The sequence below is a fragment of the Microcoleus sp. CZ3-B2 genome (assembly GCF_036705055.1).
Lineage (GTDB): Bacteria > Cyanobacteriota > Cyanobacteriia > Cyanobacteriales > Microcoleaceae > Microcoleus.
In genome coordinates, this window is the sequence record NZ_JAUBTN010000029.1 from 1 (window position 1) to 57671 (window position 57671).

Sequence of the window (57671 nt, forward strand, 5' to 3'; positions counted from 1 at the left end):
GTAGTCAGTAGTCAGTAGTCAGTAGTCAGTAGTCAGTAGTCAGTAGTCAGTAGTCAGTAGTCAGTAGTCAGTAGTCATACCAAATCTTAGTGACGCACTCCCTTTATGATGCGGTAGGGTGCGTCGCTACCGCATCGTTGCAAATAGCCAGAATTTTCGATGGCGACGCACCCTACTTTTACTCTTCCTCTGTGCTCTCTGCGCCCTCTGCGGTTCAAAAAAAAGAGATATCAGGTACAGAAACGCGATTTCTGGATATTTTTACGCAACGCCGAGTAAAGTTTTGTAACAAGTTTCGTGAAAATGCGTAAAAATTCCGCGCCAAGCCTGATATATAAATGCTGATTCATAGTACGGCGATCGCCCTAACTTTATGCCAGTTGGGGCGATCGCTTTTTTTACTAAGGATCGAAAACTTAACAACTTAAACACCTCCGACAGTCCTCTCTCCCGTAAGTTGCCAGATAAAAGGAGGCTCTTCCTCGCCCCAGAAGCATTACCAGGCAGAGCGAAAGTAACGAGCAATAACTGCTGACTGCTGACTAATGACTCATGACTACTGACTACTGACTAATGACTAATGACTAATGACTACTGACTACTGACAACCGTCAACTGTCAACTAGCTACTCGATCGCGCCCGCCCGACTTAGCCCGATAAAGCGCCTTATCAGCAGTTTCAATCAGCATCTTCGGCGAATTTTGATTTTCAGAAATCGTCGCCACCCCCATGCTGAGAGTCACGCAATCGGTGACAACAGACTTGGCGTGGGGAATTGCTAAAGCCTTGACGCGCTGGCGGATTCCCTCAGCAACAGCCTGTGCGGTCGCGATGTCGGTATTTGGCAAAATCACCCCAAATTCCTCGCCACCGTACCTAGCAGCTAAATAAAGGCGTTCTGCGGGTGCGTTCGTGCAACTATCCCCGATCGCGCGCGCGACTTGCTGCAAACAAGCATCCCCAGCCTGGTGGCCGTAGTTGTCGTTGTAAAGTTTAAAACAGTCAATGTCGCACATAATCAAAGATAGCGGTTCCGAACTGCTCGATAGTTCCCATTCGCGGTTAATCACCTCGTCAAACCGGCGGCGGTTAGCTAGCTGAGTCAGACTGTCCAAATTCGCCAAGCCATCCAACCGCTGGTTAGCTGCTGCTAGCTGCTGATAAAGTAAAGATTGTTCGATCGCCATCGCCACTTGAGTAGCCAACTGACTGAGCAAATCCATATCAAACTGCTGCCACTGGCGGGGGGCAGAACAGTGGTGGGCAATCAGCAAACCCCACAACTTCGGTAATTGACAAGTAGGATTACCGTTGCGATTTTCGATTCCCTGCTGCACGATGGGCACAACTAAATTCGCTTTCACCTGACACCCTGCCAAAAAATTGATGTGGCACTCAGCAAAATTAGAAGTGTGAATGTCCTCGACCGCTCGAATTCTGTTCTTCAAATACTGTCCGACATAAGTATTAGCAAAACAGCAATCCTCTACACCCATACCCATCAGCGGCATCCATTCTTCCCCAACCGACTCCACCACCACATCTCCGTTCCAATCGGGTCGGAAGCGGAAAATAATCACGCGATCGGTTGCCAAAAATTCCCGCACTTCCGCTACTGTAGTGTTGAGAATATCTTCGATATCCAGAGAAGAACGGATGCGCGATTGAATCTGCGCGATCAGGCGTTCCCGTTCTACCTGCTGCCGAAGCGCGACTTGCGCTTGCTTGCTTTGAGTAATGTCCCTACCTTCCGGCAGCAGCAATACTATTTTGCCAGTTTCATCCTCGACAGGTTTGAGAGAAAAATCAACTGTTGCCGTTTCATGTGCGCCTTGAACTTCCACTTCATAGCGGACAAATTCGCCTTTGGCCGATCGAGAAATTGCCTCTTGTAACTGTTCCCGAACTTCCTCAGAACTTCCCCACCACGGCCCCTCCCAAAACGGGCGGTTTGCCACATCCCGCAGCTTAATTCCCGCAAAATCCAGAGAAGTTTGGTTAGCTTCCAGTAGAGTGCCGTCCGGTTTTAACAAGCTGACAAATTGAAACGAAGAATCAAAAATTGCTCGAAAGCGCCGTTGAGAATCTCCCAACATTGCCGTCACCTTTTCGCGAGAAGTAATATCGCGGAAGCGCCACACCCTGCCAATAATATCTTGTCCGACTCGAATCGGCTGCGTGTAGCGCTCAAAAGTCCGACCGTCTTTAAAATCGAGAATATCGCAGCCTTCGGACTCCGCATCGCTATAAATTTCTTTAATTTTCTGCAAAAAAGCCCTCGGGTCTCTAACGTGCTTGGTGAGAAATGTCAGCCGCACCGTTCTATCCATCGAGTTTCTAACTTCTTCATGAATCCCCCACATTAAAACTAACTGTTCGTTAAAACTAATCAGTTCTCCGGCGGTACTAACGGCAAGAATGCCATCGGTCGTTGCTTCCATAGTAGCGTGCAGCAAAGAGCGCGATCGTTCTAATTCCGATGCTATTAATTTGCGTTCCGTGAGGTTTCGCACTGCTTTTACCTGCACTAAACGACCGTCGCAAACGACGAATTTACTCCGCACGTCAGCAGGAAAAGCAGTCCCGTCCCGCTTGAGAAAAACTGCTTCGCAGACTGTATTGGTGCTGGCGGAAATCATTTGTGGCGCTACTTTATAAGATTTTGGCGACAACAGTTCCAGCAAGCTCATTCCCACCATTTCCTCTGGATTGTAACCGAACATTTCGGCAAAATCGCTATTGACGCTCAACATTGTGTCGCGGTCGGCGATCGCCACTGCTTCAAAATAAGCTTCGCTTTCGAGCAATTGTGCTGCTGTCGTGCTGCCATTTCCCACAGTATAACTGCTATTAATTAGCTGTTGTAGTTGCGTATTTGCCGAATACAAAGCTGCCATTGCTTGCCGATACATAGCAGTGCGTTTCTCAACTTTTTCCGTTAGGCGATCGCGATATCTTCGCAGTTCCCTTTCGACTTTAATTAAATCTGTAATATCTACTGCAAACACGATCGCGCCAGCAATTTGACCTGTTTCATCCCGGTAAGGTATCCTATCTATTCGCACCCAGCATTTTTGACCGGAGACTGTGGGCAGAAGTTCGATTTTCCCCAGCTTGGGAACCCCCGAATTCATGACTTCCAAATCTTCTAAATAATATTGCTCTGCTTCGTCTGGATAGATTTCATAAAAAGATTTTCCTTCTAATTGATTGGCTGGCAAACCTCTCGATGCAGCGGCAGCTTTGTTAATTCGCAGCAGGCGACTTTCCCGATCTTTGTACCAAATCATCGCCGGCACAGAATCAAAAATAATTTGTTGTTCTTGGTGTTCCCGGCGCATTTCTGCTTCTGCTTGTTTTCTTCTAATTATTTCTTGTTGTAGTTTTGTGTTAGCTTTTTTGAGCTCTGCCGTGCGTTTTTCTACTCTTTCTTCTAGTCGGTCGTAGTATTTGCTCAGCAAGTTTTGTTGCTGTTCGCGCCGCATAATTTCTGATTTAGTATTTTCGCTAGCTAACAAACTTGAAGATACAAAATCTGCTAATATTTTGGTTAATTCCTGTTCTTCTTCCGTCCACTGACTCCCGAAACTTTCACGTTCGGCGCTGATTATTCCTACCATTTGACCTGCTAGCACAATCGGTACGTTTAACAAAGCAGTCTGACCGCGATCGGCAAAATAAAGATTGGCAAGTTCTTGCGTTCTCGGGTCATCTTCTGCCGCCACAGTGGCGATGGTAGTTGCGGATTTTAAGGCTTGAAAATAGGCCGGACAGTCGGCTGCTGTGACGATTATTTGTACTGAATGAAGTTTAGTATTTTCTTCGTAAAAGTCGATGCAGTGAAGCTGAGTTTTGTCTTCGTCGTACAGCCAAATGCTGGCTCGATCGCAGTTGACGATACTGATAGCGGCTTCTGTGACTTCGCGGATGAATTGTTCTATATTGTTGCGTTCTTTAAGTTGAGTTTTGGCTAATTTGGCGATCGCCAAAGTTGGACTGCGCCAATTTTTTCTCAGGTTTGGCGACGCTGCTACGGGCGAAGCCGCCTTAATTTCTTCGCAAACTAACAGTACAGTCGGTCGCTGGAAATTGACAATTGAGCGATCGCCATTATTGTCCTCTATTTTCCAGTCTACCCCAGCCAAAGCGCGCGCCGTTGCTTTGACCCAGATAATCCTGCCATCTTTGCAAGTCAAGCGACCTTCCCAATAGGCAACTCCAGCAGCCAGCTTACCGTTTTTTGCCTGTGTTAGTGCAGCAAATTCGGTCTGCATTTTCTCTTGATCTTGACAGTAAAATATGTTAAAAATTGAATGATAAATTAATTCCTGCGACCTGTAGGCGAGACGAGACTCGCCGAATTGATTGATTGAAAAAACTCTTCCCAAAGCGTCTAAAACGAAGTAAATGCCCGGAAAATTGTCGTAGAGAGTTCGATACCAATCCTGTTCAACTTGTTTGTTGCACGAAATGTTCGCTGCAGCGAGATCGCCGCCCGTACCGCCCAAGTGAGAATTGTGGTTTTCTGCGTTGCTTGAATGAATTTTTTTAGCAAACACTTTTAGCTTAACTCGACTGTAATTAGTTTTACTTTCTGGAATTGAACTTTCTTGTGAAACTAAATTAAACCTGTTATTTTAAAAAAGTTACAAATTGTAACAAAATTGCAACTTGCCCAGGGCGCTGGTTTTTGCTTCCCGATGCAAATCCTCTGTTTGTTTGTTTGTAGTTGGTAGATTGTCTGTTGGCGATATTTCCCGCTAGTTGCGGTGCTAGCAGGTTGAGTTGCAATTACCGCGTCTGTACTTGTAGTATCTCCGACAATGGAACAAACCGACACTCAAGGATTTTAAGTATCTATGATAACACTCAACTATCTAATCTTGGGGCTGACTTACTTGGGTTTCGGTTTGGGATATTTGCCGGGGCTGCGGATGAACCGGGCTGCGATCGCAATTGTCGGGTCAGCTTTTGCCGTAGCTTTGGGGATACTCGACCTCAAAACTGCTTGGGAGGCGATCGACCCCAGTACGATCGTTTTTTTGCTAGGAATGATGGTGATTAATTCTACCTTGGAAGCATCGGGTTTTTTTCAACTAGCTTTAGAGTTTTTAACTCGCTTTACTCGTTCTCCCTTCGGCATTTTAGTAGCTGTTACTTTTGGCAGCGGTATTTTATCAGCATTTTTTCTCAACGACACTACTGCTATGTTGCTCGCCCCATTAACACTCACTCTAACTCGCTCTTTATCCCTCAATCCTCTCCCTTATCTTTTGGCTTTAGCAGGAGGCACTAATTTAGGTTCGGTAGCAACAATCAGCGGGAATCCACAAAACATTCTCGTCGGTTCTTTTTCGGGAATTAGCTATTGGGAATTTTCCCGCTCTCTCGCACCGGTAGCGTTAATTTGTTTAGTGGTTCAAGTAATTTGGTTGTGGTGGCTTTATCCCGAAGTGCGCTCTTGCAAATCTTTGCCTGCGGTTTCTCAAGTTCGGTATCGGTTATTCAAGCCTTTACTAGCGAAAAGTTTGTTGGTAACAGCAGGACTTTTGGTAGCTTTTTTAGCCGGAGCACCTTTAGCCGAATCTGCCTGGATAGCTGCTAGTATATTGTTGATTACGAGGCGCGTCAAGTCCGATCGCATTTTGCAGCGCGTGGATTGGAATTTGCTAGTGATGTTTGCGGGATTGTTTATTGTGACCAAGGCCGTTCAACAACTCGGTTTGTTGGATAACTTAACTAATTTGACTGGTACGCCGCTGAGTTTGTTGGGAACAACAGTAATTCTTTCTAACTTAATTTCCAACGTACCGGCCGTGTTAGTTCTGCAATCGCTGATTCCGAAAACAGATACACAAGCTTGGCTGTTGCTGGCGGCGGGTTCTACCCTGGCAGGGAATTTAACTTTATTGGGTTCTGTAGCTAATTTAATTGTAGCTGAAATTGCCGAAAAAGCAGGCGATCGTTTGACATTTAAGGAGCATTTAAGATTCGGACTACCGCTAACTTTCGTGACGTTGGGAATTGCGTATTTTTGGATCTAATTTGCAGAACAGCACCAGCCTAAACTTAGCACTTAACCCGCCAAAAATCTCCTCATCTCTTCCCTTCCCTTTCTTCCTTTGCGTCCTTTGCGCCTTCGCGGTTCATTACAACAGTAAAACTTGCAATTTTCCAAGGCTCTATCTTAAAACCTCGCCCTTGAGACAACTTTTCAGACAAATTTGCAGGTCTTTCTAACAAATCAACTGACCCTACAATCTCCAATTGCAAATCGCTATCCAATTCTAGCACAGCCTCTTTCCCCTCCGATTCGCAACACCGCAAAATCCAAACATTAGCATCATCGTCCGACTGTTTAAACGCCATCAGCGCTAAATTTTGGGCAGACAAATCCAAGAACTTGCCAACTGCTGGTAAACTCTTGTTTCCGTTTTCCCCTAACTGCGGGAATACCTTTACTAGCAGCGGCAAATTTAACTCGTAACCCTGTCGAACTGTACCGGCATCTTGCCAATTTCCAGCGTGGGGATAGACTGCACAAGTAAATTCCGAAACTCCTTTATCTGCTTGTTCGTCCGGCCAAGTCGAGCCCCGGAGTAAAGTCAGCCGGATTTGATTTTGTTGAATGTCGCAACCGTATTTACAATCGTTGAGCAAACTCACTCCAAAACCCTCATTGCTGATATCAGTCCAGCGCAAAATCGGTACTTCCCATTTGGCTTTTTCGGCGGGTGTTTGGGGTTTAGTTGTGCGATCGATCGCCCCGCCGGGAATTTCGCAAGTTACAAAATCTGCTTCTACATTTAACCCAAAAGCTGCTTTAACCAAAACGTGAGTTTCTTGCCAATCTACAACCGTCTTAATTTTCAGCAGCGGCGAACCTTTTTCTAGCGTGTAATCTTGGCAAAACTCCGATTTGCCAATTTGCAGAACAACCCGCAAACTCTGCCGTAATTCTCCCCGATCGATCCAACAAATCTCTTTGAGTATGGGCGCGGGTAATTGATGTTTTTGATAATTCGGATCGATGTTCCAAGCATCCCAATATTGACCGTTGTCTTGAAAGGCTTGCAGTTGATTGCCTCCGGCTGCATTCAACACTTCTCTATGATTGACTTTATCCCAAATGCTGGATAAACTGCCAGTTTCTCGGTCTATTTTTGCCAGAATAAGTTCATTTTCTAACACCATTTCTGGGGTGGTAAAATGCGTTTCTTGACAAAGTGCATTTTTTTGTGCTATACCGTATGTAAGTTTCGATAAATCTGTCTTATTTTCGGTGGCTGGACTCGCGCCCGCATTACCCGCAGTTTGAGAGTCTTCGCGACACAGCCAAAACACGCGGTAGCCGATCGCCGGAACATCCTCTGCACAAAATAACATGATAAATTGCGATGGCGGTCGATCGCCCTTAACTATTTGCGAAACCAGCCTCTGTCCCGACAAATCGTAAATTTGCCAAGGTAAACCAGCAGAATCGGGAAGCGGTAGATTGACAACCTCAGAGCGCGACCAATTGAGAGGATTAAAAATCAGAATCGGTTGAGCGTCCGGCTGCGGGGGAGAAGGCAGAGAAATTTGAGCCGAGATAGCATCTAAAGATTGTAGCAAAATTTGGCGCGACGCGCGATCGGCCTCGGCAAAGGCTAGATTAGCATCCGCGTAGACTTGGGCGATCGCCGAACCGGGCAAAATATCGTGAAACTGGTTAAACAACACTTGTTTCCAAGCCGATTCTAACTCAGATTTCGGATAAACCGCACCCGTGCAAATCGTTGCCAGCGAAGACAACAACTCCGCTTGATAGAGCAATTCTTCACAGCGGCGGTTTTGGCGTTTTTGGTCAGCGCGAGTCGTGTAACAGCCCCGGTGAAATTCTAAGTAAAGTTCATCCTTCCAAATCGGCAGAGTGCCGAGATTTTTGAGTTGCGAGATAGAAGGATTGGCAAATTCTAGCGCCCGCAAATTCTCCTGACTGTCAGATTCTGGAACATCATTTTCGGGCAAAGTTGCCGCAACTTCCGGCAAAAACTGACTCTCAATCAAAGCCAAATAATCAACCGCCTTGGCAAACTCCAACCTGGGGAAAAAAGGCGACAATTTCCAGCGTTTCGCCACCTCTAGCATATCGCGAGTCGGGCCGCCGCCGTGGTCGCCAACTCCCGGCAACCAAAGAGCATCTGGCAAATTAGTTTTAACTTGCCAATCAAAAGCATAACTTGCCATTTTTACAGATTCTATACTTTCGCCGATCGCCCCAGACATCATGCTAAATATTTTAGTACCATCCAACCCTTCCCACCAAAAAGCACCGTAGGGAAACTCCGTCGAATCATTCCAGCGCAACTTCTGAGTCACAAAATAATCAACACCGCCGCCGCGCAAAATCTGAGGTAATTGCCATCCAAAACCAAAAGTATCCGGTAGCCAAGCCACCCGCATCAATTCCCCAAACTTTTCCTTTGCATAACGCTGTCCGTAAACAACTTGTCGCACCATTGACTCAGCAGAAATCAAGTTTAAATCTGGTTCAACCCACATCCCGCCGACAACTTCCCAACCTCCGACAGCCACCTGTTTTTGAATCGCTGCAAACAAGTCCGGGCGGTGCTCTTCCATCCAAGCATAAAGCGCCGGAGTTGAATGGCAGAAAATCAAATCGGGAAACTCCGATTGCAATTTCAATACCGACTCAAAAGTTCGCTCTGCCGCTTCCCAAGTTTCCGGGACAGGCCACAGCCAAGCTAAATCTAAATGAGCGTGACCGACCAAATAGATTTTACTTTTATATATAGATTGATCTCCGCCATTTTTCCCTATATATATAGATGTACTGTACTGATTTTCTCCCACCTCAAAAACTCGATCTATTCTTCCCTCTGTGTCCTCTGCGGCCTCTGCGGTTAAATCATCTAAATCCCCAGAAAAAGATATCCTCTCGCCATTTTCTCCCACCTCAAAAACTCGATCTATTCTTCCCTCTGTGTTCTCTGTGGCCTCTGCGGTAACATCATCCAACTCCCCAGAAAAAGCTCGGAGATATCCCAGTAAATTGTGCCGCAAAACAGAGAGAGAGCGATCGAACTTGGCGCGATTCGGCAAAGCCGACCAATCAATCAAATTAACCGCCAAATCAATCTCAGATTTTAGCAAATTTCCCTTGACAAAGCAGGGATGATTTGCTATATTTTGGGTGGGGAGGTATTGGGAATTTTTATTTTCTGAATTGCCAGCTAGGGATTTTTGCAAAATCTCTAACTCGTCTGCCACAAAACCCGGATCGAAACAAGCAGAATCTGCCGCTTCGTACAAGCAAATCGATCGCACTAAAGCACCGCTATCGTGGCCTGGACTTACCAACCGCAACATCACCCAAAATTCATCGCCAGGATTGACCGACGCACTCAACAAAACTCGATCGGCACAATCAAATAAATCGCCTTGTCCGACCAACTCACCGCCGACAAAAATCTGAGCATCTTCGGCCCACCAAGTCAAGCCCAACAGCAACCGCAAACCAACCACAGGATAGCCGTGCAAATTGTTAGGAACGACAAAGTGCTGTCCCAAATAAATAACTTGCTTCCCAGAAGGCCAAGCAATATGTCCTTTCCCGTTAAGTTCGGCAACCGGCCCGTTACAAATACCTACCGAACCCGCCGCCACCGCGTCACAATCGCAGTACCTCCAGCCAGACTGAACCTCCACTTGACTGAGGCGGCGCAACTTCTCTACAACTTCAGAAATATTATTGCTAGCGGGTGTCACAGAAGCGTTCATTTTTAGCTAAAATAGGAATTGCGTAGGAATCAGGATCGGAATCGAACCGCGCAGGCGCAAAGAACGCGAAGAAATAATAGTTTCAGAGGGTTTGAAACTGCGATTAATATCCCGGTTTAATTTTACCAGAAAAATTAACTAATTCCGGCGCGAAATTACAGTCAGCCATTCAAGAATTAAACTTATGTCCGACGGTTACTACGGCCCATACCAAAGCCGAATATTAAATTTTATATCCAAACAGTCCCGCCAAGTCGCCGATAATTGCGATCGCACTTGGCGAAAAATTAAACACACAACCCTCAGCACTACCCAAATTCTACTTTATCCAGCTTACTTGCTGGTGCAAAGTTCCCGAATGTTGACCAGACAGTTGCGGGAATCAAGTCCCAAAGTAGATTTACCCGAATTGCAAAAAGATGTCGGGGATGAAAATCCCGACTTGCTACAAAATTGGGATGAGGGAGAAACGTCGGAAAGTTCGATCGGTAAAATCCTGCACCTAGCCGAAAATTTGCTAAATCCGTCACAAACTGCCAAAACTTTAGCCAGTACCCCGCTGTTAATAAATCAGACAAATCCAGCAACGGAGAAACCCGCTAGGGGTTTGCTTCCAGCAATCAATTTTTTGAGTGAAAAAACCACCAAGCATCAAACAACTTCCGCCCTAGAACATCCGCTGGCCAAAACTCAATTAGAAAGCCAACCAAAAGTTAGCGCCATCGCGACTTTCATTCCGGCGCGCACTTTAGTTTTGGTGGGAAGGGAAAATCAGGTTTTAGATATTTTGACACCCCAACAGCAGGAACTGCTGGAAAATCGGATAACTTGGGAAGTCGCCAACAACGGGCCGGAACGGCGGCAAATTGCCGAAAAAGAATTAAAATTTAATCTCGGTTTGGAGTCGGCTGCTAAAAAATCCCAGTTAGCGCCGGTGCGTCGTTTTTGGGAATTGATGGCTTGGCTGCAGACAAGTCCGGTTGCGGTGAAAAGAAATCAGTTTGGAGAATCAATTTTCGCAGTCAAAAAATCGATCGACCGCAACGCTATTTTACTCCAAAAAGCCACAGCGCAGGTGGCTGCTGCGACAACCGCACCGCAGTCGATTGCTCAATCAAATTCCACCGATGACAATAGGCCAAAATTAGAAACTTATTTTAACAACAAGCTCGATCGAGCAGCCAATCCTCTCTCCTTTGTCACCTTACTCGATCGCGCCGCCCTCAACCTCGAAGAATTTACCGTCCCCCCAGCCGCCAAAACCACCGCAGTCAATTCTGAAGTCAAATTTGATACATCAGCCGCGCAAACCAATTTAGGTCTTACCGCCCGCGAAATCCTGGAAAAATACGCTCAAAACATCGAAAAAATGATTTGGTCATCAGTAGACCACCTGCTGGGAAAAGAAACAGCAGCCAGCGATAGCACGGAAAAGTCCGTAGCAATTCGGTATTATTTGCAACAGCAAGGACAGCTAGAGAAAACCGAAAACAGCCAGGAGGTCGATAGACCTTGGTTGAATTGGCAAGACTTATTCGGGGAACCAGGGCCGCAGCAGTCGATCGAGGGAAGTTCCGAACCCGACGGCGCAACAGATGAAATCTCATTATCACAAAACAGCTCAAAAGTCAAGGATAAAATGGCAGAAGGTCGATCGACCGCCGTCTCAATGTCGCCCTACCCCAAATCAATTCACCGCCTGCTCGCCGGACTCAAGCAGAGCTTGCTCGCACCAGAGTCAAAAAGTCAACCCCAAAAAGCCTCAAATTTAGCAGTAACTCAAAAAAATAGCCCTGCACCCGCAACACCATCAACCCCTGGGGGGACACAGGAAACCCAAGTGCCAAAATACACCAACCCCAACACCGCGCCAAACAGCCAATCCCCAACAGCAATCACCCAGCAAACCAGCAAATATACCCCAACAGCCACAGCGGCCCAACCAACAAATCGCAGCGCCACCGTCCCGCCCGCAGACGAATACTTAGAAACAAAATCCCAATCAATGGGTTACATTAAACACCCGCTAGAACAAGTGCTCGAATGGATAGACCTACTCATGGTGCGACTAGAAAACATCCTAGAGCAACTCTGGAACTGGGCAAAAACCAATTGGCCAACAATCCTCCAAACCAAAGATAAAATTGAGTAATCTTTAGCCTATGATAAAAAAAGTTGCACTCGCAGCAATCAGCTCAGTATTAAACCATCTTTGGAGGCTCCCACAGTGCTAACCCTCAAAATCGTAGTTAATGTAGTTGTCCTATTTTTTGTTTCCCTGTTCGTATTTGGATTTTTGTCCAATGACCCAGCCCGGAACCCCAACCGCAGAGACATGGAATAAGCCAGCTATCTGGGCCGCTAGTTCGGGGGGCCGACACCGCAGCCCCCGAACCAGGGCACGAAGCCACAACAATGAGTAAATCAAAACTTGACCTCGCACCACCAGCGAGGTTATCTTGTGGCAAAACAAACCCGTTTGCTAGGAAATATTCGCTGATTCCCGCGAAACATCTAGTAAGCAACCAAGTTTATAAAGATGAGCCAGCTAACAACTCCGCGCAGCAAAAAAATTTAGCTTAACTTTGAAACGCTGGCTGTTAAGTGCGAAAATTTGGACGATCGATTCTCAGCTATAAAAAACCTCTAAAATCTAAAATCTAAAATCTAAAATCTAAAATCTAAAATCTAAAATCGGATGACTCACCTGTTGTAACTATGCCATATCCGGTACCGCCGCCCGAACCACCTGCCATCATCTACATCGCGAAACCAAAGAAAGCAGCCCTAACTGTCGCAGCCAGTGATGGAGACACCCCCAGCAACTCCGTAGAAACACCGGAACCAAGTTCAGAAATCGTTCAGCCACCCCAGCAACCGGCCCAAGTAGAAGAAGCAGCAGTCCTCGATACCCCCCCAGCCAGCAACCAACAGCCTCCAGAAATCGCACACCCTCCAGCCATAGTCGAAAGCGACGAAGCAGTAGCGGGATTTGGGCACCCGGTTGCTGCGGAAAAACCCGAAACTCCAGCAGCTAAGCAAGATTCCTCATTTACTGCTTACCAGTTAGGTTCGGTAGAAAATGCTGTGGCAGCTCGGAATCGCCAAAAAATAGTAGGGGAGCAGAGAAAAGAGGACAAGAATGCGCTAAAACCGCAAGAAAGTTGGTATCAGGCCCAAGGCCGACAGTTAGAAGAGAACGCTCCCGTACCAACAGAGATTCCCGTTCCAGAACCCGCGCCAGAACAGCCTCCCACCGAGCAGCAACAGTTCGAGATTCCCACACCAGGAACCGCCCCCGCACCAAGAACCGCCCCCAAACCCGCAACAAGAGAGCCCAAACCAAAGCCCAAACCAGCCGCGCCGGGAGTCCGCACCGCACCATCTCAGCGGACGGTGCCTTTTCCGGTGAGTCCGGCCGATACCATCGAAATTAAGGCCGACCGCCAAGAATTTGACGACAAGCAGCAAATTGTCACGGCGGTTGGTAATGTTGTGGTGCGGTTCCGGCAAACTGTGATAGATGCCGATCGCGCGATCGTCAACCTAGTCACCCGCCAAGTGGTAGCATCAGGCAACGTCGCCTATAGTCGCGGCCAACAAGTAGTCCGCGGCCAGCAGATGGAATTCAATCTCGGCCTCAACTCCGGCGCAGTCGAACAAGCAAGTGGCGAAATATTCCTGCCCGCAGCAGGTAGCGAATTAACGCCCACACTACCCACAGATATTAGTGCCGGAACCATTCTCGAACAGCCTCTGAGCGATCGAATTACCAGCCAGCAGCCCCTGCGCCAAGTCAAATCCCCAGGAGCGGCCAGCGTCACCATCGGCGGCGGCGGACAGCTAGCAGCCCCCCAAGTTGTCGGCGCAGTCAACCGCATCCGCTTTGAAGCAGAACGCCTCGAACTTCTGCCCAACGGCGCCAGAGTCGCAACCAACATTCGGATTACTAACGACCCGTTTTCCCCGCCAGAATTTGAATACAGGGCGCGGAGGGCGACGATTAGAAGCATTTCGCCCACGGCTGAAGAATTAGTCACAAATTCGCCCCGCTTAGTATTTGACAACCGCATCAAAATACCCGTGTATCCCCGCAGACAAGTGTTTGACAGCCGACAGCAGAACGGCCCTTGTTTGACCTTTGGCTACGACGGCGGGGACAGGGGCGGTTTGTATGCCGAGTGCGGTTTTCAGGTGTTGCAAAACGGGCCGGTGCGGCTCACCCTGACACCACAAATATACCTTCAGCGGGTCGTGGCAGATCACGGCGGCAATCCGTTTTTTCCCGACAGCTACGGACTCAAAGCGAAGTTGACCTCTAGGCTAGGCCCTCGTACCAATATCGAAGCCTCGGCGATATTTCTGAGTTTCGAGGATTTCCCGAATTTGCCAGAAGACAGCTTTCGGGGCAATGTGCGCCTGCTGCAGTCGATCGGCACTCACTCTCTAGCGGCAGAATACAGTTACCGCGATCGACTGTTTAACGGCTCTCTGGGCTATCAAACCGTGCAGAGCAGCCTCGGGGCAGTCCTCACTTCCCCCGTCATCCCACTCGGCAGCACAGGCATCAATCTCAGCTATCAAGCCGGGTATCAATTTATCAATGCTGACACCGATAGACCAGACTTGCTCGAACCAGTGCGCGAAAACAACCGCATCGATTTAGGCCGCGCCCAAGCCAGCTTCGCCTTGAGCCGCGGCTTCAACCTGTGGGAGGGTAAAGCGCTACCCCGCACTCCCACCCAGGGTTTGAAGTACACGCGCAACCCAGTGGTTCCTTTCTTGCAACTAGCCTTGGGAGTCCGGGGAGTTGGCACTTATTACAGCAGCGGCGACACACAAAACTCGATCGCCAGCAGCGTCGGCATTCAAGGGCAGTTCGGCCATTTCTCCCGCCCTTTCCTCGACTACACTGGATTTAACGTGACTTACACTCAGGTAGCGCGGGACGGCATATCGCCTTATTTGTTCGATCGGCTAGTAGATTTGAAAGTCCTATCTTTTGGACTTGTCCAGCAAGTTTACGGAGGATTTCGAGTTGGCTTTCAAACAGCTATTAATTTAGAGAGCAAGGAAGCAATCAGTACGAACTACACTTTAGAATACAGCCGTCGCAGCTACGCAATTATTTTGCGTTTTAATCCTGAACGTCAAGTCGGCAGCCTGACTTTTAGAATTAGCGACTTCAATTGGAACGGCACTCCCCAACCTTTTTCTGGAGACGTGAAAACAGTAGAAGGAGGCGTGCGTTTATCCGATTAATTCAATTGGCTAATTGGGAATTGGTCAAACAGGGTATTTGGAACCAACAGTTAACAGACAACAGTCAACAGTCAACAGTCAACAGTCAACAGTCAACAGACAACAGACAACGAACCAATAACAAATGATAGAAGTGACGGCAATATCTGCACAAGCAGCGGCTCTGCTGGTTCACTACGGCTTTGACCTAGGTGGCAAAAAAGCCGAAAAATTGGCGGGTGAATGGCTGACCAAGTACCCCGGCTACTGGCTGCGTTTAGCAGTGGTTGAAGCGCTTTATCAAGGGCGCTACAAAGCTGTTTCTGTCGATCAGCTATTGAGTATGTGGCACCGGATAGGAGAACCGCTCTATCATTTTAATCGCGAGTTTGAACGCTTAGTCTGCAACAATTTTCCTCAAGATTTAAACGTTGAAAAAGATCCTAAACTGCCGCAGGACGGTAGAGTTTTATCGATCCCCGCACCGGCAGTCAGTGTCGCAGAGTTAGATTTGCTTGCGCCGTCAGAGCCCGAAATCGATCGCGCGCCAGATGCAGAAGTCCCGAACATAGAAGTACAGGAAACAGAAAAATTACCCGATCGCGATCGTACAAAAGAAAATCAAGAAGTTGTAGTATATGAAGACCTAGCCCTTACCGCCCTCGCCGATAAAGCCGAGGTCGATCGCTTTTTACCCGACAAACCTGTGACAAAATCATTCCCAGTTGTCAAACACACTGATTTTCACACCAAGTTAAAAGCCATTGCCCTCAAAGGCCGAATCAAAAAGCGAGAAAGCAGAAAGAAAGTGTAAATTTTGGGCATTGGGCATTGGCCCGCGCAGGGCATTGGGCATCGGGCATTGGCCCGCGCAGGGCATTGGGCATACCTCATATCAAATCCGGTAGCATCGGAATGATTCAGATATATATTCTCGGACTCTGTGTACTCTGTGTTCTAATAAGGTTAAATCATTCCGATACAAGCGGAAACGATATCACTACGCTTGAGAACCGCTATAGCAGATTCATCAGTGGGGTAAATCTCTGATTCCTCAATTATCAGAAAATTGGGTTGAAAACCCCGTCCTTTGAGGACGGCTTTTTTCCATTTTTAAGTAAAATAACAAATCCATCTTCACAAATAAATATGGTAGAATAGATAAATCAGACAAGATGTAAAAACCTACCTCCGGACTGGGGGAAAGTCTACGCCCAAAACATTTTTGAGGAGATATGACTACGCAGCTACGCTGCAAACGTAGTCAGCGAAAGGAACCCACCCTTGCATGGGATATTAAGACCCAAATGTCTTAACAATCCTCGTGCCTTTAGGCCGAGGAGTGTCAATCAATTGTTCAATTCTTCAATCGACCGAAAGTTAACTTTTCGCAGTTACTCCCATCCGAATTTCCGAACAAAAAGATGCCTGTTGAGTACCGTTAGCTTGCTTAACAACGCTAGTCCGCAGCCGCAGATTGGGCATGAGATACCACAGCCTTTCTTCGGCGCGGACAGTATCTGATTCTGTAATCAATGTCAGCACATCGTCATCGCCCATCACGTAGCGACTGTTTCCTTTCTCCTGCAAAACTTGACCTTCCCTAGGATTGTCGGGATTGGGGACGATCGCTAATATTGTAGAACCAATTTGTTTAGCTTGGTTGCGATCGGGAATACCGTCCCAAGAAATCCGAACGCCCTTTAGCTGAGTTGAGGTAGGGTTAATCGAGTGTTGTTGGCAAAGTTTGACAATTGCTGCATCGCTAGCTGTCACCATTTCTATTTTGAGGTCAGATTTACCAGCCTGTAATTCGCCAGACTGAAGATTGTGTACGGTACGCTGGGAAAACCATTTACCTGCACTTAACTCAAAAAACTCGATAACATCCATAAAACTTGTCTCTAAACTTAAATACTTCTTTATTTTCGATCGCCACGGGCGTGCTATAAACTCAGAAACCCGGTTTCTACCTGCGTACCTAGCGGTTAAACCAATGATTTTAGCTGATAAACCAGGTTTAAGAGTGCAAGTGCCACTCTATATTTTAAAGGAATAGGGCGCGCCTGCAAAACTTTCCGGGATTTGGGTCCAGCAGATTGCAGGTTTGGTTGAGGTACGAAACCCCACCGGGCGACAGCAGGCTGATGCAGCCGAGTTGACAGAAAATTAGATTCGGCATCGTATGGCGCTAAAAAAGTCTGATTCGCGCATCCAATAGGATTGCGGTACCTTAAAAAATTGAGCTTTGAGAGTGTTAGCCGATCGACAATCATCATTCCCAGACCAGCTATATTAAGAAAAACAACGATATATGTCAGGTTTTGTCGATCGGTAGATTTGGCGCTGCAGAGTTGAATTTTCACGGGCTGCGGTTGATAGCAATCGCACTCATTAAAAATTCTCAAAGCAGACACGGACTCAAATACCAGCGATTCATTGAACCATCAGCCTCATCGAGGGCAGTAGCCCGGTAGCAAATAGCCTTCAAATATGTCATCCTAAATAAACGAGAAAAGATTCTCGAGCGAGTTTCCAGCAACGTGCAGCTAGCGATCGCATACATTTAAAAAAAAGACATCAGCAAATTTATGAGCGAGTTTACGGAAGGGCTGGACACAATGCAGTCTGCAGAACAGACACACTGTCTGGAAATGCTGCCAAATCAGCTAGCAGCGACTTCAGACTCAGAAAAATTATACAGCTTACTAACAGATTACAAATTTATTGAATCCAAGCTGTCAGCATCAGGAGTACAAGCCCTAATAGAAGATTATGATTTAGCAAAAGATCCTGATAATATCACCGATCCAAAAACCGAAAATCTCAAGTTAATCCAAGAAGCAATCAGACTTTCTGCCCACATATTAGCCAAAGACAAAAGCCAACTAGCAGCGCAACTAATTGCCCGCTTAATGCGCTTTGAAACCCCCGCAATCAACAAACTCCTAACCCAAGCAAAACAGCAGAAAAACCCCTGGTTGCGACCCCTAACGCCCAGCTTTACCCCTCCGGGCGGCAGATTGCTACGTACCCTCACCGGACATACAGACTGGGTACAAGCTGTAGCTGTTACCCCCGACGGCAAGCGGGTAATTTCTGCATCCTCAGACCACAATCTCAAAGTTTGGCACTTAGAAACAGGAGAAGAACTTTTCACCCTCAAAGGTCATCTTACCTACGTCAATGCTGTAGTCGTCACCCCAGACAGCACTAAAGTAATTTCCGGTTCTTGGGACAACACGATTAAAATTTGGAATTTAGCAACTGGAACAGAAATATTAACATTAGCAGGCGATACTTTTGCAGTAGAAGCAGTAGCAGTAACTCCCGACGGCAAGCGAATAATTTCCGGTTCCTGGGACGGCAGCATACAAGTTTGGGATTTGTCAACAGGGACAGTGATTTTCAACCTGAAAGGTCACAGCAGTTTTGTCCAGTCCGTAGCAGTAACTCCCGATAGCAAACAGTTAATTTCCGGTTCGGGAGACAACAGTATTAAAGTCTGGAATCTAGAAACAGGACAAGAACTTTTTACCCTCACCGGACATACAGATTGGGTGAAATCAGTAGCAGTAACTCCCGACGGTAAACAAATAATTTCCGGCAGTTATGATGGCACTATCAAAGTGTGGAGTTTGTTAGAAGAAAAGCTACTTTTCACTTTAGGAGAACACAGCAGTTTCGTCCAAGCTGTAGCAGTCACTCCCGATGGAAAACAAGTAATTTCGGCAGCCGGCGACAAAACCCTGAAAGTTTGGAATTTAGAAACAAAAGCAGAACTTTTTACTTTTACCAATCACATCGCGCCCGTGAATGCTGTCGCTGTTACCCCCGACGGGAAGCAGATAGTTTCTGGTTCATCGGACAAAACCCTGAAAGTTTGGCGCTTAGAAACAGGCAAAGAAAATTTATCACCTGCAAGTCACGATGACTGGGTAAATGCTGTAGCAGTGACGGCGGACGGTACTAAAGCGATTTCTGGTTCAGGAGACAACAGAATTAAAGTCTGGAATCTCAAAAATGGGCAAGAAATTTTTACTATTGGGGGACATCAAGATTGGGTAAAAGCGATCGCAATCACAGCAGATAGCCAGCGAATAATTTCGGGTTCCGGCGACAAAACCGTGAAACTTTGGGATCTAGAAACCGGAACCGCAATCTTGACTTTCAGGGGTCATAGAGACTGGGTAAATTCTGTAGCTGTTACGCCTGACGGAACGATGGCAATTTCTGGTTCTGGAGACAAAACTATTAAAGTTTGGAGTTTAGAAACAGGAGACGAACTTTTTACATTTTTAGGTCATACAGACGGGATAAAAGCTGTAGCAGTTACTCCCGACGGAAAACGGGTAATTTCGGCGTCCGGCGACAAAACTCTGAAAGTTTGGAGTTTGGGGAAAGAAAAGAATATTTTGAAAAATATGTGGAATTTAGCCGTCAAAAATCAACTTTTTACTCTCAAAGGTCATGAGAGTTTTGTGAATGCTGTGGCAGTTACAACGGATGGTAAATGGGCAATTTCTGGCGGGCGGGAACCAAATCTGAGAGTGTGGGATTTGTCAAGTAGAAAAGAAATTTTTACTTTGGCAGGTCATGGGGATGCGGTAACATCTGTGGCGACTTTGGGAAATAAGGTGATTTCGGTTTCCGATGACAATACTCTGAAAGTTTGGGATTTGTTGAGTCGAAAAATAGTTGCTAGTTTCAGGGGAGATAGTGCTTTGAAAGCTTGCGCTATTGCACCGGATGGGGTGACAATTGTGGCGGCGGAAGCTTCGGGACAAGTGCATTTTTTGAAGTTGGAAGAGGGAATTAGTCATTAGTCATTAGTCATTAGTCATTAGTCATATCGTTTCCGCTTGCATCGGAATGATTTAACCTTACTAGAACACAGAGTACACAGAGTCCGAGAATATATATCTGAATCATTCCGATGCTACCGGATTTGATATCATTAGTCATTGGTCATTAGTCATTAGTTGTTGTGCCGATCGCACTTTTGTTAAAATTTAAAAGTGCGATCGCCCGCAGGCCCAATCCAGTCTACAATTATTCCGGGTCAATTCCCATCGATCGCAGTCTTTCCGCTAAGACAGCAACCCAAAGTGCGATACTTCTCAATACAATAACCTATTCATCTTGCTCTCTCCTCTCTAACTCCGCGCCCTCAGCGCCCTCTGCGGTTCATCAAAAAAAATCTCATTCAGCATCAAAAACAGGGCAGACACCGCCCGCCCCAGCCAACTAACGCCTCTGCAACTTCACCCCACGAATAGAATAATCCAAAAGCTCGATCGGGTGCATCAAAGTAACAGCCTTCCCCTGCAACTCCAAATGCTTCTTAATTTGCATAGAACAACCAGGATTAGAAGAAGCAATCAACTCCGCCCCAGTATTCAGCAAATTCTCCACCTTCTGCACACCCAACTCATCAGCAATTTCCGGCTGCAACATATTGTAAACCCCCGCACTCCCGCAACATAAAGCAGCATCCACAGGTTCTTTTAGCTTCACACCAGGAATTTGTTGCAACAACTGGCGCGGCTGCAAACTAATCTTTTGTCCGTGCAACAAATGACAAGCATCCTGATAAACAATTGTCAAATCTCCCTCAATCAAAGGATTGAGTTTAGCCGTAATGCCCGCACTTGCCAAAAACTCCTGCACGTCCTTAACATTGGCCGCAAAATTCTCAGCTTTCTCCCGATATTCCGGGTCATCAGCTAAAATGTGACCGTATTCCTTCAAAGTGTGACCGCAGCCAGCAGCATTAATAATTACAAAATCAACATTAGTATTTTCAAAACTGTCAATCATTTGTCGCGCCAAAGATTTCGCCTGTTCAGCTTGTCCTTGATGTTCGGGTAAAGCAGCACAGCATCCCTGACTTTTCGGAATCACAACCTCGCAGCCGTTAGCCGTCAAAACACGCACCGTAGCCTCATTAACCGGCGAAAACAACAACCTCTGCACGCAACCTAAAATCACGCCGACTCGATAGCGTTTCTCCCCTTGTGCGGGAATAACTTCCGGTAAATTATCCCGGAAAGAATCAACCGTTACCTTCGGCAAAATAGATTCCATCGCCGCCAAGCGAGGAAATACTTTTTTCAGCAAACCTGTTTTACGAATTAGTTTTGGCAGTCCTAATTTTTGATAAACAAACAGCGGTACAAGCAAAAGCCGCAACCTGTGAGGATAGGGAAAGAGATTAAAAATCAGAGTACGAATTACATTGTCAGAAAAAGTGCGTTCTTGATTTCTAGTAACTTGGTGGCGAGTTGCAGAAATTAGCTTATCGTATTGAACCCCAGAAGGACAAGTTGTCACGCAGGCCAAACAGCCCAAACAAGTATCAAAATGCTGCGAAGTTGCTTCGTTTAAAGGTGCATCGCCTTCGTTAATTGCATCCATTAAATAAATGCGGCCTCTGGGCGAATCCATTTCTTTGCCGAGTACGCGATAACTCGGACAAGTTGACAAACAAAAGCCGCAGTGGACGCAAGTATCAATTAATTTCGGATCGGGCGGATTGTTAGCGTCGAAACCGGGAATTTCGAGAGTCTGCAAGTGAGGATTTTGGGCTAAAAAATTGCTGTCTTTGGCTGGCCTTAAATCGTCGCTGGGAATTTGAGATGTTTCTGAAGTTTGCATATTTGAAGGAAGAAGGAAGTTCGGCAACGAGCAATGTACGGGATGTAACGGATGTAACGGATGTAACGGATGTAAGTCCGTCGGAAGAGGGAAGAAGGAAGAAGTAATATAATGGGTTTGCTAAATCAAGAAAAATCTAACTTTTAGAGAAGTTTCTAGATAGGAAGTCTACATCAGTCAATTAAACACAAACTCTTCTCTTATTTTCTTCTCTTTTCTTCCTTTGCGCTCTTTGCGCCTTCGCGGTTCGTTTAAAAAAAAATCAGGTTCACAAAAGACTTAGAAATAGATTCAAAAAGGACGGTCGTCCTCACTACGAACCTTTTAATAGAAAGCGATTTGGACTAAAAATATTTTCCGGGTCAAACTCTTGTTTGATGCGGCGCATTAAATCGATCGCACTTCCAGTATAGCCCCAAACATCTAACCCTTGCTTGATATTGGTCGGCGCTGCCAAAACAGTCAAAAAACCGCCTTTAGCTTCGCACCCCCTGCGTACCTGCAACAGCGTATCAGCAGTCGCCGTCTCAAACCGCAAAACCCCCAAACCGCTGCCGGCATGAATCAAAGCGTCCTGTACCGGCAACTCATTAATTGCCTTGACAGCCTCCGACGGTCTGATGCCTATTTTACAAATAATTGCTGAATTATTGGCAGAATTCCAGATTGTTTCTGGCAATCTTTGCCATAATTGATCCTCATCATTACCGCCGCAGCTAGTACCTTGCAATCCCAACTTTTCGCCAACTGACCGCAAGCGGGCTGATTGTTGTTTGACGCTTTCGGCGATACTTTGAAACCTGACGATTAATCCCGAACCTTTACCCAAACTCTGTTTTTCTACTAACTGCGGCGACAGAAAATCAACTGCTGTCGGAGTCAAGGCAGAGGATAATAAGATTTGAGCAGCTTGGGCTAAAGCATTAGTTTCCCCAGTCAATATTACAGTTCCCGATGATTCAGGTAATGGATAAACTCGGAAAGTTACTTGAGAAATGATTCCCAAGGTGCCGTAAGCACCGGTAAACAGTTTCATCAAGTCGTAACCGGCGACATTTTTAACAACTCGACCGCCAGCTACGGCAATTTTACCGTCCGAGCGCACAAAGGTGATTCCCAACAACAAATCGCGCACCCCCCGATAGCGGTGCCGCAGAGAACCCGCACCAGCAGTAGCGACAATCCCGCCCAAAGTTGCCTGCTGCGGATATGCTGGATCGATCGGCAAAAATTGACCTGATTTACCTAAAATTTCCTGCAAATCGGCAAACTTCATCCCCGCTTCCGCAGTCACCGTTAAATCGCCCACAGCGTGTTCTACAAGGCGATTCAGGCGCGCTGTGCTCGCAGCCGCGAGTCCCCTGGCATCAGGAGATCCCCCTAAATCCCCCTTAAAAAGGGGGACTTTGACAACATCTTGCTCCCCCCTTGTTAAGGGGGGCTGGGGGGGATCCGGGTCTAATTTAACCAACCCCCCCCAATCGAGTTTGCTGCCACTCCCTGCCGGCAAGACGGCCCAGCGATTTTGCCGAGCACAAGCAATCACGGCCGCGAGTTCTGCCTGAGTATGAGGGTAAACAGTGCAGTCTATTGAAGTACCGGGGGCAATTGCTTTTTCTACCCGATTTTGCCAAACCGCCTCTGTGTCTTGCTGCAGACAGATGGCAGCAGTGCCGACAATATTTTCTAATTTTTGTGTGGTAACGTAATTTTCGGTAGATAAAGATTTCATCAAGGTTATCAAACGCCCGGTAAAAAAATAATTACAGCACTGCCTAAAACCATTAAATATTAATACTGGCCCGATATTCAAAACATGAACCAACAAATGTCTCAAAACCGACTTTCTGTAGGAATTGCCGGTCTCAACGAAGTGATTGGCGGCGGGCTGATTGCTCAGCGCTCTTATCTGGTGCGGGGCGGCCCTGGCACCGGCAAAACTACGCTGGGCTTGCACTTTTTGACCGCAGGTATGGCTGTGGGTGAAAAGCCCCTGTTTATTACTTTAGGAGAACCGGAAGCGCAATTGCGCGCCAATGCCGAAACTCTCGGTTTTGATATCGAATCGATGGCTTTCCTCGATTTGAGTCCCTCCTCGGAATTCTTTACAGAAATTCAAACTTATGACATTTTCTCCCCGTCGGAGGTTGAGCGAGAACCCACTACACAAAAGATTATCGAGCGAGTCCAAGCTGTCAAGCCTACTCGGGTATTTTTGGATGCGATTACTCAATTTCGCTATTTAGCTGCGGATGAGTTTCAGTTTCGCAAGCAAGTTTTGTCTTTTCTGCGGTTTTTGGTGGAAGGGGGGGCGACGGTGGTGTTCACCTCAGAAGGCACATTAAGTGCTCCCGACGACGATTTGCAATTCATCAGCGACGGAGTAATTTATTTGGAACTGCTGAGTGAAGGGCGCACTCTGTCTGTCAGCAAGCTGCGCGGTTCCAACTTCCGCAACGGCCGCCATTCGCTGCGCCTGACTCAGACTGGTATGGAGGTATTTCCGCGACTGCTACCGGACAACTATCAACAGGATTTTGTGGCTGAACCGATTTCTGCTGGGGTTCCTGAAATTGACGAACTGTTGCACGGGGGGCTGGAACGGGGGACTGTGACGGTGATTACGGGGCCTAGCGGTGCGGGTAAAACGACGGTGGGAATTCAGTTTATGAAGGAGGCGGCGGGAAGGGGGGAGCGATCGGTAGTTTACATTTTTGAGGAGTCAATTTCTACTCTGCTGCACCGCTGCGAATCAGTTAACATCCCGGTTGGCGCGATGATTGCGGGGGGAACTCTTTCGGTGATACCCGTGGAACCTTTGCTCTACTCGCCCGATCAGTTTGCTGCTATGGTACGCCAAGAAGTGGAGCAGGAAAAGACGCGGATTGTGATGATTGACAGTGTTTCTGGCTATCAACTTTCGATGCAGGGGCAAAATTTGGTGAACAATTTGCACGCTTTGTGCAAGTATCTCAAGAATATGGGAGTTACCGTGATCTTGATTAATGAGGTAGAAGAGATTGGTGGAGATTTTCGGATGACCGAGATCGGGATTAGCTATTTGGCGGATAATATTCTGTTGATCCGCTATCTGGAACGCCAACTGCATAATAGAACAGAAATCCGCAAGGCGATCGGAGTAATTAAAAAACGAGTCAGCAATTTCGAGAAAACTCTGCGAGAACTCGATATTACTCGCTACGGCATCAAAGTCAGCAAGCCGATACGGGGGCTGCGCGGCATTTTGAGCTCTGCGCCGGTGTGGGTTGAGGGGGAAGTGGATGAAGATTGAATCGGGGTTAAAAGGGTTCTGGGTCGATCTCAATCGGCGGTTTGGCGGTCGAAAATTTAGGCATTAAGTTGACAGACGACCTTGTTGATTGAGAGGGATTTTTCCTGAAGTACCCAGACGCTAACTTAAATATAAAATCTCCTACGGCATCAGCCTTATTCCGAGGAAGCTGACAGATGACTGGCAATTCAATAATTTTAGCAGTTGACCGCAATCAGCGAAACTTGCAGCTTTTAGCACAATTTCTTCACAAAGAAGGATACCAGATGCTGGCGGCTTCTAGCTTTGAAGATGTGGCGCGAGCGATCGGTCAGCCTGCTAAAATCGGGATGGCTTTAGTAGATATTTCTGGTTTCGATAGCCAGATTTGGGAATGCTGCGAACAATTGCGAAATCACCAAATCCCTTTTCTGATACTTTCGCCCAAACAAAGCGCGGCCATTGGGCACGAAAGCTTCTCCCGCGGTGCTCGGAGCATTTTGGTAAAACCTTTGATCGTTAGAGATTTGCTATCCGTTGTTCACAGCTTGCTAGGAGAATCTGCGTGAGTCGAATTTTATTGCTTGTAGAACAGAAAGAAAATCGCCGCTTGTTATTAGAATGGCTGGCAGTTTACTATGAAATATTGCTGCCCAATTCAAAAGAAAATATTGACGATTTTTTAGGGTTAAATCAATCTTTCGATTTGGGGATAATTGACGGTCAGGCTCTGAAAAACCACTGGCAATGGGTAGCTGCCAAAAAACAGGCAGAACACCCCCTATGTTTGCCTTTTCTTTTGATTACATCTCGCTCGGATGTAAAGATGGCAACGCAATTTATTTGGCAAACTATTGATGATTTAATTATTGCTCCGGTCGAAAAGATAGAATTGCAAGCGCGGGTGGAAATTTTGCTGAGATCGCGCCAGTTGTCTTTAACTCTCAAATTGTCTCACGACCAACTCGACCGCACTCTGCAAACAGCCCAAGAACTCAACGAGATGAAAACATCTTTGCTGTACATGATTGCTCACGACGTTCGCAATCCTTTGAACTTCATCCTCGGCACTACGCAAGTTCTGACTAAATACAAATCGACATTAACAGATGAGAAAACACAAGAAATGCTAGACAAAACTCAAGCAGCAGCAAAAAGCATCGATCGGTTATTAGATGACGTTTTGCTGCTGGGCAAAACTGAGTCGGGAAAAATGGCGTTTTGCTTGCTACCGCTAGACTTAACAAAGCTTTGTGATGAGTTGGTAGCGGAATTTCAGAACAGCCTGAAGTTGAAGCCGCAAACTGAGCCGGTGACGCTGGTTTTTGTGAATCACAGTCAATCGGCGATGGCTTGTTTGGAGGAAAGTTTGCTGCGGTGCATTCTCAGTAATTTGCTGTCAAATGCTATTAAATATTCTCCTCCTAATACTCAAGTAGTTTTTGAATTAAAAGTTACTGAGGTTGAGGTAATTTTTTCGGTACAAGATGCCGGAATTGGCATACCTTTGGCAGACCAAGAACGGCTGTTTGATTCGTTTTACCGGGCGACAAATGTGGGTATAATTCCTGGTACTGGACTGGGGCTGAGTATTGTTAAAAAATGCGTGGACTTGCACGGTGGCGAAATTGTGTTGAGCAGTGAAGAGGGTGTCGGGAGTACGTTTACGGTAAGGCTGCCGATCGCCAAAATTGAAGAATAGTAGATGATTCGGCGGTTGAAACCGCCAGCAAGTCAAACGATGTCGGCCGGAGGCGACTGGTGCGTAAAGGAGATTCAAAACCCGGATTTGCTATAACAATTAGCAACTAATAACTGATAACTGACAACTAGATGATTCGGCGGTTGAAACCGCGTCTACACAAACGATGTCGGCCTACGCCGACTGGTTCGTAAAGGGGATACAAAACCCATATTTGCTATAACAACTAGCAACTAGCAACTGACAACTGACAACTAATACTAAATCTAGGTAACATACCCCCTTGATGATGGAACCGCGAAGACGCTTTAGGCGAAGTCGCGCGTCAGCGATCTTATCGCGAAGAGAAGAGAAGAGAAGAGAAGAGAAGAGAAGAGAAGAGTAAACAGAAAAGTCAGAATATACAGGAGTTGGAAAGCTCGGATTTGGTATTAGTTATTATTCTGATACAACATTGTGTGACTGCAATCAAAGTTCTACGGGAGCAACGGCGTTCAATAATTCTTCTAGAATAAATCGCAGCAAGGATTGAGTTGCTAATATTAAACCCAGTCTGGCTTGGGCGAGTTTTGGTGTTTCTGTTTTAACTTCGCCCCAAATCCGACATTGGCTGTAAAAAGTCTGAAATGCTTGGCTCAAATTATTAGCTGTTTTGAGATAATTGACTGGTTTTTGTTGGGTGCAATTATTCTGAAAAACTGGAGATAAATTGTCTAGGGCTGTGATTAGTTGCGAAATTAAAGTACGATCGCCCGGATGTACTAACCGCAGTTGCTGGCTGCTGTTGAGCCAGGGTATGGGATTTGGGGCCGCCAGCGACCAAATTTGCGGTGCTGTACGGACATCGGGTTGGGCGATCGAAATTAGGCGATCGCGGTGGGCCATTCGCAGCAGGGAACAGCAGCGGGCGTGGCTGTATTGAATGGGAAACAGTCGATCGCCTGACACAACAGGAGATAATATGCGAGATTCGGGATCTGGGAGGGAATTTTGAGCTAAACGCTGCAACCAGAGGGCTAAACCTGCATCAGTCAGCTCCAGCTCAATTATGCCCCCCGGTGCGACTTTAACGGCAAAATCTGGCTCGCACAGCGGTTTGAGAGTTTCGAGCAACTCGGCGGCGATCGCCTGCGGTGTCTGTTGCCGAGTTTTAGCCAATTTCAGGGCGATCGCAGAGACGTACAGCACCCCGGCGCTATCTTTACCCCGATTTAACGGAATTTGTGCCAGTGTGTCCTGTTGGGCGATCGCGCCCTGCAATCTTAAGAGCAAAAAACACTTCACTGTAACTTCGGGGCACTGCTCCATATTTGGTGTATCCATATCGGCCCATCATTAGGTAAAAATTACTCTCTGAGTGTTACCGCTGGCGCTGTTGTTGTACGTTAAACTGCTGATATTACAGATGAGCGATCGGCTCGCCCTGACCGGCTACATCCAATTAATCGACGTTTGAGCGATTTTTGGGCTACATAACAATAATTTACGTGAAACTCTTTGCTGAACTCTACCATTTTTATGTATTTTTTGCTACATTGAATTTTAGGTAAAACTGAAAATAATCAGCACTGTTAAGAAGCGTGCAAGTTCGATCGGGGGTTGGTTGTCTCACTTTGTATCAGAATGCTGGCAGAAGCTGTTTTTCTAACTAATTAAATATATCCCAGAGCCTCACTTATGCAATCAACTTCCACACATCTAGAGACGATCGATCGACCTTTTATCACTTGGCAGCGAATTATCGACTGGGCCCAGGAACACTACCGCTGCCGGACTTTTAGCAAAGACGAAAAGATTCCCGCCAGACCCGGACTGCTTTATTTAGTCCAGAAAGGTTCTGTGCGGCTTGTAGGTAGCGCTCAAGTTAGCGTCGGGGCGAAGCCGGGGCTAAAATCAGCTCGCAAAACTACAGAAGAAGCTTTTTTGGGCTTCGTCGGCGCGGGTCAACCTTTTGAGCTGGTTGCTCAGTCTCCGTTTACTCTCCAAGCTTTCGCTCATGCCGATCAAACTCACGTAGTGTGGATGTATTGGCACGATTTGGATAATTGGCCTCACTTTCGCCGGGAAATTTTGGATGCGTTTCGCTACCAGCACCAGCGGAAACTCCTCTGGCTGAGCACTTTGGGACAGCGCCGGACGATCGACCGACTGCTGGGTTTTCTCACTTTGTTGATCGAAGAGTTCGGCGAACCTTACGTAAGTGAGGCAGAACCGGATGTGGTTCGGGGCTACAGGCTGCCTTGGGTGTTGACTCACGCTCAAATTGGCAGCGCTATCGGCTCAACGCGGGTGACTGTGACGCGACTGATGGGCAAGTTGCGATCGAAAGGTTTGATTAATACTGAGGATGACAATTTAATTTGTTTGCCGACTAAGGCTAATCCCCAAAAAAGTAAAAATCAAAAGCAGGATGTAGAAGCATTCCTCGAAGAGGATATCGAAGATTCTCTAGAAGACGATATCGAAGATGATATCGAAGATGATATCGAAGACGATATCGAAGATTCTTGATAAAATCTTCCGGGCCAGTGTCAGAAACAGCGTTTAGCTATTATATCAACCGCACCAGAGGGCGGGGAAGTTGTTCTCGCATTGCACGCCGATGCCGTCGATTGCTTCTGCTTTGGATCTAAACTAAAGCGTTATTTTGCAACGAAAATTCAAGGCTTTCTTCCCTCTTGTTTCTTCCTTCTTCCATTTCTCTTCTTGTCTCTTTTTACCCGAAGAACAACTGGTAGAGTGTAGCCGAAGGAAGCCGAAGCGAGCCTTCTTCCTGATGACCAATGACTGATGACCAATGACTGTTGACTGTTGACTGTTGACTGTTGACTGTTGACTGTTAGCTGTTGACTGTTAAGAGGGCGGGCCCGCACCATCCACCGCCCCTACTGACTGTTGACTGTTGACTGTTAGCTGTTGACTGTTAGCTGTTATTGGGAATTGAGAATTGGGCTCTAGCGTTGTGGAGGGATTGGGAATTCGTAGCAAGTAACCAATAACCAATAACTAATGACTAATGACTAATGACTAATGACTAATGACCAATGACTAATGACTAATGACTTCTTCGGTGTACGATGAATAGTGTAAACTTTTCCCGTTCTCTATCTTGTGCGACTGACAATGACTGATGACAAGCAAAATTCTCCAATTCCGAACGATCGGCAACGGGTGGTATTCTGCGATTTTGACGGCACGATCACTGTTGAAGAAACTTTTGTGGCAATGCTGAAGCATTTTGCACCGGAATTATCGTCTCAACTAATGCCGGAAATGTACGCAAGAAGGCTGAGTTTGCGATCGGGTGTGCGGCAGTTACTAGAGTCTATTTCTTCGGAACGTTACGGGGAAATTGTGGAATTTTCTAGGGGACAACTGATGCGACCGGGATTGGTGGAATTGCTGGATTTTTTGGACCAGCAAAAGGTGGATTTTGCGATCGTTTCTGGCGGTTTACGGATTATGGTAGAGGCGGTTATGGGTGATTTGGCACACCGGGCGATCGCTATTTACGCCGTGGATCTGGACTCTAGCGGCCCTCGCTTGCAAGTCAATTCTGAGTTTGAAGGAGATGCAGAATTGGTGTCTAAGGTGCGGGTAATGCGCCGTCACCCTGCAAAGGAACAGGTGGCAATTGGAGATTCGCTGACGGATTTTAATATGGCTTTGCAGGCTTCGTCTGTGTTTGCACGCGATCGGCTTGCCGAGTATCTAGACGAACAGCAAAAGCCTTATACTAAATGGGATAATTTTTTTGACGTGTTGGAAAATTTGTCCCAGAAATGGAGTTGAAACTATAGCCTTTCTCAGGTGAATTAGATTCTCTTGGGCATTGGGCAAACAGGGCATTGGGCATTGGTGTTTCCTGTTCGTAGAAGGGAATTGTGAATTACTTTCTTCGTACCTCACTCTGCGGTATGTGTATTGGTAAGGTGCACATTGTGCACCATACATTTAAATAGACTAGCGCAATTCTGATTAACGTAAAAGCTGGATAAAAAACTGAGGATTTGCAAAGAATGAGTGGCGATTTGAGACCGGATTTAATTGCAGCAGCCAAACATTTTTACGATCGCGGTTGGATGGTGGGGACTGCTGGCAATCTTTCGGCCCGCTTACCAGATGGCAGTTTTTGGATTACTGCTAGTGGTCGCGCGAAAGGGCAGTTGACTGAAGTAGATTTTATCAGAATGAGCTCCGAGGGTGCGATCGTCGAGCAGCCTGTTCCCGACAGCCGCCCTTCCGCCGAAACCAGCATTCATTTAGCCGTTTACAATAGTTTTCCAGACGCTAAAGCTTGCTATCACGTCCACTCCATCGAAGCAAATTTAGTTTCTCGGCTAACCGAAGGCGATGCAGTGCCTTTACCCGCGATCGAAATGCTCAAAGGTTTGGGCGTGTGGGAGGAAAACCCCCAAGTGGCGATACCCCTATTTGCAAATTATTTGGAAGTGCCTAAGATAGCCAAGGAAATCTGCGAATACTTTGCCATTTGTGCACCCTCTGTACCAGCTTTACTAATTCGCGATCACGGCATCACAGTCTGGGCAGACTCGCCAGCCGCCGCCTACAATTACGTAGAAATTGTAGAGTACATTTTTCGATACACGATCGCAGCCCGCCAATTAAATTTAGATTTGAAATATTAGATATGAATTTAGGAAATTCCTAAACGCAAAATCTAATATATCTAGGGTGTTTCGGGTGTACCTTACCGCTAAGTATCGTATCAAACACTTTTGATTTCAAAAGTGTAGCCAACAAGCAAATATCCAAAAAAGGAAACAAAAATTATGTCTAAATATAACAGAGTTTTATCCATAGACGGAGGCGGAATCAGAGGAATTATCCCCGCACAAGTTGCAGTTAGCATCGAGTCAAAGCTGCAACAGAAAAGCGGCAACCCAGATGCGAGAATAGCTGACTATTTCGATTTAATCGCCGGCACGAGTGCGGGAGGAATTTTAACTTGTATCTATTTATTTCCCGATCCCAAAAATCCCAGCAGACCTCGGTGGTCTGCCCTAGACGCTGTTAATTTTTCTATCAACAGCGGCCGCGACGTTTTTAAAAGTTCATTTTGGCAAAAAGTTCGCTCTATAGACGGTTTGATAGATGAGAAATATCCCAGCCCTCCGTTAGAAGAATTCTTTCGGAAAAACTTTAGTGATTGCCAACTCAGCCAACTGCTGAAACCTTGTTTAATTTCCAGTTACGACGTGGAAAGAAGAAAAGCTAATTTTTTCAACCAAATGGATGCGAAACAACATCCCGAAGCTGACTATTTTATCAGAGATGTTGCCCGAGCCACATCGGCCGCTCCCACTTACTTTGAAATTCCCAAAATTTACTCTTTGACAAACGAATGCTACGCTTTAATTGACGGGGGAGTATTCGCAAACAATCCGGCACTTTGCGCCTATGCGGAAGTGAGAAATAAATTCACATTTTCCGACGATCGCCCAGAGAGAGGCCCGACAGCAAAAGATATGGTCATTTTATCTTTGGGGACGGGAGAAGCTCAGAAAAAATATCCCTACGAAGAAGTGAAAAATTGGGGTCAAATTGAGTGGGTTGAGCCTTTGATTAATATCATGATGACGGGAGTTGCTGAAACTGTAAATTATCAATTGTTCCAAATTTATGATGCGATTGAAAGACCAAATCAATATTTGAGAATTACTCCCGATTTGAACCACGAACCACCGCTGCGGATTGATGATGCTTCGGAAGAGAGGATATTGGATTTGGTGAGAATTGGTAAGGATCAAGCCGAAAAGCATGACGAAGAGTTGGATAAGTTTATCGACTTGTTGCTTGCCGAGTAGCCATCAAATTTTAGATTTTGGATTTGAGACTTGAGATTTGACAATTGGGAAAAACTGAGGATGACCACAAAACTAATCAGTCTCAATCTAAAATTTAAAATGGTATAACCTACCAACGGCAAGGCTGGCAGACTAAAAATATGTTGACAAATCGCGCAGTAATTGCTGTAGAATTGGGTAAGTCTCTATTTAGCAATTCTTTGCCCTGTTTGTAATTAATCGCGAGCTGTCAATAATATCGTTTCTGGTTGCATCGGAATAATAAAATCGAGTCAACAGTTAACACTCAACCATTCAGTTTTTCGACCCGCCAGTCAACAGTCAACAGTCAACAGTCACCTGACGGTGCAACCGGAATTGATATAATTGGTTAAAAAATACCAAGAAAAGCGCGATCGACATTTAGATGAAACCTTCAATAACAGGTGGTTTCAGCGGTTTTTAGTGACGCTGTTCCTGGGCGGTCAAGTGCTGCTGCGGATACTCCAATGCAAAATTGACCGCCGCAAAATCATGGAACATTTAGTAACAGTAGGCCTGGATTCTTTGCGTTCAGTGCTGCTAATAGCCTTTTTTGCGGGCATGATTTTTACTGTTCAATCGGCCAGAGAATTGATTCGGTTTGGGGCGATTGGGGCGGTGGGAGGTGCTTTTGCTCTGGCATTTTGCCGGGAATTAGCACCGGTTTTAACGGCGGGCGTGGTGGCGGGACAAGTAGGTTCGGCCTTTGCCGCAGAGATAGGAGAAATGCAGGTGACGGAACAAATAGATGCCCTGTATATGTTGAGAACAAATCCAGTTGATTATTTAGTAGTGCCGAGGGTGATAGCTTGCTGCATCATGCTGCCGATTTTAACAATTTTTGCGGTAGCGGTGGGGATTTTGGGCGGGCTGTTTGTGGCGGCTTATTTTTACGAGTTGGAACCGTCGGTATTTTTGGAATCGGTGCGGACTTTTTTGGGGCCTTGGGATTTAGTAACTGTGGCGATTAAGAGTTTTATTTTTGGGTTGATTATTGCCCTTGTCGGTTGCGGTTGGGGGTTGACAACGGCGGGCGGTGGGAAAGGGGTAGGTCAAGCTGCAACGGCGGCGGTGGTGACTTCTTGGGTGTTTATTTTTGTGGCGGATTTCTTTTTATCGCTGTTGATGTTTCACGAGTTGGGAATTACGAGAAGCGGGTAATTGTTGGTAGAAGACTCGGCGGTTTAAACCGCGTTTACACAGACAAAACCCGGATGGTGCGTGGGTTGAAGAAATAACTACATAAACTAACTTCGTAGTGAGGATTTTAGTTTTTCTTCATGGCGCAGGAATATCAGGAATATAAGGAGGGCGATAGACTCGAATTGCTTGAATGGGAACTGTGCCTTCTGTTTCAGGAATGATTTCAAGGATGTGTTTGGAGTTGCTTAAATTCTGAGCTAATGTTGTAGGATATTCGCGGTTGGAATCTGCAATTTGTGGCGGAATGTATGAATCTACAAACATCGGCTTAACTTGCCACGTAATCTCAAAGCCTTTTGGTGTAGCCTTTTTCGAGTAGTCGTAGGCATTTTGCAGCCACCAGTTTTTCGGTTCAATGGCGATGCGGCCAGATTTTGAAACGAACATTTTGTCGTTTGTACCGCTGCCGTCGTAACCTGTTTTGGAACCTATGACGTCAAATTTAAACTTGCTGGAGTCGCTGTTAATTTCGGTAATTACTGCTTTCCAATCTTCGACGATTAGCGGTTTTTGACTGGATATTTGGAGAATTGCGGGCCAAGCGACGCCCAGACTAGCGCTGGGTCTGGTGATGGTGTAAAGTTCGGGAAATTCTGAGGGTTTTTTGCCGTCGATCGCAATTTTAGCAGAAATCGCGCCGCCGTTGAAGGTTTTATCGGCGATCGCATCTATCCGATTTCCTTCAAACTCTAAAACCAACTTGCCATCTTGCCATTTAACATCAGTACCAACTGTATAGGTTTTGACTAACTCCGGCGGCGTTTGAGGAGAACTTGGGTTATATCGCAGGTGCGGTTTGATCAAAGCAGCTAGCAGAAAATTTCCCCACTCGTTGAGGTGAATGCTGTCGCTCAATAGCTGTTTTGGTTGCAAGCGATTGTCTTGCAAATACCTGCGCCAAGGTTCGCGAATTTCCGCAATTTCGCAGCCGTATTTATCTGCCAATTCTGGCAGCCATTTTGTAGAATGAGTATTGTGCCATTCATATCCTTTGACTTCATCTGGATTATCGCTACTGTTACCTGCGGGCAACCAGTTTATATGGTCTGAATGCAAGAGTATTTCGCTAGCGGTGCGGCTGCGGACATTGGCAATTATCGCTTCGTAATCCTCATCACCTCCGTAGACGTGAAAAATTAGCAAATCTGGATAAAAAGGATACAAATCGTGCTCGCTGGGACGGAGCAAAATCGGCGCGGCAAATCCTCCGATTGCCCGATTTTCAATAATCAAATCAGCGTAGGGAAATCGCTGTTTCAAATCCTTTGCGACATCTTTCCACCAATCTTGCTGAGTGATGGATTGACCGTAAAATAGGATGCGTACTTGGCGGCGTTCTGTGGGAGTGCTGGCAGCAAGTAACCCCATCGTTCTTTGAATTCTGGCCCCAAAATTAGCATTATTTGCAAGGGGAGCGGGCGGCGGAAATGGCGTTTCTGCCGATGTTTTGGGAAGGAGCGGAACTAACAGGAAGCTCAGACACAAACACAGCGGCCATAAGTAGCGATAAATTTTGGATTTTCTACTATTTCCCTGCCGTTTTGCCATTGTTTTATTTTTCCGTTCTCTAAAACTTATTCATAACTACCAACCGTAGCTGTAGGGTACGCTGCGGCGCACCTTCCGAAAGCTGTGCGGCCCATGAAAATGCGTTGTTACAATTAGCTGTACGGTAGATGACAATGCGCGCTTAAGGAGTTGCTTTTTTTCTTCGGTCTGCTATATTAGCAAGTTGAAAGCGACAAAACATGATATAATTCCAGCTAATTAATTGCAGGAGATCGATCGCACATCCAATGGATTACAAAACAGCCCGCAGTTTTCTGATCGACCAAGGAAGCGCCCTCGAAACTAAAAAAAATCCCGATGCCTTCCTGATGCGCCTCAAACAAGGTCAGCCACCGGTACCCGGACAGGTGACATCGATTTTATTAGCTTTAAAAATATTGTTTGAGGGCCTGCAAGAATCTCCCATGCTCGATCGGCAATTAATCTCGGCACTGCATTTACTCTCAGTAGAAAGTTTGCAGCAATTTGAAGCCGGACTCGACAAAGGAGTTTCTTGGCCCCCGCTGCTGAAAGAAGATTTAAGTCGAATTGCGATCGCAGTCAAGAATATTTTTGCCGGAGTGTGGCAATAGTTTAACTCAGTCAACTCCGGATTTTTAACAATCAAAGTTATCAAACTCTACTCGCGCAAGCTTTCCAAGGATGCCAAAAGAGCCGGCAGTCCCGCCAGCGAAGCAGATACCAAAGCCTCATCTTTGTAAACTCGCGATCGCGCATAGCTGATACTTTTACAGCCAGAGGCGACACCGCCTCCCTGTTCCAAATTTTCTGTTTCCAGCCGCCCTAAATTTTTAGTTTTTCGCGTCAGGCCCAACATAGCAGCATCCTCAATTAATCTCTAGATATGCGCCCGTGAGATTTCTCATGGCTTGCTCAATATTTCTATTGTTACTCAGATTCTTAATCGAGATGAAACCGTGAAATAATTATTCACGATAGACAGGGATCGAGTTAAACTGCATAACAACTCTTATTAATTTGTTACAGGCTGACGTTATTTCAGCCGATCGCCCGCAGCGCCACAGCAGGAACCAAAATCGCTGATTTCGCAAAAAAAACTCAGATAAATGATGCTAACTCTCAGTGCAGCCACCGTTATAGCTCAAATCAGGCCCGACATCCAAAATTTGCCCGATGGAGACTATCGCTTCCGAGACTCATTTGCGCTCGATCGACCTTTTCGAGAAATCCAATTTCGCAAACGAGATAAATACATCACCGGTAGCGACTCCGACAAACGCACCGGAAAAAGCTACTGTTTTCGGGGAATCCCGCAGCACAACAGCATTACGAACATCACGGTAGCGATCGATATTTCGCCGAAAACAGCACAGAAAACCGAGTGGAAACTAGCACCGGGAAACCCGATTAATTTCGATCGGCTTTATCCGCTGCAAGCTGGGCCGGGATTAGAGTTATACAAATGTCTGACCGCATTTTTACCGGAGTTAAAAAAACCATGAACCAGTCAATGTAACCTAAGAACCAGCATTGGCCAATTCTTCCCGCAGCATTTTTTTATAAACTTTCGGCAAACTCGAACTCATAGAATTGTTCTCAATTCCATATCCCAAACTCGTCCAAGTTCCCGAAAGCATCCGAAAAACATCAGTTAATCTGTCCTGCCGCAACATCTGTGAAATATCAGCTTTCCAAAACTTGCGATCGCTCAACCAAGCATAAACCACAGCATCCTGATATTCCGGTTCAAAACTGTAATCTTCCCAGAATAAAAAATTAGCGCGACGGGCGTGATAGCGCTTCGCCTTCTCCTTCCAAGTCGTAGTCAAAAATTGATATCTGCCCGCCGCCGTAGTACACTTACCTCGATTCGGGCCGTTAACAATTCTCACGCACCAGTCAGGATGGCGGCTCAAATCCAATACATATTTACCGCCGTAAACAACGTGATAAGGCCGAGAAACATTTGACTCGCTAGCAGAAATAGTACGCATCAAAGCTCGAATGTAAGGATCGCCGGTTTTCATAGCCAGCGGCGGCATTTGTCTCACCTCGCTTGCTGACTGCGAAAACGGCAAATTTCGCGGCAAATTGGCAACCAAAAAAACACTGCCGCCAATCACAGCGCCGATTAAAAGTAGAAATCCCAGGATTTGAATTTCCGATCGCCTCAACAAACCAGTGTGGCGACGGCCCCATTTCTGGGCTTCCAGCAAAGTCATTTCCATGTCCGCAATTTCGGCTAATTTTCTCGCCAGCCGCCTCCGGCGCACCCGAAAATCGTATTGATATAGCGGCGCAGCTAACAGCGTTAAAATCGATAAAACCCCCGCCAATTTGACCAGCCAGAAATCGAATTCACCCGCAATCGCCACATTTGTGAGATTAGAGATTCCTGCGAACAATTTAGCCGGATCGATCGCGCGCGCGGGCCAATAAAAAATCGCCAGTTGCACCAACAGCGCCAGATTAAACGCAAAAAAAAGCACTACAACAGCATTCAAGCCTTCTCGCAAGTGCGATCGCATACCAGTAAGCCCGCGCTTGAACTTGCGCCCTTTCCCCTTGGGGCCAGGTAGCATAATTAGTAACGGATTTAAGATTTTGACGGCGAAAAAGTGAGCGACAAAGAATAAAGGTAACTGAATCAGCCAAGCCGCCAACAACAAAGTCAGAAAGCCAATTTCATCGCTAGCGAAAGGAATGCCCCTGCGAAGGATAAAACTAAAACTCTGGGCGAGAGCAAATGCCCTTAACCACGAAATCGGATAGGGGAACCAAGCTGGCCACTTGAGAGTTTTCATCATGCTGAGAGAGGGAAATTTCAACGGCGGATGGTAAAACTATTAAGATTTTGTCAGATTTGGCGATCGAAAAATTGCTGCAGGGTGCGAAGCCTCAATTTTTGATCGGGGCACTGAAGATTTGAGATTGATATCGTTTCCGGTTGCATCGTCAGGTGATTTAACCGCAGAGAACACAGAGGACACAGAGAGAGAGAATAGAGATATGAATACAGGACGATGCTACCGGATTTGATATGACTCCACAGATGCAGGGTGCGCCAGACCAAATTTTTGACTCAACTCGAATAGTTGTTTTTGCCTGACGCACCGAACCCAAACAAGCTTAATTCAATCAAACCACACCGGCAAACAACTCCTCAAAACTCTTTTGTGGAGCATCCGGCTTCGCGACAATTTCCACAATCTTGTTGCGAGAAGCCGGCTCAAACAGCGCCTCCACGCAGACTTGAGCTACCTTAGTGCGGGGAATGCTGTTCTCAAACAGTGTATCCGCACTCCTCATGACGATCGCATCTGAATTATCCTCATTTTTGAGACCGCCCGGACGGACGATCGTATAAGTCAAGCCACTTTTTTGCAAATACTCCTCAGCCTGTTTTTTCCACACCAGAATCAGCCAAAACAGATTTAGCGGGTGAAAAAACTGAGAAACGCACAGAGAAGTCACCAGCACAAAATGCTCAATTCCCTGAGCCTTAGCGACCTCCACCAAATTTTTAGTACCTTCAAAATCCACCTTGTAAGGCCCTGTCGGGTCAAAACCAGGGGCCGCCCCCGTGGCGCACAGCAACACCGTACTATCGCCGATTGCAGCTCGCAGAGAAGTCGCATTTAATACATCCCCTGTCACTAACTCAGCCTCCGGTGGTAAAATCTGTCTAGCCGTCTCCAAATTTCGGACTAAAGCGCGCACGGGAATGCCTCGCTTGACCAATTCTGTGACAATTCGGCGGCCAGTCTGGCCTGTGGCTCCTGCTACAAATGCTTTCATAAGTCAGGTTATGCTGTTCTTGGGTAAATTTTGTTGCAATCTATTTCCCAATTGTAGGGAGGAAACTTCCTTACCGCATCCCCGACCCGATCGATTGGCGTGTATTACAGGAGAGCATATTATGAAGCAGGATTCCGCTGAATATCAAACTACTGTTGAAGCTTCTGACGAAAATTGCTACCCAGATGCGAGTTTCCGACAGCCCGAAAGTGGAAGTGCGGATGTAGCAGAGGAAGTTGAGCCGATTTGGTTTCACGCCCATTTTGAAGACAGCATGGAGATGTACGCCGATGCTGCTACGGTGGCTGAGCATTTGAACAATCACAAGAGTTGGTTTTGTCAGTGCGCTTGGCCGATGAAAGCTGAGCCGATCGGCGAAAACGGCTACGATCTATTAATCGGGCGTTTTGGGGCTTTCGGCTACCGAGTTGAAGCGAGAATCGGTTTAGAGTTGCTGCCGCCGGACGCTGAAGGCTGCTATTTGATTAAGACAATCCCGGTTCCGAATTATACCGCCCCTGGATATGAGGTGGATTTTCGATCGGCAATGAACCTAGTAGAGATACCGTCTGACGAATTTGCCGCCGATTGGCCCGCGTCGGAACGCGCGAAGCTACCGCCTGCGATTACCAGTGCCGCGTGGAAGCTAGATTTAGCTGTGGGGGTTTGCTTTCCTAAGTTTATTCGATCGATGTCTCAACCATTAATAGAAAAAACCGGCGATGCGCTTTTGGAAAAAATCATCAAACAAGTTAACCGCCGCTTAACCTATAAAACTCAGCTTGTTTTTCACGAAAGTTTGAACATTCCTTTTCCCAAAAATCCTAAAAAACACTAACAAAACTTGCGCCCCAACTCACCTCTTCCCGGTGCCAGGGGCGCATCTTACCCTGAATATTACGAGCTTTCTGGCGGCTTTATCCTGACTAGATATCTTGCACTCAATCGCTTTCAAATTCTTCAATCATCTGCGTTTATCTGTGTTTATCTGCCTGACATCTGCGGTTTCTCAATCCAGCCAACACTTAGGCAAAATATCTAATCTTCTTTTCTCACTACCTTGAGAACGAAAATGTTTAACTCCAGCAAAACTGAGCGTCCACCATACCATATGTGCGTATTGAGCGCAGTCGAACCAAGTCACAGCGAAAACCAGATAAGCAATAGCAACTGCTGCCATCCCACCAATCGAGCATTGGAGCGCTAAAGATAAATAATATCCCCAAAGTGCGATGCCAGCAATCAGTCCCAAAACACCAAGTGAAACCGTTGTATCCAAAATCAAATTGTGAGCTTTATAAGTAGGAATTTCTCTGGTGCTAATTTCACCTTTTATGTTAATATAGTCGTAGGTAAACTCGTTCAAGTTGACAACTATAGGAGTTATTTGAGGATTTCTGATATAGGGATAGGCAATCCCTAATCCGTCAAATCCCCATCCAAATAGCGGGCGCTTTTTGATGCCTCGCGCTGAGAGTTCCCACATCGGGGAACGGCTGGACATGACTTGTTCGATGCTCGGTTTTTGCCAGTTGAGGGGTCGGTTGACGGTCATGATGCCCACAGCGAGGGCTCCTATCAGGGCTATGCCGATGAGAATTTTGTAATAAGGGCGATCGAGCAAATAAGCACTGGCAACAATCAAAGCTACAATTGCACTGCGGGTAGAAGTTAGCAGCAGTGCCGGAACAGTTAAAATCAAAGTAATTGCAGTTAATTTAGTAGTCGTAAATCTCCAAAACCAACCGACAATCGCAGTAATCGCCGTCAGCACTAAAACTATGGATGCGTGTCCGCGATGGGAGTACAATCCTATAGGTTGCTGTTCTTGAAAAATGCTGCTGGCTAGAACATCTTCTCTGATTAGTCTGCCCATTGTAGCGGTGTAGTCAATCCGCCAGTCAATAATTTGAGGAAAGATACTCAGAGAAAGGATGATGCCACCAATTAGCAATCCTTGGAATTGGGAATTGATCAGTTGCGGGCGTGCGATTAGAAGCAAACTGTTGCTGAGAGTGAAGGCGGCGATTAACAGCCAGTAAAGCCAACCGTCTCCCATTTGGTCTTGACCGAAAAAAGATGTTAAAGGAAAGGGACTGTGCAGGGTAGAGATGGCTCCTATTGAGAGAAATATCGTCCAAAGTATGAAGCTATTTTTCCAGTTTTGGGGAATCGCGATGGATTTTTTTTGCGATAATAAAAGGCCGATGTTGAGGGAAATTATTAGCCAAACAATCAATACTTTGGGCGATGTCCAGATGAGGCCGCGGGTAGTTCCCCAGGGGTTGATGAGGATGATGCTGAGGGCATACAGGATGGTGTAAAGGGTTTTCATTACTCTTTGTTTTTCCTGTTTTTGAGCTTGAGAAGTAGACCTAATCCACCGAGTGCCAAGAGAGTACCTAAGCCGCTGGTGGGTTCGGGAACGGCTTCGGCGGGGAGGGCGTCGTCGTCAGGGTTTTTAGAAGCTAGGGAGTTGCTATCCTTTGATGCTAGTCCTGGGTCTTCCAGTAAGTCGCCGCTGATGCCTGCTAAATCAAGTTCATTTTCGTTACTGTCAGTTGATGATAATTCTGGGTCTTCCAGTAAGTCGCCACTGATGCTGGCTAAATCAATTTGGTTTTCGTTACTGTCGGTTGATAATGATTCTGAATCAAGAAGTAGATTGCTGCTAATGTCAGTTAAATCTACCTTCTTTTCGCTGCTAGGAGTTGATGATAGTTCAGAATTTTCTAGCAGTTCGCCACTAACACTAGCTACGTTTACATCTTTAGAGTTGCTAGAAGTTGAGGATAGTTCAGGACTTACAAGTAACTCGTGACTGACGCTTGCTATGTCCACGTAATCAGTGGCATAGTTATTGTTACCTTTGCTAGCATTTTTTAAAAGTGGCGTCTGGGGTAAGGTAAGGGCATTAGCGCTTCTGAGAGAAGAAGCGGGAACCGCCCGAATCGGACGACCGCCACCCCTGGGACTCGGTGCTGGACGCGGACTCGGTGCTGGACGCGGACTCGGTGCTGGACGCGGACTCGGTGCTGGACGCGGACTCGGCGCTGGACGCGGACTCGGCGCTGGACGCGGACTCGGTGCTGGACGCGGACTGGGGCTGGGGGCTGGGCGAGGACTTGGGGTAGGAGATCGTCTTGGAGTCGGGCGCGGACTTGGGGTAGGGGATGGTCTTGGGGTAGGGCGCGGAGAGGGTGTAACAGACACGCATCCGCCACCACCGCTAGCACCGGAATAAGGTTTAGGGCTAGGATTTGGGGTAAATGTGCTTGTCCAACCCATGAAATACCATTGTAAATTTTGACAAATCCAACAGTTTTATTGTTGATTATTTTAGGCCCTATAAACTTAGCTAAGTAAAGTTCAAAATTCCAATCATTGTTATAAAAGTAACTTGGTTTTGGGTTTTGTATAGAATTGTAAGGTACGTCGAACGCAGAAAACAAAAGCTCTCCTGTTTGAGCGTTGGTTTTTCCAGATGATCCTCCACCGGGATAGAAAGGGTTGAGAGGATTGGGAGTATCAATTAAATCAAAATAAGTTTTTGTCTGACCATAAACCGTTATAGGCTGACCGCCCGTATTAACAGTTGCTCTTTGAATCCAAAAAGTATTATTATCAATGTTTGGATTTGGTTCATCCTGACGGCTACGCTCGTAATCTACGGAGAAAGAAGCTCCTACTCCACCTTTATTGCCACCCGGTATAGGAAATGTCACTCCTGGATACTTACCAGCTAAATCACCTCCACAAGGAGTCAGAGGTTGACAGGGATAGTAACTTGTAACATTAAAATTCCCGTTTAAATTTGCACCTTTTTTGAATTGCCAGTTAGCTCCATAGCTTTGTCCTAGTATATTCAAAAAATCCCTGCTTCCACCCCGTTCTATTTCTTTTATATTTTTCGTTTTTACAGTAACAATGCCAGTAAGATCGCTATCGGGAATACCTGGGGGGGTGACAACCCGCCTGAAACCCATAGTTACTAAGGATTGAGCCAACTTGTGCTAAAAAAAGATAGGCAGCAGAATTGTTACACGCTTGCCTATCAAAAAAAAAAATGATACCAACATTCTACCTCATTCATTTAAAAAAACAACTAAGTTCAGCTCAATTTAAACTGATTGGAATCTTGCTACCCTTGATACAATCAGAAAAACAAGTGAGATTAGAACGGCTCTCGCGGGTATTTCCCTATCCAATTACAACAGAAAGTCGGCGTAAAAAACTACAAAGGTTTCTCGATTTGCCTCACTTAACTATCTCACTAATTTGGTTCCCATTAATTACTTATTGGTTGATTACTTATTGCCGTGTTGGTCAAACTTTATCAATTGCAATCGACCGCAGTCAATGGGGGCGCATTAATCTATTTATGGTGACGCTGATCTGGGAGCGAAGAGCAATTCCATTATACTGGTCACTGTTGCCCAATTTGGGAAACAGTAACTTTGAGTCACAAACAACCAATTTACAGCAAGTTTTACCATTATTTTCCGAATATAAAGTCATTGTTTTAGGAGACCGTGAATTTTGTTCTGTCGACTTGGCAAACTGGCTGAGGGAAAAGGGTGTATCTTTTTGTTTAAGACTGAAAAAGAATCATTGTATCGAAACGGAACATTTAGTTTGGCAACGGCTAGATCAATTAGGAATAATACCAGGAACCTCTTTATATTTTCAAGGTAAAAGAGTGAGGAAAACTCGACCTGCGACCGGATTTGATCTTGCTTGTAAGTGGAAAAGGAACTACGGGGGATGGAAGGTTGATGAAGCGTGGTTTATACTCACAGATTTAGGATCATTGCCGGCAGCTATCGATGCTTACAAGCAACGGATGGGCATTGAAGAAATGTTTCGAGATTGTAAAACGGGAGGCTACGATCTTGAAGGAACTAGCTTACAAGGAGACCGACTTATTAAGATGATTTTGCTCATGACGCTCGCCTACAGTTCGGGAATATTTCAAGGCAATGAAATGAGGAAAAAGCAGGTGCAAAAATATGTATCTCGCCGCAAAGAACCTAAAAAAAGATATCGAAGACGGAGTACATTTGGTGTTGGTTTAGATGGAGAAAAGTGGGTGAATTATCTCGAACAATATTCTGACGAGGTAGAACAGTTAATGAAGTTAACTCCTTCTAAACGCCGCTTTTACCAACAAGGTATGCGGGCTGCAACCCTTATACAGTCTATCTCGTAGACCTCTTTGTCACCCCCCCAGCGGGAATACTTACCTGTATAGAATCAGAAGAACTATTTATTTGACCTTTGATGTTAAACGCAAGGCTATGCTGACACATCGGCTCTGTCAGTACCGCTGTTGCTAAAATAATCACGGACAATTTTTGCGATCGCATTGTGGTATTTCCTTATTTTCAAAAAAGATTAGGCTTGGTTCAAATATGATGCCAAAGGCAATTGGGAAACAAATCTTGCTTAGGAAGAGACTAATTTAATTTCTACCCACGGAGTAGAAAATAGACCTTTCACAATTCCTCTTAACTTTCTAAGTTGTCGATTTTGTTGATCGAAGTAAGAACTCTCTGTATTAGCATTTTCGTAGGTAAATCGAACATGATAAGTACCGGGGCTGAAAGTTCCGAATGACAATGAACGATTTTTCCACCGATTATAGTAGGCTACAAATAGAAGGCTATTCTCATTCCAGTAGAATTCTCCTTCCCAAAATACTGTGAAGCTTTTTCCAGGTGGAACCAATGGAAAATCACGCTCAGTCAGAGGTATAAGACTCAATGCAAAGTCATCCATAAAAAGGGCTTTATCATTGAATCCTATGAATTCTGGGGTAAGGTGGTACTTATTGAAACGGATGGGTAGTGAGGTTTTGTTGGTAATGCGAATACCAAATTGCCAAGGGGTCTTTATATCTGGCATATTTTCTGGAATAGTCACTACCTGATTCGGCACAACAGTTTCAAAGATGACTCCATCTACTTCAACTGAATTGTTGGTATCAGTTAACTGAACAGATGTTAATTCAGTAGTTTTGACTGCTCTCATATTTATTGAAGCAAATACTTCGCTAGAAGCATGAGTTACTGCTAGTCCTCCAGACAGAAATAAAGCCACCAGAAATATAAAAAAATACTTCATATCTCGCCCTCTCAATTACCGGACAATCAGCGAACAAACCAGAACCACACCGCCGCACCAATTACCGTCAACCAAGATAATTTACCGCCACCGCTAGAATGTCGGGGCTGCTTCACTAAAGTGTATCGATAATATCCTAAAACAGGCTGACAATCATTTCGAGCCGACGCAGAACTAGGCCAATTTAGACTCAGATGTGAGTAGTCCTACATTCTGTGTGAGAGTAAACGCACTACTAGATGGGCCGGAAAGCACGATTATCGAGCTAGTTGATAATACGAAGAAAAATTTTCTGAATTGCATTGTTTTTACGTATGGGGGAAATTACACAAAAAGAAATAGTGATTCGCCATTCAAAGCTCGATTAAGCGGAATTCAACAAAGGGAGTATCCACCCACCCAGTCCAAACTTTTTCTATTGGCAGACTTTCAATCGACTCCCCAGCAAGATTTTTCTTCGGTATGGTATCACTCGTATTGTAATACTGGAAGCGGAAGTGATATATACCTGGCTTGAGTTGGTCAAAAGAGCATGAGCCACCATATCCGCTAGAGACACCAAGCGAAAATTGGCTATGGTTAGTCCAGAAGAGGCTGATATCTGGAAAAAATGTCACACTCTTTCCAGGTGTGACTAACAGAAAGTCAGATTCTTCAGGCCCTCTCATCCAGTCGGTAGCATAGCCTCTTCGCTGTACCTGACCATCTGGCATTATAAGTTCTGGGTAAAAACTGCCATAAAAGCTGAAGTAAAATGGGGTTGGTGTGTTGTTGGTAATCCGCATACCAATCTGTACAGATTGGTATGAATTGTCACTCTTATTTGGCAGGGTTAACAATGGCTCAGGTATGAAAGTTTCAAAACGAATACCATCTACTTCCACGGCGCTGTTATGCAACCCAACAGGTTGAAGTAGGCGAAAATTAGCTAAGGGAGTTACCAACTGACCTGTCCCAGCTACTTCTATTCTCTCTAGCGGCATTTCTTTTTTTTCTAGTATTTCTTTAATGTTAAAAAGAGTGAATGGATTTGTGTATACTATTATCCCCGTCGGAGTTTCATAAGTGAATCGAACCTGATATTCCCCAGACCCAAGAATATCAAAAGACCAAGATTTATCGATATCAATAGGGCTTTCATCGTAGGTGGGGCGATGTAATATCAGTTGAAGTAAATTATTTTGCCAAGACAGTCTTCCCTCCATAGAGGTGGATATCTGCTGTCTGACCCCAACTAACGAGCCATGATATTCTCCGTTCCCAATTTGCCTATTTATCGGTTCTCTTCGGTGCAGTGCTTGACCATCTGGTCCGAATATTTCTGGAATTAAAGCATCATAATCTATAGCCAAGGGAACAGGGGCTGGTGTATTATTAGTAAGGCTGACAGTAAAGCTGAATTCAGCAGTGACACCGGGCTTGTTTTCGGGGATGGATATTGCCACAATTTTTGGCCATTCCATTTTCAGTTGAAGGCTATTTTCTTTCAGTTGAAGGTCATTTTGTTTAACTTGATTGCTGCGCTTAGATTTTCTAGATGCCATGTTTGTTACCTTTTCAACTTTTGAATTTTCATTGCCAACAGCTTGTATACTTCCATAGGTTACTACCAAAAGCGCGGCCATTAGTAAAGCTAATAAAAACCGGAAAAAATACCTCATTGCTCGCCCTCTCAATTACCGGACAATCAGCGAACAAACCAGAACCACACCGCCGCACCAATTACCGTCAACTAAAATAATTTACCGCCACCGCTAGAAGGTCGGGGCTGCTTCACTAAAGTGTATCGATAATATCCTAAAACAGGCTGACAATCATTTCGAGCCGACGCAGAACTAGGCCAATGTGACGAAGAAGAATTTGACCAATAATTGGACGGCATATTCTGCATTCTACCGGGGGGAAACCATAGGATAATTGCAGTTTTAAACGCTCTGGCAAGTGCTGTTGAGAGGCAATTTCCTTTTTAGTCGCTGCCACAAACTCATACTTCAGATCGATGGTGGGAGTTTGGCCAATTGTGTGATGGCAACTGCTACAAAACTGATTGCTAGCTAGCAAAAGATGGTTGTCTGCAATCACGTCTGTCGCAGTAATGTTTTTACCGTAAGCTTGTCCCCAGTAGTTCATAAGTCCTCCTGATGCCCCTGATTATAAAAGAAAAGATTGATAACGATGCCACAAATGTATCTAGTTAAAAGCTCAATCAAAAATAGACAACATCATTAAGCTTTGTAACTGTTCTATTTACAGGACTTAACGGCTGGACTGAATTTCGATTACAAACACGCTATCAACATTATTAGAGTACATAATGAGTATTTTTACTGAACTTTTTGATGTTCATATTAAATCCCAATTTTATGCTCAACCGGGTATTTATATGTAGGTACAGTGAAGTTAAATTTACAGAATATTTACAATATACTCCGTTGACTTCACGCAATCTTCAAGAGTAATTGTTGCCTAGGATTATAAATTATATCCGGTAGACTAGAAAATTGGTGATTTTACAGCGGCACAAAATACAACTTTGTCTCTAACCTTGCTCAAGTGAGTCTAAGTGTTTTATGTAAGTAGTTTTATTTAAATGTGTGATGCAAGCCGAAACGTCGATTCCCTACGGGATAGCTGCGCTTCACGCACTTGTTGTACAATGGAACTCAAAAAGTCGATCGCACGTTTGGACAATTTACTCAAAAGGTCGATCGCACGTTTGGACAATTTACTCAAAAGGTCGATCGCACTTGTTGTACTATGGAACTCAAGAGGTCGATCGACAACAAACAGACAACAGCCTTCTTAATAAATACCTTTAAATTTAATTTTTGGGGCAGACTCTCCAGCCCACCCCACTCATGGTTTCAAGAAACAGGATGGGGAAAATTAGAGCCGCGCCAGCTTATCTTAATATCTGACGCTTAAATTTATTTCCGCACCATCACGGACTTAATCGCAGCATTCGGCTGATACTTGTTAGTCTGATAAAATCCATTTTTGCCAGCACCGTAAACTCCAGCAAATTGCTTTCCATCTGCTTTGGGAACAAACATAATTTTTCGAGTCGGTTGTTTGGCAAAAACCACTCCTTCTCTCATTTCATTGTCCACGTTATAAGATAAAGTAGCTTTGCCGTAAATTGCTTCTGCTTGTTTCAATTTCATTCCCGGCCCGACGCCCTGAACTGTTTTATAGTTAGGATTCTCAGTCATCAGAAGGTCAATAACATCGGTATCTTTCAGCTTTGTACCAGCAGCGTAGATAATCCGATACTGCACTTTGCCCGATCGACTAATCGCCACTGCATCAAAGTCTACCATAAAAGGAGACTCTACCTTAAACTGTGCGGTGGAACCGAGAGCTTGTTTCAGTTGTCGGAAAGTCATTCCCACTTTTGCTTCGCCAATTGCCCGATCGCTAATTGCTACACTTGTAGAGGAAGGTTTTGTCGCAGCATTGGCCGTTTCCCCCAGCTTATGTGCGCCCCCACGCGCCACAGCAGCGCCGGGAATCGAGATCAAGGTGAGGTAACTGCCGATCGCCAGCAAAACAGCTATCATCGATCCAGATAAAATTTTTAGATTCAACATGAGTAATTCCTCAAGATTTCAACTTCGATTATCAACCCGCATCTTCTTAACAGTTTTCGGGATAACTTTGTTAGTTTGGATTCTCCGAGGTGTTGGCCTCTTGACATTCCTTCCCGGCGGTGTTATTTGGGTACTGATTTTTTTGTCTTTTGTTACGGGTATCCTCAGCACTTTACTGCGCCGATAACCAAACATCCGGTATTTATTGCCTTTCTCAAAAAGGTGAAAATTCAGTCGATTTTAGATTTTAGATTACTGTTGACTGTTAACTGTTGACTGTTAACTGTTGACTGCTGTTATTTGTTATTTGTTATTTGTTATTTGTTGGTTGCAATGCCCAATCCCTCCGCAACGCTAGAGCCCAATCCCTCCGCAACGCTAGAGCCCTTCGGCCCTGCGCGGGCCTTCTTCCCAATCCCTCCGCAACGCTAGAGCCCTTCGGCCCTATACCCTATACCCAATGCCCTTCGGCCCTATACCCTTCGGCCCTATACCCTATACCCAATGCCCTTCGGCCCTATACCCTATACCCTATCAATTGTTTCATAGCTTTTCCTACTGTCACGTTTAACTGAGCTCCGAGCAACATCGCCAAAGAAGAAAGATCGAGCCACAACAGCAACATAATAAAAGTTCCGATCGTCCCGTAAGCCCAAGTGAAATTGCTCAAATGCACAACATAAAACCGAAACAAAGCCGAAAACAGCGCCCACAAAATAGCAGCAAAAACTGCTCCCGAAAAAATCGGAATATTGGCTTGGTGGCGGCTGGGCCCGTAGCGATAAACAAAGGCAAAGGCAACTGATACAATCCCTAAAGCAATCGGCCACCGCCACAGCCCCCAAACAGCTAATAGTTGCGACTCTAAAGGGCAGTTTTTGGCTAGCAGCAAGCAATTTTGGACATCTTTTAAATCGCAATTGGCGACGGACTCCAGCAGGCAACTCTGGCGGGCAATAGCTTGTACAATTAAGTCGCTGACAAATACGGCGGCCGATGCTATAATTAACAGCACAATTGTACCGATACTCAGACCTATAGAAATGAGTTTCGCTTTCACAAAAGATCTAGTTCGATCGCTAGGGATTTTATGGATGCGATCGAGAGCAGCCATCGCCGCGCTCATGACTCCAGAAAATGCCCACAGCGACACTACAAAACTCACGGAAAACAGCCCTTTATTGCGAGTTAACAGAATTTCTTTGATGACGCCGCGAATCAAATTGCGAATGTCATCGGGTATGACTTCCCCCAAAAGACCGGCGATTTGATACAGTGTTGACTGCAAAGGTTCAAAAAGGGCGATCGCCGACAACACCGCCAACAGCCCCGGAAATAGCGCCAGTATAGAATTGTAGGCCATTTCTGCTGACAGCCCAGGCAAGCGCTGCTCTCCCGCTTGCGCGCCGACTTCCCTGAGCGTGCCCCAAGTCAAACACCGACAAAACACTAAAAAATCACTAAACTTTTTTGTGATGGCTCGAAGCTTCTTTAAAAGCGCCTTAAACAAAGCTAAACTCAGGTAGCGCAACCAGTAATAAATGTTCATAGGCACAGGAAAGGGGAAAGGTGAAAATGCAAAATGGATGTACGGGCGATCTTCTTCGAGGGCTCCGCTAACGACAATTGGAAATCAAGAGCGTTAATTAATTAAGCTATTACCCATTCTTCAATCTAAAATCTAAAATTAACAATATGGCTCAGGATGTCAGACAGTGGTTAGATGAAATTAAGCGGCTGCAACAGCAGTTAACAGAGGTTTCGCGCGATCGCGATGATGCGGGTGAAAGTGCGGCTCAGTGGCGACAGCTTTACAATACAGAAGCCGAACAGCGCCGGAATGATGCTAAATTAACTCAGCAAAGCATCGCTGCTTTGGAAGCACAAATAGAAGAGTTACAAAGTTTTTCGCCGATTGCGCCCGAAGGCGAAGATGCTGGAATTGCTCGCCAGCAGGAAGTCGCACAACTGCAAACAGTGGGCGAACTTAAAGCTAAGTTAGCAGAAGTTCTCGAAGAGCGCGATCGGGCGATCGAACAAATTAAACAATTGAGTCAAGCCCTCAAACAAGAAGAAGCCCGTCACGCCGATACTAGCAGGAATTTAACCACCGCCCTCGGAGACGCAGTTGACTTGCTGGCGAAAGCACAAACTGTTCCTACTACCAAAATGGAAACACCAGCATATTCTCTTGAAATAGTACCTACTCGCACTGCAAATCCCGGCGAAACTGCGATCGAAATTCGTCAAAATCCCGCTCCAAATGGTCGAAATTCCGCTCAGCTTCCACCTTCTAAAAACCAGTTAATAGATTTACCGCCCTTCGGGAATTAGGAATGAGCCAAGCGACTTGTGGCGAACATTTGTGGGACGGTTAGATTTTGTGCGATCGACTAATATAACAAAAACGGTTCGTAGTACGGACTTTATTCCGCAAAACAAGAACTACTAATATAACAAAAACGGTTCGTAGTACGGACTTTATTCCGCACTACGAACCGACTGAAGTCCGCACTACAAACCTGTAGTGTTGACTTTAACTGGTTCCCAGGCTCCAGCGAAAGGAACCCATATCACTCTTGCTCTGCCTCGCTTTATGTAACTGTTTCCCAGATGGAGGTAGAGCCTCGCCTATCTGCGTTACCAGGCAGAGTCTGGTAACAAGTAGCAAGTAGTTTCTTCCTTCTTCCTTCTTCCTTCTTCCGACGGACATCGGACTTACATCCGTTACATCCCGTACATTGCTCGTTGCCGAACTTCCTTCTTCCGACGGACATCGGACTGATGACGTTGGACGGAAAGCTCGGGGGGACAGCACTAATAACCAATCACTAATGACTAATCACCAATCACCAATCACTAATAACTAATAACTAATAACTAATGACTAATGACTAATGACTAATGACTTCTTAAAATCCCATCGCCCCAGCTACAGCATCCAAACTAGGAGCAATTCCCTGTTTGAATTTGTTATTGCTGTGATTGATTGCTGTATCCGGGTCTTTTAAGCCGTTACCGGTGAGCACGCAAACCACTGTCGCTCCTGTCGGAACTTGGTCTTTTACCTTCAGCAAACCGGCTACAGAAGCGGCGCTTGCGGGTTCGCAGAAAATCCCTTCTTGGGATGCTAGCAGGCGGTAAGCGTCGAGAATTTCCTCATCCGTAACAGCACTAAAACTGCCGCGGCTGGCTTCCGAAGCGGCGATCGCCTGTTTCCAGCTAGCAGGGTTGCCGATCCGAATTGCTGTCGCCAAGGTTTCCGGGTTCGCCACCGCTTTGCCGGTGACTAACGGCGCTGCTCCGGCTGCTTGAAATCCCATCATCTGCGGCAGGCGCGAACATTTTTTTGCTTGGTGGTATTGACAAAAACCCATCCAGTATGCTGTGATGTTTCCCGCATTTCCCACGGGAATGCACAGCCAGTCGGGCGCGTCGCCCAAGGCGTCCACTACTTCAAAGGCGCCGGTTTTCTGCCCTTCTAAGCGGTAAGGATTGACGGAGTTGACTAAAGTCACGGGATAGCTGACGGCCATTTCGCGGACGATTTCTAAGGCTCGATCGAAGTTTCCCCCAATCGCAATTACTTCGGCACCGTAAAGCAAGGCTTGTGCCAACTTGCCCAAAGCGACGTATCCTTCGGGAATCAGCACGAAAGCCCGCATTCCGCCGCGTCTGGCGTAGGCTGCCGCGGCGGCGGAAGTATTGCCGGTGCTGGCGCAAATTACTGCCTCTGCGCCGGCTTCCTTGGCTTTGGAAATTGCCATTGTCATCCCCCTGTCTTTGAAACTACCAGTGGGGTTGAGGCCGTCGTATTTGACCAGGACGCGCACGTCTCTACCGATGAGAGAGGCGATCGCCGGTGCTGGAATCAGGGGAGTGTTGCCTTCTTGGAGCGTCACTACGGGCGTGGTTTCCGTCACCGGCAGGTAGGGGCGATAAGCTTCGATCAAGCCAGGCCAACCGTAGCGTTTCGGCGAGGCTGCAGGGGCAGCGGAGTTAGCCGCGGAGTGAGTAGCAGAGTCAGTAGCAGGTAGGATCGGGGTCACGATGTCAATGGTTTTAGGCAATGGCCAAAGAATTTACACTAATTTTAGCTCGATCGGTTAATTTGATGTTTAATACGATCGGTTCAGGTTAAAGTAACTTAATGGTGTGAATGCGTAGATATGTCTACTCAATTACTAATGTCAAATAATTCATCCACTCTTTCCCGGCCTCAAATCACCGCGAGCCATCCCGAAACGGCTAGTCCTTCTGCCCGATCGACCTGCTTGACTCGCAAATTAGATTTGGTTAAGTGCCCCTACCAAGCCGATCAGCAAGTTAAGTTCCTGCACTTACAAGCGGAAATTGACTCCTTGCTGTTGCAGGTACAAACTCTCAAACAGCAGCGCTCTGTTGCTTGCTCTCAATTGGCGATCGAACACAATTCTGTTGTCAGCAACGGCAATTAGTAGTGACAACTCGTGCTAATTGTGCCGCCCCTGTGGTATAAAAAGTAAAGTTTTGTTAACCCCAGTTAACCTGAGTGTTTTTTAAACCAAAAGCGCTAGCCATTATCAACGGCGGCTAGCGATAGCTAGCATTTGCTAAAACGCCCCTGCCTGTTGTTCAACTCGTCTGTCCCTAGCTGACAGCGAGCTGATATTTTACTGTGCTTTTGTACTGCGTTAATTTTGTTAAGCCATCCACATGGCATACGGAGAATCGAAATCAATTTATGACAGCATCGATCGAAAAACCACTAAAATTGACATCCGCAAGTGACACTTCCAACCTGCGCCTCAAAGATATTCTCAAAACCCTGCCGCGCGAAGTTTTTGTCAAAAACCCCCGCAAAGCTTGGACAAAAGTCATCGTCAACGTTTTATTAGTAGCTGTCGGTTATGTTGGCATAGCAGTATCACCTTGGTATTTACTGCCCCTGATGTGGATTTTCACCGGTACCGGATTAACGGGTTTTTTTGTCATCGGCCACGACTGCGGCCACCGGTCATTTGCTAACCGCCGCTGGGTAAACGATTTAGTCGGACATCTCGCATTTTTGCCCTTAATTTTCCCGTTCCACGCATGGCGGCACGGACACAATTATCACCACAAGCATACCAACAAAATTGGCGAAGATAATGCTTGGCAGCCGATGACAGCAGCCGACTATGCTGCTGCACCCAAAGCTTTACAAATAGCTTATAGTTTAATCTTCGGCCCGATGTGGTGGGTTGGCTCGATCGCCCACTGGGCAAAAGTACACTTCATGTGGTGGCGCTTCAAAGGCCAACAGCGCGAACAAGTGCGGTTTTCAGTTTTGGTAGTTTTAATCGGTGCTGCGATCGGATTTCCGCTATTAATTGCCACCACAGGCATTTGGGGATTTGTCAAATTTTGGTTGCTGCCCTGGATGGTTTACCATTTCTGGATGAGCACTTTCACCATTGTTCACCACACAGCACCAGACATTTCCTTTAAACCAGCAGCAGAATGGAACGAAGCCCAAGCGCAACTATCGGGAACAGTCCACTGCGACTATCCCCGCTGGGTAGAGTTTTTGTGTCACGACATTAACGTCCACGTTCCGCACCACCTTTCAACAGCGATACCCTGGTACAACTTGCGCCTCGCCCACAGCAGCCTCAAGGAAAACTGGCAACCTCATCTCTACGAAACCAAGTTTTCTTGGTCTTTAATGAAGCGAATTGCCGACAACTGTCACCTGTACAATCCCGCAGGCGGCTATCTGACATTAGAGGAAGTTAACGCTCAAACCAAGTAGTCAGCAGTCATTAGTTGTTGGGAATTGGTTAGTTGTTATTGGTTAGTTGTTATTGGTTATTGGTTATTGGTTATTGGTTATTGGTTACTTGCTACGAATTCCCAATTCCCAATGACAACTAACAACTAACAACTAACAATTAACAATTAACAACTAACAACTAACAACTAACAATTAACAACTAACACTTAACACCTAACAACTAACAACTAACACCTAACAACTAACAATTAACAACTAACAACTAACAACTAACAACTAACAACTAACAACTAACAACTAACAACTAACAACTAACAACTAACAACTAACAAATTATAAAATCCCTTGAGTTTTAATCCTAATAACTGTCGCAACGAAAGCGAAGTAGAAAGCAAACTCATTGTCACTTATCTGTTGCCAAAACTGGGCTATACCCCCGACAGTTGGCATCAAGAAATCGCCTTTGGGAATATTCGCCTAGACTTCCTCTCATTTCGCATCCAATACATCCCCTTAATGCTCGATGCAGACTCGCAGATGAGTATAGTCATCGAAGCCAAACATCCCAAGGAAAAATTAGACCGTCACGTCAGGAGACTGAAGCGTTACTTAACAAGTTTAAGCATTCGCTACGGAGTCATAACTAACGCTAAAGAAATTAGAATTTACGAAAAAGTCAACGATGATATTCAGTTAGTTTTTCAGTGTGCCGGAGAAGAGTTAGAAACTAGACTTGATGAAATTATCGCTTTAATTGGCAGAGATAGTTTAAAATCTCTAAAAGATCCAGAAAATCTCGAACAGGAAGATAGTAATATTGATTTATTAATTCCTGATTTAATTAACGAAGTATCAATACAACCGGACAATCTCGCCACCTCAGAACCACAGTCAAGTGACATCTCAGAACCCCAAAAAATACCGGAAAATAATGCAGTTAATCTGCAAGTTCAATCAGATGTAACTGTTTCATCTAACAAGCCAAATACTATGAAAATAATTGCAGTCTACCACAACAAAGGCGGCGTTGGCAAAACTACAACAGTAGTCAATTTAGCGGCAGCGCTGAGCAAGGAAGGTAAAAAAGTTTTAGTCATCGACTTAGACAGTCAAGCAAATACAACGTTTGCAACTGGTTTGGTAAAATTTGATGATGAAGAACAAGACGATTTGAAAGATAGCAATATTCTTCACATTTTACAATCAGAAGATTTTTATTCAATAGCCGAAGTAGCACGCAAGTCTAATTTTTGCAATCCCGCCATTGATGTGGTTCCTTCCCACATCGATTTAATGTACTACGAAACGGAACTAAATCAACTAGATTACAGCCGCATGATTTTAATTCAAAAACTAGCGGAAGTTCAAGATAAGTACGATATTGTACTGATTGATACGCCGCCGTCTTTGAATTTTTATGCGAGAGTGGCGCTGATTGCTGCGGATTATTTGATTATTCCTTCTGACTTAAAACCCTTTGCCAATCAAGGACTGATTAATGTCAAGGATTTTATTAAAAAAGTTAATGGATTCAAGAAACAAATTGGCAAGAAACCTCTAGCAATTTTAGGAGTTCTGCCTTGCAAAATCTCGACAAATGCTAAATTTGTACAGTACAGTTTGCCGAAGCGGCGGGAAACAATTCCCCAACGTTACGGTATTGAAATTATGGACAGCGTGATTTACGAGAGAGATGATTTGGCTAAGTGTGCAGAACAAATTCAAATCGTGGGAGATATGGAAATTTCCGATCCGATTTCGGTACTGGACTTTAAGCCAGATTCCATCGCTGCTCAAGAATTTGAAATGCTAGCAGTAGAAGTTTTGGAAAAAACAGGTAAAAATTAATGAAAAAATTATTTCCGTCGCTGGTTGCGGTGAAAAAGATTGTATCTGCTGTGCCTTCTTCCAATTTTGCTGAGCCGGATTTGGAGAAATTAGCGAGACTGATTTTAGATTTGGGAGGATTGATTAATCCGATAATTGTTCGCCGCACGGGTATGGATTCCTACGAAATAGTAGATGGAAATTTTGAGTATTACGCGGCGGCGAGAGCAAAGGAAATTGAACCTTTGAAGGGCGAGACAATCGGTGCATTCATTCTGGAACCAGAAAATGAAGAACTTCTCCTCGCACAACTGGAAATTCTCAGAAGCGGCGCTGTCAGTGAGAGTAGGGGTGAAAGTGCAACTCCCGAAGAGTTATCGATAACTGAAAGTGTGGGTGAAAATCCGGTTTCGGAACCGCCATCGAGTTTTGAGCAGCGGTTGATTAATATTGAAGCTAGGTTAGAAAATGAAATCAATGAATTGAAGGCGGAACACGCCCGCGAAAAACAGGTGTTGGCTGAGAGAATACAAGAAGTTGAGAATCTATTTTCCCAACAATTACCTGTGTTAATTGAGGCTGGGCTGGATCGCAGAATTGAGCGGTTGAAATTAGAGAGTGAAGTTGCAAAACCTCCGGCGGTAGAGCCGGAATCTGTTACACCGAGCTTGTCAGGTGCGATGCCGCTTTTGGAGGCATTGAATAATCAAGATAAAGCTCAACTGAAAGCGAGTTTAGAAGCCACTACGTTTTTGAAGGCTCCGGTGATACAATTAATACTTAAAGAGCGAGATGTGCGGCCGTTTTTGTCCTTTGCTAATGTGGTGGAACGCATTAAGGGGTTAACGGACAAAACAATGATTAAAATTATTGATTGCTGGCCCAAATAGCGATGGGCTGGGATGTTGTGCGCGATCGATCGCGCACTAGGAACCGAACTAATGCGCGATCGCACTTGAACAGGTTAGCCCACACTGCGTTAGCTTCGCCTAGAGATGAAAACCGCATCCTACTAGGGGCGATCGGCCAAGCAAGCCGCTAGGTGGCGCAAAAAGAGTAAAGATGAGTGAAGCAATGTATAATTGGTGTGCCACAGGCAGTTAAACTCATTACAGTCGATTTTTTGTAGGAATTGCAGTAAGTTTTGCCTCCCATGCCATCAAATCCATCAAACAGAGTTTTGTAACCGATCGCCTTTCATAGGTATTCTTGTTCAGTCGATCGGAATTACAGCAAAACATGGCCATCAGCAAGACTGGATAAGCCGCGAGTAAAAACCAACCTGCTGCTCAACTGATTTGCTTTGTAGCGTTTTCCAGCCAAATGACTAATACCAAAGCG

47 protein-coding genes are annotated in these 57671 nt (G+C 45.7%); 26 read left to right on the plus strand and 21 right to left on the minus strand.

The window, feature by feature from the left end; all coding sequences use genetic code 11:
* Positions 1–261: 261 nt before the first annotated feature.
* Both QUA97_RS14925 and QUA97_RS14930 read right to left on the minus strand, forming a co-directional pair.
* On the minus strand, positions 262–525 hold the full coding sequence (locus tag QUA97_RS14925) for a hypothetical protein (protein ID WP_194067370.1): 264 nt from the start codon (positions 523–525) through the stop codon (positions 262–264).
* Positions 526–618: 93 nt separating this feature from the next.
* Positions 619–4560 carry a PAS domain S-box protein gene (locus tag QUA97_RS14930; RefSeq protein WP_333195092.1) on the minus strand — a complete coding sequence of 1314 codons (3942 nt, stop codon included), beginning with the start codon at positions 4558–4560 and terminating at the stop codon, positions 619–621.
* A gap of 300 nt (positions 4561–4860) precedes the next feature.
* Here QUA97_RS14930 and QUA97_RS14935 point away from each other — a divergent pair, with 300 nt between their 5' ends.
* Positions 4861–6045: an anion transporter gene (locus QUA97_RS14935; RefSeq protein WP_194067372.1), complete on the plus strand. Its 1185-nt coding sequence runs from the start codon at positions 4861–4863 to the stop codon at positions 6043–6045.
* Between the two features lie 52 nt (positions 6046–6097).
* Here the strand turns inward: QUA97_RS14935 and QUA97_RS14940 are convergent, their stop codons facing one another.
* The gene (locus QUA97_RS14940) at positions 6098–9784 is read right to left on the minus strand and encodes an alpha-mannosidase (RefSeq protein WP_333195093.1); all 3687 of its coding nucleotides are present in this window, start codon (positions 9782–9784) and stop codon (positions 6098–6100) included.
* A 184-nt stretch (positions 9785–9968) separates the two neighbouring features.
* Between QUA97_RS14940 and QUA97_RS14945 the strand changes: the two genes are divergently transcribed.
* The 4 genes from QUA97_RS14945 (at position 9969) to QUA97_RS14960 (ending at position 15839) form a co-directional block, all read left to right on the plus strand.
* Positions 9969–11936: a hypothetical protein gene (locus QUA97_RS14945; protein WP_333195094.1), complete on the plus strand. Its 1968-nt coding sequence runs from the start codon at positions 9969–9971 to the stop codon at positions 11934–11936.
* 75 nt (positions 11937–12011) lie between these two features.
* Positions 12012–12128, plus strand: a complete 117-nt coding sequence (locus QUA97_RS14950; RefSeq protein WP_106151135.1) for a photosystem II reaction center protein I — start codon at positions 12012–12014, stop codon at positions 12126–12128.
* Between the two features lie 374 nt (positions 12129–12502).
* Positions 12503–15046, plus strand: a complete 2544-nt coding sequence (locus QUA97_RS14955) for a DUF3769 domain-containing protein (RefSeq protein ID WP_194067375.1) — start codon at positions 12503–12505, stop codon at positions 15044–15046.
* A gap of 124 nt (positions 15047–15170) precedes the next feature.
* On the plus strand, positions 15171–15839 hold the full coding sequence (locus QUA97_RS14960) for a hypothetical protein (RefSeq protein WP_333090684.1): 669 nt from the start codon (positions 15171–15173) through the stop codon (positions 15837–15839).
* A 566-nt stretch (positions 15840–16405) separates the two neighbouring features.
* Here QUA97_RS14960 and QUA97_RS14965 read toward each other — a convergent pair.
* The gene (locus tag QUA97_RS14965; protein ID WP_333195098.1) at positions 16406–16918 is read right to left on the minus strand and encodes a phycobiliprotein lyase; all 513 of its coding nucleotides are present in this window, start codon (positions 16916–16918) and stop codon (positions 16406–16408) included.
* 95 nt (positions 16919–17013) lie between these two features.
* Positions 17014–17391 carry a hypothetical protein gene (locus QUA97_RS14970; RefSeq protein ID WP_194067378.1) on the minus strand — a complete coding sequence of 126 codons (378 nt, stop codon included), beginning with the start codon at positions 17389–17391 and terminating at the stop codon, positions 17014–17016.
* 225 nt (positions 17392–17616) lie between these two features.
* On the opposite strand from QUA97_RS14970, the gene QUA97_RS14975 reads away from it, so the two are divergent.
* A complete protein-coding gene (locus QUA97_RS14975; protein WP_333195100.1) occupies positions 17617–19851 on the plus strand; it encodes a hypothetical protein in 2235 nt (744 codons plus the stop codon).
* A gap of 421 nt (positions 19852–20272) precedes the next feature.
* Here QUA97_RS14975 and QUA97_RS14980 read toward each other — a convergent pair whose 3' ends face one another.
* Positions 20273–21682 (minus strand): (Fe-S)-binding protein, encoded by a 1410-nt coding sequence (locus tag QUA97_RS14980; RefSeq protein WP_333195102.1) that lies wholly within the window; start codon positions 21680–21682, stop codon positions 20273–20275.
* On the opposite strand from QUA97_RS14980, the gene QUA97_RS14985 reads away from it, so the two are divergent.
* The gene (locus QUA97_RS14985; protein ID WP_255515858.1) at positions 21664–21789 is read left to right on the plus strand and encodes a hypothetical protein; all 126 of its coding nucleotides are present in this window, start codon (positions 21664–21666) and stop codon (positions 21787–21789) included. The two genes, QUA97_RS14980 and QUA97_RS14985, sit on opposite strands and share 19 nt — an antisense overlap.
* 206 nt (positions 21790–21995) lie before the next feature.
* On the opposite strand, the gene QUA97_RS14990 is transcribed toward QUA97_RS14985, so the two are convergent.
* Positions 21996–23414 carry an FAD-binding oxidoreductase gene (locus QUA97_RS14990; RefSeq protein WP_194067381.1) on the minus strand — a complete coding sequence of 473 codons (1419 nt, stop codon included), beginning with the start codon at positions 23412–23414 and terminating at the stop codon, positions 21996–21998.
* Between the two features lie 84 nt (positions 23415–23498).
* Here QUA97_RS14990 and QUA97_RS14995 point away from each other — a divergent pair, with 84 nt between their 5' ends.
* From QUA97_RS14995 to QUA97_RS15005, 3 genes are all read left to right on the plus strand, one after another.
* The gene (locus QUA97_RS14995) at positions 23499–24974 is read left to right on the plus strand and encodes an ATPase domain-containing protein (protein WP_333195103.1); all 1476 of its coding nucleotides are present in this window, start codon (positions 23499–23501) and stop codon (positions 24972–24974) included.
* 176 nt (positions 24975–25150) lie between these two features.
* Positions 25151–25522, plus strand: a complete 372-nt coding sequence (locus tag QUA97_RS15000; protein ID WP_333195105.1) for a response regulator — start codon at positions 25151–25153, stop codon at positions 25520–25522.
* The gene (locus tag QUA97_RS15005; protein ID WP_194067384.1) at positions 25519–26655 is read left to right on the plus strand and encodes an ATP-binding response regulator; all 1137 of its coding nucleotides are present in this window, start codon (positions 25519–25521) and stop codon (positions 26653–26655) included. The genes QUA97_RS15000 and QUA97_RS15005 overlap by 4 nt, the downstream gene beginning before the upstream one ends.
* A gap of 468 nt (positions 26656–27123) precedes the next feature.
* Here QUA97_RS15005 and QUA97_RS15010 read toward each other — a convergent pair whose 3' ends face one another.
* Positions 27124–27978 carry a DALR anticodon-binding domain-containing protein gene (locus tag QUA97_RS15010; protein WP_194067385.1) on the minus strand — a complete coding sequence of 285 codons (855 nt, stop codon included), beginning with the start codon at positions 27976–27978 and terminating at the stop codon, positions 27124–27126.
* Positions 27979–28332: 354 nt separating this feature from the next.
* Here QUA97_RS15010 and QUA97_RS15015 point away from each other — a divergent pair, with 354 nt between their 5' ends.
* The 5 genes from QUA97_RS15015 (at position 28333) to QUA97_RS15035 (ending at position 33665) form a co-directional block, all read left to right on the plus strand.
* Positions 28333–29166 (plus strand): Crp/Fnr family transcriptional regulator, encoded by an 834-nt coding sequence (locus QUA97_RS15015; RefSeq protein ID WP_194067386.1) that lies wholly within the window; start codon positions 28333–28335, stop codon positions 29164–29166.
* 612 nt (positions 29167–29778) lie between these two features.
* Positions 29779–30447: an HAD-IB family phosphatase gene (locus tag QUA97_RS15020; RefSeq protein ID WP_194067387.1), complete on the plus strand. Its 669-nt coding sequence runs from the start codon at positions 29779–29781 to the stop codon at positions 30445–30447.
* A gap of 227 nt (positions 30448–30674) precedes the next feature.
* Positions 30675–31304 (plus strand): methylthioribulose 1-phosphate dehydratase, encoded by a 630-nt coding sequence (gene mtnB / locus QUA97_RS15025; RefSeq protein ID WP_194067388.1) that lies wholly within the window; start codon positions 30675–30677, stop codon positions 31302–31304.
* A 144-nt stretch (positions 31305–31448) separates the two neighbouring features.
* On the plus strand, positions 31449–32483 hold the full coding sequence (locus tag QUA97_RS15030; protein WP_194067389.1) for a patatin-like phospholipase family protein: 1035 nt from the start codon (positions 31449–31451) through the stop codon (positions 32481–32483).
* Positions 32484–32849: 366 nt separating this feature from the next.
* Positions 32850–33665 carry an MlaE family lipid ABC transporter permease subunit gene (locus QUA97_RS15035; RefSeq protein ID WP_194067390.1) on the plus strand — a complete coding sequence of 272 codons (816 nt, stop codon included), beginning with the start codon at positions 32850–32852 and terminating at the stop codon, positions 33663–33665.
* 117 nt (positions 33666–33782) lie between these two features.
* Here the strand turns inward: QUA97_RS15035 and QUA97_RS15040 are convergent, their stop codons facing one another.
* Positions 33783–35255: an SGNH/GDSL hydrolase family protein gene (locus tag QUA97_RS15040; RefSeq protein ID WP_194067391.1), complete on the minus strand. Its 1473-nt coding sequence runs from the start codon at positions 35253–35255 to the stop codon at positions 33783–33785.
* 248 nt (positions 35256–35503) lie between these two features.
* Here QUA97_RS15040 and QUA97_RS15045 point away from each other — a divergent pair, with 248 nt between their 5' ends.
* Entirely contained in the window at positions 35504–35848 is a 345-nt protein-coding gene (locus QUA97_RS15045; RefSeq protein ID WP_194067392.1) for a Dethiobiotin synthetase, read from the plus strand.
* A 47-nt stretch (positions 35849–35895) separates the two neighbouring features.
* Here the strand turns inward: QUA97_RS15045 and QUA97_RS15050 are convergent, their stop codons facing one another.
* A complete protein-coding gene (locus tag QUA97_RS15050; protein ID WP_194067393.1) occupies positions 35896–36093 on the minus strand; it encodes a hypothetical protein in 198 nt (65 codons plus the stop codon).
* Between the two features lie 250 nt (positions 36094–36343).
* Between QUA97_RS15050 and QUA97_RS15055 the strand changes: the two genes are divergently transcribed.
* Entirely contained in the window at positions 36344–36739 is a 396-nt protein-coding gene (locus QUA97_RS15055) for a hypothetical protein (RefSeq protein WP_194067394.1), read from the plus strand.
* Between the two features lie 15 nt (positions 36740–36754).
* Here QUA97_RS15055 and QUA97_RS15060 read toward each other — a convergent pair whose 3' ends face one another.
* On the minus strand, positions 36755–38044 hold the full coding sequence (locus QUA97_RS15060; protein ID WP_333195111.1) for a glycoside hydrolase family 24 protein: 1290 nt from the start codon (positions 38042–38044) through the stop codon (positions 36755–36757).
* Positions 38045–38375: 331 nt separating this feature from the next.
* A complete protein-coding gene (locus QUA97_RS15065) occupies positions 38376–39035 on the minus strand; it encodes an NAD(P)H-binding protein (protein ID WP_333195113.1) in 660 nt (219 codons plus the stop codon).
* Positions 39036–39156: 121 nt separating this feature from the next.
* Between QUA97_RS15065 and QUA97_RS15070 the strand changes: the two genes are divergently transcribed.
* Positions 39157–39873 carry a DUF1997 domain-containing protein gene (locus tag QUA97_RS15070; RefSeq protein ID WP_333090658.1) on the plus strand — a complete coding sequence of 239 codons (717 nt, stop codon included), beginning with the start codon at positions 39157–39159 and terminating at the stop codon, positions 39871–39873.
* 171 nt (positions 39874–40044) lie between these two features.
* On the opposite strand, the gene QUA97_RS15075 is transcribed toward QUA97_RS15070, so the two are convergent.
* From QUA97_RS15075 to QUA97_RS15085, 3 genes are read right to left on the minus strand one after another with little or no spacing between them, the layout of a single operon-like run.
* Positions 40045–41370 (minus strand): O-antigen ligase family protein, encoded by a 1326-nt coding sequence (locus QUA97_RS15075; RefSeq protein ID WP_333195114.1) that lies wholly within the window; start codon positions 41368–41370, stop codon positions 40045–40047.
* The gene (locus tag QUA97_RS15080) at positions 41370–41876 is read right to left on the minus strand and encodes a PEP-CTERM sorting domain-containing protein (RefSeq protein ID WP_194067398.1); all 507 of its coding nucleotides are present in this window, start codon (positions 41874–41876) and stop codon (positions 41370–41372) included. Before QUA97_RS15080 ends, QUA97_RS15075 begins: the two co-directional genes overlap by 1 nt.
* A 41-nt stretch (positions 41877–41917) precedes the next feature.
* Positions 41918–43021, minus strand: coding sequence for a hypothetical protein (locus QUA97_RS15085; RefSeq protein WP_333195115.1), 1104 nt, complete (start codon positions 43019–43021; stop codon positions 41918–41920).
* 80 nt (positions 43022–43101) lie between these two features.
* Here QUA97_RS15085 and QUA97_RS15090 point away from each other — a divergent pair, with 80 nt between their 5' ends.
* Positions 43102–44244: an IS4 family transposase gene (locus tag QUA97_RS15090; protein WP_333195116.1), complete on the plus strand. Its 1143-nt coding sequence runs from the start codon at positions 43102–43104 to the stop codon at positions 44242–44244.
* 236 nt (positions 44245–44480) lie between these two features.
* Here QUA97_RS15090 and QUA97_RS15095 read toward each other — a convergent pair whose 3' ends face one another.
* From QUA97_RS15095 to QUA97_RS15105, 3 genes are all read right to left on the minus strand, one after another.
* Positions 44481–45158 (minus strand): hypothetical protein, encoded by a 678-nt coding sequence (locus QUA97_RS15095; RefSeq protein WP_194067400.1) that lies wholly within the window; start codon positions 45156–45158, stop codon positions 44481–44483.
* 353 nt (positions 45159–45511) lie between these two features.
* Positions 45512–46819: a hypothetical protein gene (locus QUA97_RS15100; protein ID WP_333195118.1), complete on the minus strand. Its 1308-nt coding sequence runs from the start codon at positions 46817–46819 to the stop codon at positions 45512–45514.
* Between the two features lie 136 nt (positions 46820–46955).
* A complete protein-coding gene (locus tag QUA97_RS15105) occupies positions 46956–47288 on the minus strand; it encodes a hypothetical protein (protein WP_194067402.1) in 333 nt (110 codons plus the stop codon).
* A gap of 467 nt (positions 47289–47755) precedes the next feature.
* Here QUA97_RS15105 and QUA97_RS15110 point away from each other — a divergent pair, with 467 nt between their 5' ends.
* Entirely contained in the window at positions 47756–47977 is a 222-nt protein-coding gene (locus QUA97_RS15110; RefSeq protein WP_194067403.1) for a hypothetical protein, read from the plus strand.
* A gap of 108 nt (positions 47978–48085) precedes the next feature.
* Here the strand turns inward: QUA97_RS15110 and QUA97_RS15115 are convergent, their stop codons facing one another.
* Together QUA97_RS15115 and QUA97_RS15120 are read right to left on the minus strand one after the other, a co-directional pair.
* Positions 48086–48748, minus strand: a complete 663-nt coding sequence (locus QUA97_RS15115) for a hypothetical protein (RefSeq protein WP_194067404.1) — start codon at positions 48746–48748, stop codon at positions 48086–48088.
* A gap of 517 nt (positions 48749–49265) precedes the next feature.
* Complete coding sequence (locus QUA97_RS15120) at positions 49266–50297, minus strand: YihY/virulence factor BrkB family protein (protein WP_333195120.1); 1032 nt, start codon at positions 50295–50297, stop codon at positions 49266–49268.
* A gap of 146 nt (positions 50298–50443) precedes the next feature.
* Here QUA97_RS15120 and QUA97_RS15125 point away from each other — a divergent pair, with 146 nt between their 5' ends.
* Complete coding sequence (locus QUA97_RS15125; RefSeq protein ID WP_194067406.1) at positions 50444–51082, plus strand: hypothetical protein; 639 nt, start codon at positions 50444–50446, stop codon at positions 51080–51082.
* Positions 51083–51660: 578 nt separating this feature from the next.
* On the opposite strand, the gene thrC is transcribed toward QUA97_RS15125, so the two are convergent.
* Positions 51661–52797: a threonine synthase gene (gene thrC / locus QUA97_RS15130; RefSeq protein WP_194067408.1), complete on the minus strand. Its 1137-nt coding sequence runs from the start codon at positions 52795–52797 to the stop codon at positions 51661–51663.
* A 138-nt stretch (positions 52798–52935) separates the two neighbouring features.
* On the opposite strand from thrC, the gene QUA97_RS15135 reads away from it, so the two are divergent.
* The 5 genes from QUA97_RS15135 (at position 52936) to QUA97_RS15155 (ending at position 57372) form a co-directional block, all read left to right on the plus strand.
* On the plus strand, positions 52936–53205 hold the full coding sequence (locus QUA97_RS15135) for a hypothetical protein (RefSeq protein WP_333114921.1): 270 nt from the start codon (positions 52936–52938) through the stop codon (positions 53203–53205).
* 266 nt (positions 53206–53471) lie between these two features.
* Positions 53472–54521: a fatty acid desaturase gene (locus tag QUA97_RS15140; protein WP_194067409.1), complete on the plus strand. Its 1050-nt coding sequence runs from the start codon at positions 53472–53474 to the stop codon at positions 54519–54521.
* Positions 54522–54848: 327 nt separating this feature from the next.
* On the plus strand, positions 54849–56351 hold the full coding sequence (locus tag QUA97_RS15145) for an AAA family ATPase (RefSeq protein ID WP_333195123.1): 1503 nt from the start codon (positions 54849–54851) through the stop codon (positions 56349–56351).
* Positions 56351–57220, plus strand: coding sequence for a ParB/Srx family N-terminal domain-containing protein (locus tag QUA97_RS15150; RefSeq protein ID WP_333195124.1), 870 nt, complete (start codon positions 56351–56353; stop codon positions 57218–57220). Before QUA97_RS15145 ends, QUA97_RS15150 begins: the two co-directional genes overlap by 1 nt.
* Positions 57205–57372, plus strand: coding sequence for a hypothetical protein (locus QUA97_RS15155; RefSeq protein WP_333195126.1), 168 nt, complete (start codon positions 57205–57207; stop codon positions 57370–57372). Before QUA97_RS15150 ends, QUA97_RS15155 begins: the two co-directional genes overlap by 16 nt.
* Positions 57373–57671: the final 299 nt, after the last annotated feature.

Bases quoted from the DNA above. Each gene is read 5' to 3' on its own strand.
- QUA97_RS14955 (WP_194067375.1), top strand. From the start codon at position 12,503: ATGCCATATCCGGTACCGCCGCCCGAACCACCTGCCATCATCTACATC.
- QUA97_RS15135 (WP_333114921.1), top strand. From the start codon at position 52,936: ATGTCAAATAATTCATCCACTCTTTCCCGGCCTCAAATCACCGCGAGC.
- QUA97_RS15045 (WP_194067392.1), top strand. From the start codon at position 35,504: ATGGATTACAAAACAGCCCGCAGTTTTCTGATCGACCAAGGAAGCGCC.
- QUA97_RS15110 (WP_194067403.1), top strand. From the start codon at position 47,756: ATGCAAGCCGAAACGTCGATTCCCTACGGGATAGCTGCGCTTCACGCA.
- QUA97_RS15105 (WP_194067402.1), bottom strand. From the start codon at position 47,288: ATGAACTACTGGGGACAAGCTTACGGTAAAAACATTACTGCGACAGAC.
- QUA97_RS15050 (WP_194067393.1), bottom strand. From the start codon at position 36,093: ATGTTGGGCCTGACGCGAAAAACTAAAAATTTAGGGCGGCTGGAAACA.
- mtnB (WP_194067388.1), top strand. From the start codon at position 30,675: ATGAGTGGCGATTTGAGACCGGATTTAATTGCAGCAGCCAAACATTTT.
- QUA97_RS15060 (WP_333195111.1), bottom strand. From the start codon at position 38,044: ATGATGAAAACTCTCAAGTGGCCAGCTTGGTTCCCCTATCCGATTTCG.
- QUA97_RS15095 (WP_194067400.1), bottom strand. From the start codon at position 45,158: ATGAAGTATTTTTTTATATTTCTGGTGGCTTTATTTCTGTCTGGAGGA.
- QUA97_RS15120 (WP_333195120.1), bottom strand. From the start codon at position 50,297: ATGAACATTTATTACTGGTTGCGCTACCTGAGTTTAGCTTTGTTTAAG.
- QUA97_RS14990 (WP_194067381.1), bottom strand. From the start codon at position 23,414: ATGAAATCTTTATCTACCGAAAATTACGTTACCACACAAAAATTAGAA.
- QUA97_RS14940 (WP_333195093.1), bottom strand. From the start codon at position 9,784: ATGAACGCTTCTGTGACACCCGCTAGCAATAATATTTCTGAAGTTGTA.
- QUA97_RS14945 (WP_333195094.1), top strand. From the start codon at position 9,969: ATGTCCGACGGTTACTACGGCCCATACCAAAGCCGAATATTAAATTTT.
- QUA97_RS14935 (WP_194067372.1), top strand. From the start codon at position 4,861: ATGATAACACTCAACTATCTAATCTTGGGGCTGACTTACTTGGGTTTC.
- QUA97_RS15150 (WP_333195124.1), top strand. From the start codon at position 56,351: ATGAAAAAATTATTTCCGTCGCTGGTTGCGGTGAAAAAGATTGTATCT.
- QUA97_RS15075 (WP_333195114.1), bottom strand. From the start codon at position 41,370: ATGAAAACCCTTTACACCATCCTGTATGCCCTCAGCATCATCCTCATC.
- QUA97_RS15010 (WP_194067385.1), bottom strand. From the start codon at position 27,978: ATGGATACACCAAATATGGAGCAGTGCCCCGAAGTTACAGTGAAGTGT.
- QUA97_RS14975 (WP_333195100.1), top strand. From the start codon at position 17,617: ATGAGCGAGTTTACGGAAGGGCTGGACACAATGCAGTCTGCAGAACAG.
- QUA97_RS14980 (WP_333195102.1), bottom strand. From the start codon at position 21,682: ATGCAAACTTCAGAAACATCTCAAATTCCCAGCGACGATTTAAGGCCA.
- QUA97_RS15015 (WP_194067386.1), top strand. From the start codon at position 28,333: ATGCAATCAACTTCCACACATCTAGAGACGATCGATCGACCTTTTATC.
- QUA97_RS14985 (WP_255515858.1), top strand. From the start codon at position 21,664: ATGTTTCTGAAGTTTGCATATTTGAAGGAAGAAGGAAGTTCGGCAACG.
- QUA97_RS15055 (WP_194067394.1), top strand. From the start codon at position 36,344: ATGATGCTAACTCTCAGTGCAGCCACCGTTATAGCTCAAATCAGGCCC.
- QUA97_RS15000 (WP_333195105.1), top strand. From the start codon at position 25,151: ATGACTGGCAATTCAATAATTTTAGCAGTTGACCGCAATCAGCGAAAC.
- QUA97_RS15125 (WP_194067406.1), top strand. From the start codon at position 50,444: ATGGCTCAGGATGTCAGACAGTGGTTAGATGAAATTAAGCGGCTGCAA.
- QUA97_RS15090 (WP_333195116.1), top strand. From the start codon at position 43,102: ATGATACCAACATTCTACCTCATTCATTTAAAAAAACAACTAAGTTCA.
- QUA97_RS14995 (WP_333195103.1), top strand. From the start codon at position 23,499: ATGAACCAACAAATGTCTCAAAACCGACTTTCTGTAGGAATTGCCGGT.
- QUA97_RS15115 (WP_194067404.1), bottom strand. From the start codon at position 48,748: ATGTTGAATCTAAAAATTTTATCTGGATCGATGATAGCTGTTTTGCTG.
- QUA97_RS15020 (WP_194067387.1), top strand. From the start codon at position 29,779: ATGACTGATGACAAGCAAAATTCTCCAATTCCGAACGATCGGCAACGG.
- QUA97_RS15070 (WP_333090658.1), top strand. From the start codon at position 39,157: ATGAAGCAGGATTCCGCTGAATATCAAACTACTGTTGAAGCTTCTGAC.
- QUA97_RS15030 (WP_194067389.1), top strand. From the start codon at position 31,449: ATGTCTAAATATAACAGAGTTTTATCCATAGACGGAGGCGGAATCAGA.
- QUA97_RS15100 (WP_333195118.1), bottom strand. From the start codon at position 46,819: ATGAGGTATTTTTTCCGGTTTTTATTAGCTTTACTAATGGCCGCGCTT.
- QUA97_RS14965 (WP_333195098.1), bottom strand. From the start codon at position 16,918: ATGGATGTTATCGAGTTTTTTGAGTTAAGTGCAGGTAAATGGTTTTCC.
- QUA97_RS15065 (WP_333195113.1), bottom strand. From the start codon at position 39,035: ATGAAAGCATTTGTAGCAGGAGCCACAGGCCAGACTGGCCGCCGAATT.
- QUA97_RS15140 (WP_194067409.1), top strand. From the start codon at position 53,472: ATGACAGCATCGATCGAAAAACCACTAAAATTGACATCCGCAAGTGAC.
- QUA97_RS14960 (WP_333090684.1), top strand. From the start codon at position 15,171: ATGATAGAAGTGACGGCAATATCTGCACAAGCAGCGGCTCTGCTGGTT.
- QUA97_RS15040 (WP_194067391.1), bottom strand. From the start codon at position 35,255: ATGGCAAAACGGCAGGGAAATAGTAGAAAATCCAAAATTTATCGCTAC.
- QUA97_RS15085 (WP_333195115.1), bottom strand. From the start codon at position 43,021: ATGGGTTTCAGGCGGGTTGTCACCCCCCCAGGTATTCCCGATAGCGAT.